The sequence below is a fragment of the Brucella tritici genome, assembly GCF_902825325.1.
Classification (GTDB): Bacteria; Pseudomonadota; Alphaproteobacteria; order Rhizobiales; family Rhizobiaceae; genus Brucella.
Map to the genome: position 1 here is coordinate 283,319 of NZ_CADEAR010000005.1, position 43,053 is coordinate 326,371.

Here is a 43,053-nt window from a genome sequence, read left to right on the forward strand (position 1 = left end):
GGCCGCTTGACAGGTTTCGTCCATCCGACGACCTCATTCAGACCGCAGCGGATACTATTGCTGAAGCCCGAGCCCCGGTTGTGCTGGCTGGCGGCGGTATTCATGCCGGTGGTGCAGCGGCAGCATTGGCTCGTCTTCAGGAGATAGCCTCCCTTCCTGTATTCACGACGAATATGGGCAAAGGGGTGGTTGACGAATTCCATCCTCTATCTGCTGGCGTTCTAGGGTCTCTGACTGGCCCTCGTTCGCTAGGCTTCTACAGTCGTCACCTCATGAATGAAGCAGATCTGGTTATTCTTGCCGGAACACGCACCAATCAGAACGGAACTGACAATTGGCAGCAGATTCCTTCTTCGGCTAAAATCATTCACATTGACATCGATCCCGGAGAGATCGGGCGCAATTACGAGGCATTGCGTTTGCACGGCGATGCACGCGAAACGCTCACGGCCTTGTGCAAAACATTGTCTAAACGAGACTTCCTTCGGCGCAGTATGCCTCGCCTCAATTATGAAGAAAGAATTGCCGGTTTCTGGGCGGAATATGATGAAGCTCGCCGACCAGTTCTTGATGACCGATCAGGGGCCATGCGGCCTGAGCGCGTTATGCAGGAATTGCAGCCCTGGCTCGACCACGACGTGACAGTTGTGGCGGATGCGAGCTATTCGTCCATGTGGGTTGTCGGTCAGTTGCGCTGTCGCAAGGTGGGCACGAGATTCATTACGCCGCGCGGGCTCGCTGGCCTTGGATGGGGTCTACCACTTGCGATGGGGGCAAAGGCCGCTCGTCCTGACAAGCCAGTGGTTGCCATTGTGGGAGACGGTGGATTTGCGCATAGCTGGGCGGAACTGGAAACGATGATGCGTATGCAGTTACCCGTCACCGTCGTCCTCTTGAATAATGGCGTGCTAGGCTTCCAGAAAGATGCGGAAACCGTAAAATTCGGCCGCTATACAACGGCGTGCCATTTTGCACCGGTCGATCACGCGGCGGTCGCTTCAGCGTGCGGATGTCGATCTGCCACCGTCGATAATGCTACTGACTTATCGGAGCAGCTACGTCTGAGTATTGAAAGCTGTAAACCCTCGCTCATCGAAGTTATTACCGATCACGACGCTCATCCTCCGCTTTCTCTTTTTGCGGCAATGGATCAGGCAGCATGACGGTTGGAGCGCGGGAGCGTATAGCAGTCGTAACCGGGGGCAGCTCAGGCATTGGGCTGTCAACGGTTAGACGATTGGTTAGCGAAGGCTACAAAGTAGCGTTTTTCGGGCAGACACCTCAGCGAGTCTCGGCGGCTGGCGAAATGCTCATTTCGCAATTCGGGGATGATGCCATCTTTTATCGAAGTGTAGACATAAATAAGCCGACAGCAATTGTTGGCTTTTTCGATGAGGTGCGAAGCTATTGGGGTTCGCCAGACACTCTGATCTGTAATGCTGGCGTATCGCCTAAAGCCAAGGATGGCAAAGCTGCAGCGTTTGTCGATACGTCGATCGAGGAATGGAACGTAGTCCTTTCAACCAATTTGATCGGACCTGTCCTTTGTTGCCAACACGTTCTACCGGATCTGATTAAATGGCGCTTCGGGAGAATTGTTTTGGTTGGCTCTATTGCTGGCAGGACGTTACCCAGGCTCGCTGGCAGCGCTTATACCGCATCAAAAACTGCGCTATCGGGTTGTCTTCGTTCTCTCGTGTCTACGCTTGGCGGGACCGGAGTTACGGCCAATATTGTTGCGCCGGGACATATCGTAACCGAAATGACTGGCCCGATTGATTCCGATTCAAATCGTGATGCCCTTTCACGTATTCCGGTCGGTCGGTTGGGAAGCCCTGACGACGTAGCAACAGTGATCGCATTCCTGGCGTCGGAAAACGCTGGCTTCATCAATGGCGCCACGATCGATGTAAACGGGGGAGAATACGTTTCCCCTTAATAGTGCTTCAGCAGGACGATGAATGTTATGTCGAAGATTCTTATAAAGACATCTGACGCGCAATTGTTTTTGATGCTTCGTCATCTGCTCTCGGTTGAAGGATTCGATGCGGAACTCGTATCAGAGATCAGAGACCTGACCAGTGCCGAGATAGGCGGCGAACTGAATGCGAGCGTCTTGATACTGGACAGCGGCGAGGCTGACCTTTTCGAGTTTTCTCACCTCAAGGGGCAGCTTCCCGGTCTCGCACTGATTTTACTGGCAAAGAGCGGTATCGATAGTAGGCTCGGGATCAATGAACGATTGGATCTTGTTCTGAAACGCCCGTTCGATCCATTTATTTTGCTACAGTTTCTCCAAAGGTACCGAGGCGATTTCACGACTACTAGCGCCACACGAGTTGTTTTGACCTACTGCGACCTATTGCTGAACCGTTCGCAATTCAGGGTGTATCGAAACGGTCATCACATCGATCTCACACCGTTAGAATTCAATCTACTTGAAGCGCTCATGCAAAAGCCTGAAATTGTCTGGAGCAGGCAGGACCTTATCGATGCTGTATGGGGTCGAGGAGCTATCGTCGAGCCACGTACGGTCGACATTCATATCGGACATATCCGGCGTGCATTGGTGCGGCATGGTCCAAATCTGATCAGAACGGTGCAGGGCCGGGGCTACGCGCTCGATCGGCCTGCAGACCCGTTTCAGTAAGTTTCAATGTAAGCGCCGTCTCCGTCCCATTGGGTCCGCTGCTTTTTGAGCATGGTTGCTCATGCGAGAAGGCTTCCAGGTTTATCTGGAAGTTGAATGATGGATAATGGATTTGTTGGTCGCTATGAGGTCGTTGAGCCGCGCCGCGGTAACCGGCGATGGCCGGATGACGTGAAGGCTCGCATTGTCGCGGAAAGCCTTGAGCCTGGTGCGCGCGTTGTGGATGTCGCGCGTCGTCACGGTGTTGTAGCAAACCAACTTTCCGACTGGCGACGTCAGGTGCGCGACGGCATTCTGGCCCTGCCGTTTGCGGCGGCAACGACGCCGTCGTCGCACGATGGTGCCGAGCCCGCATTCGTGCCTCTGGCAATCGCTGCGGAGCCGCCTGAGCCTGGCAATCCTTTGTCGCTGCCAAAGCTGGCCTGCGACAGGCCGCAGGCGGGATCAGCGGTGTTGACGTTGGAAATTGGCTCAGACGTCGTGATGCGGATTCCTGGCGATGTGCCGGTGGAACGGGTCGCTGCTGTGCGAGGAGCGTCATGATCGTCGCTGGCCAACGCTTGCCGATCCTGATCGCGACGCGGCCGGTTGACTTCCGCTGTGGGCATCAGGGGCTGGCTCTGATGGTGCAGACCGAGTTGAAGCTCGACCCGCATTCCGGGGTGACGGTGATCTTCCGGTCGAAGCGCGGGGATCGCCTGAAGATCCTGGTGTGGGATGGTACAGGGCTGGTGCTCATCTGCAAAATTCTTGAGCATGGAAACTTTGCCTGGCCCAAGGTTCAGGATGGGACGATGCGTCTTTCCAGGGGTCAATATGAGGCTTTGTTCGAAGGTCTTGACTGGCGACGGGTCATGGCGCAACGGGTGAGCGCGCTGTCGGCGGCAGGGTGAATATCCGGCGGTCTTTGCATTGTTTTATTTGGCTTTTTTGTGCTGCTTTGCTATAAGGCCGCATGTCGCCGCCGCTTGATCTCAGCCTGTTTCCAGACCTTCCGCCAGAGGTTGTCAAAGCCTTTGCGGCGATGCAGTTCGAGCTTAAGGTGGAGCGTGCCGCACGTCAGCATGAGCAGGCTGTGGTTGCCGAAAAGGACGCCTTCATCGCCGAGCTGAAAGAACTGATCGAGAAGCTTGAGGGGCAGGTTCACGACTATCGGCGCACGAAGTTCGGGCCGAAATCGGAAAAGCTCGATCCGGCGCAGTTGGAACTGGCGCTGGAAGACCTTGAAACGGCGATCGCCGAAACACAGGCACGGATCGCCGCCGTCGAGAAGAAGATCGAAGCCAGCGCATCCGATCCGGAAAAAGTCGCTCCTCGCAAGGAGCGCAAGGCCCGTGCACTGCCCGAACACCTGCCGCGGGTCGAGCGGGTGATCGAGCCCGAGAGCATCGTTTGTCCCTGCGGTTGCGGCAACATGGTGCGGATCGGCGAGGATCGGACGGAACGGCTCGACCGGGTCCCGGCGCGCTACGAGGTGATCGTCACGCTCCGCCCGAAATACGCATGCCCCAAGGGTCGAACGGGCGTCATCCAAGCCAGAGCGCCGGCGCATCTTTTGGAAGGGAGCTGGCCGACGGAAGCCCTTCTGGCTGAGATTGCCGTCTCCAAGCATTCCGAACATATGCCGCTCAACCGGCAGGCCGAAGTCATGGCGCGACATGGGGTGCCGATAAACCGCACGGTCCTTTCCGATTGGATGGGGCGCACGGGCAGCGAAATCGCACCGGTGGTCGACCACATGGCAAAACGGCTGCTGTGGGAAAGTACGCGGCTCTATGTCGACGAGACCAGCGCCCCGGTTCTGGATCCGGGACGAGGCAAGACGAAGACCGGTTATCTATGGGCCGTGCTGCGCGACGATCGTGGATGGAATGGCTCTGCGCCGCCGGGCGTGGTGTTCCATTATCGGCCTGGACGTAAAGGCGAATATGCCGCTGAAATCCTCAGCGGGTTCAACGGCACGATCCAGGTCGATGCCTACGGTGGTTACTTTCACCTCGCCACGTCGGACCGGGTGGGTGGCGACCCGTTGAAGCTGGCTTTCTGTTGGGCGCACGGGCGCAGAAAGCTGATCAAGGCCACGCCAAAGAGTGGATCTCCCATCGTCGATGAGGCGCTGTTGCGGATTGCCGCGCTCTACAAGATCGAAGACAGTATCCGGGGCTCAGATCCCGAACATCGTCGTGTAGTCCGACAGGACCTGTCCCTCCCGTTGGTGGACGCGTTCTTTACCTGGATCGCAGCCCAGGCTTCGCGTGTCTCACGCAAGTCTGACCTCGGAAAAGCCCTGGCCTATATGCTGACGCGGCAGGACGGCTTCCGGCTGTTCCTGGACGACGGCCACGTCGATATCGACTCCAACCTCGTGGAAAACGCGATCCGCCGACCGGCTATGAACCGCCGCAATGCGCTCTTTGCGGGGCATGATGAAGGGGGCCGTAATGGGCCCGGTTTGCCAGCCTGATCGGCACGTGCAAAATGAACGGCGTTGAGCCCTACGCATACCTGTGCGACCTCTTCACCCGCCTCGCAAACGGCCACCTCGCCAAAGATATCGATGCCCTGATGCCATGGGCCTATGCCGTCCGCATCAAAGCCTCACAATGAGCTCGTCAGATACTATCCGGTGAGCTCACATCCGGCCCGCTGGTAGCTTTGCCCCGTAGCCGAAATTGTAAAATCAATGGGGCGTAGACGGCGCTTACGTTTCAATTCATGAGGCGCTGAAAAATCCGCGTCCAGAACTGAAAATTTCGCTGATCGTCTTCGAACCAGGCGTCGAGTGCAAAAAGCGCGGCAGCTGTGGGGGCTGTGTCTGCATAGATTCGCCTCGTGGCATCCACAATCAGACTGTCTTCAGCGCCATAACGGATAGCATCCTGCTGCAAAAGTTCCCGGGCGGCTCTCACATTCGAAATTTGCAACACAAGCATTCCTCCTGCGCCCGGCGGAGGGTTCAATGAATAGAGCCGGACGTTGTGGAGACCGCATGACGGCTTTTTTAACAGCAATCGCTGTATCGTCGTCCCTGGCATGTGTTGTTTGAGAATGCACCCTCTTGTAACAGAATCAAATAGTTGTGGCAACAATCGGAAATAAGGTTTAGATGAAATTCGAGATATTTCGAGGAGCGCAACAACAAAGGAAAATAAGCGCTGTAGGATCGGTGGAGAAAACTCCTATCTCGTCGGCAGAGCCACATAGGAATAAAATCGCACAAACTTTGCAAAGGCTTTCTTGATCGACGTCGTTCAATTTTGCAATTTAAGCCCACATTCAAAATAGTTCGCCCTTACTTTTGACCAACAGGTGCGCCCGTGCTGATGAAAGACCGTATTGATCACTTGCCTCACGTAAAGCAGCGTGAGTTGCAGCGCGTGCTGGAAGTTATCTTCGAGGAATTCGAGGATGCGCTCAAGGAGGGGGCGGCCGAGTTCAAGAAGCGCGGTCGTATCGTCAAGACCATTTTGTTCGGATCGTATGCGCGCGGCACACAAGTGGATGAACCGTATACCGGCAAAGGCTACCGTTCCGATTTTGACCTGCTGATTATCGTCAACAATCGTAAGCTGGCGGACTTTGAGTTCTGGCGAAAAACCGAAGACCGGCTTATGCGCCTGCGTGATGTGCAGACTCCGGTAAACTTCATCGTCCATTCTTTGCGTGAGGTAAACACGCGAATTAAGGAAGGGCGATATTTCTTCACTGACATCCGCAAAGAAGGCATTGTACTTTACGAACTCGATCCCGAGCCGCTCGCCCAACCCGGTATTCTTAATCCGGAAGACGCCTATCGTATCGCTAAGGAATATTTCGGCGACCGGCTGCCGCATGCTAGTAAATTTGCAAAGGGAGCCGCGTTTTATTGTCAGGAGGGAGATTTCAAAGAGGCTGCCTTCCTGCTCCATCAAGCGATAGAACAGGCGTATTCCACGTTCCTGTTGGTAACAACAAACTACTCTCCGTCATCACACAACCTGAAATTCTTGCGTCGGATCTCTGAAGGGCAACGCAATGAACTGGCCAAGGCATGGCCGCAAGATCAACAGCGCTACAAGGCGTGGTTCAATATCGTCAATGAAGCTTACGTGAAGGCGCGGTATTCTCCGCATTTTGATATCACCGAGGAAGCACTACGATGGCTCCTGAAGCAAACGAACCTGCTTATCGCTCAGATTGAGAAAATCTGTTCCGATTATCTGGAAGAAATGAACGATGCGCGATAGATGGCGCAGAAAAATTCAGTCGGAAGCATGTCCTTTTTATGATTGTTTCGGTTTGCTGAGTCTGCAAAGCTTATGAATGTCGATCCAGTTGAAATAATTTTTATAGTATAGGCGCCAGTATCCATTAATTTATTGACCGAATTTGCGCAAAAACCTCAGGCGCAAAATCGAACTGTCGCGCTGTGCCTCTGCCCATGGAATTCTTGCCCATTGTTTCGGTCAGAATGCCACGTTGTACAAGAGTGTCCATCGTTTCAATGACGCCACCGCGGGTCATTCCTGTAAAAACCATAACATTTGCAAGGGTTAAAGGCTCATGAGCCTGATGCATCATATAGAGGATGTTTACCATTCCAATCTGTTTGATGCGGGATTGAGGTGATTCATCCGCGAGCGGTTTTTCGAGAATTTCACGAACCGCGAAAACCGCCAGTGCCTGACTTTGCCATCGATCACTTAAAAAGCTTGCCATTTTTTTAACTATGCATTATTTAATCAGTATGAGTGCTGATGACATTACTTCATCATAACGTCGAAAGACGGTCGATAACGGAGTTATGAGCATGAGAAGCCTTCTCTTAAAACTTGCGATAGGGGTTATGGGTTGCGGTTCACTATACCTCATTCAAGCCCCCGACGCTCGGGCCGAAAGCTGGGGATGCCAAGTTATCCTGTGTTTATCCAATCCCGGCGGCCCAATGCAATATTCCGAATGTCGACCGCCTATCCAGAAACTCTGGAGTTGGCTGGCAAGAGGCCATGCATTTCCCACATGCAATGGTATTGGTTTTAAAAGTTCGCGGCCGCGCTATGAGCCGTATTATTGTCAATCCAGATATCGTCTATTTGCCGGACAAAGTGCAGGCGGACGTGCGGCAACATGTATCTCAACATCTCTTCAGGCTGTGGATGGCGCCTTTTGCCGGAACGAAAGAAGCATCGCTTCCACTGAAAAGACGGTCATCTCGCCGCGAATGCAGCGAAACAATAGCCGCAATCAATGCTTGGCATATGTAACCACCCGGCCATTCGTTCGCGAAAAACCGAGTTATATCGATGTGACTATCGATCACTTGGGTAAGCACAGAGTGTGGTACTAAGCCATGCCTGTTTCGTTTCTCGTTCTCGCTCAAACTTGCGCAGCTTTTGTTTCGCCCGAAACGCTCGCCGGTGTCGTCAGCCTGGAAAGTGGTTTTGCCCCTTTTAATATTCGCATCAACAGCGGTTTGCCGCTCAAGCAGCAACCAGCGACAAAAGCCGAAGCGATCGAGGTTGCAACTTCACTTGTCGCCGAGCAGCAGGACATTCAGCTTGGTCTGGGCGGTATCAGCCTTGAGGACTTGAGAAAATCAAATCTATCGATCGCTGACGCATTCGATCCCTGTTTGAATCTCAAAACAACTGCTCATCTTCTCGATGGCTATTATCGCCATGCAGTCGAAGAAAATTTCGACCCGGTAAGGGCTGAAAAACGCATGCTGAGATCCTGGTATGGGCGTGGTGACGCCTCGATCGGTGAAATGGTCCGATACGACGAACAGGTCTTCCAGAAAATCAAACAACTGCGGCCAACCATGGCCAAGCTCGTCATCGAAAATGCCGTGGAGAAAAGGGGCGCTGTACATGATCCATCTGTTGCCCCTGTGACGAGCAGAAGCAGGCCGAGCGCGGCCAATAATGCCCCGGGGGAAGCAGCTTTCGTCCCACCTGTGTCCTCGTGGGATGTCTTCAGGAACTCACGCAATTTATCGGTTCTCGTGTTTCAGAACAATCAAAAGGAGCAAAGCGAATGAATTTCTATTGCCGACTCCGTCCAATTTTCGCCTCTTGCATTATGGCCGCGGCCATTGTGCCGATAGTGAGCCAGCCTGCATTTGCACAAGCAGCTGGTATCGAAACCATTCTCCAAAACATCGTTGATCTTCTCACCGGCAACATATTCAGACTGCTTGCGACCATTGCGGTGATCGTGATCGCCATCGCATGGATGTTTGGTTACATGGATTTGCGTCGGGCAGGGTACTGGATCATCGGGATCGGCGTCATTGCTGGTTCATCTGAGCTTGTTGGTACCATCGTCGGAAGCTGAGCGATGATAAGTGTTGAGCCAATCTTCGAGGAAGACACGTTGTTTCTTGCCTGCACCCGACCCGCTATGGTTGCTGGCGTGACGATGGAGGCCATGGGCATCAACGTCATGACAACGACGATATTCTATCTCGTTGCTGGCTCGATTTCCTATGCTCTTGTCGGCATCGTTTTCCATTTCGTTTTTCGAGCTCTCATCAAACACGACCATAACATGTTTCGCATTGTGCTCGCATGGGTGGATACGCGTGGTCGATCTCGCAATAGCGGATATTGGGGTGGGGCAACGCTATCTCCGCTTTGCCTGATACGTCGATATGATGAAAGGGATCTCAACCTTGCCTGACATCATGAAGCTAAAGGTCCGGGAACTTCGACCGGAAATCTACATTCCTTACGTCCGTCATGTCGATGAGACGACGATTGCTCTTAACGCCGGAACGCTGATGGTGATGATCGCACTGGAAGGAGTGTCATTCGAAACGGCAGATGTGCTCGATTTGAATGGATTACACCGTGACCTCAACACCCTTTATCGCAACATCGCCGATGAGCGGCTTGCCTTATGGACGCATGTTATCAGGCGGCGGAACGACAGTTATCCGGACGGAGAATTTTCGGCAGCGTTTTCGAACGCCCTTAACGAAAAATATCGCCTCAAGATGGCTGGCGAAAGCCTCTTTTGTAACGACCTTTATCTCACGCTGCTCTGGTCTCCGGCCCGTTACGGTGCAGATAAAACGACACGATTTTTTTCAAAGCTAAGACGAGCGCAAAATGTCGAACTTGATGAGGAGGCATTTAAAGATCTCCAGGACAAGGTAATTGATGTAACTGCAGGCCTGGAGCGGTTTCACCCGCGCGTGCTTTCGCTTTATGAGCGAGGCGGGCTTGTGTATTCACAACTGAGCGAAGTTTTGCACCAACTGGTTGGTGGTAGGCGCGAGCCCGTTCCGTTGACGGAAGGACCAGTTTCTTCCGCTATTTACTCTGACCGCGTTATCATTGGGCGAGAAACTGTCGAGATCCGGCACGAGGCTGAAAGCCGCTATGCCGGTATACTAAGTTTCAAAGAATATCCAGCTCGCACCAGAACAGGCATGCTCGATGGGGTGCTCTCGAGTCCATTTGAATTTATCCTGACGCAATCCTTTGCATTCACCTCAAAATCAGACGCTCGATCGATCCTGGGCCGTAAGCAAAATCAGATGCTTAGCAGTGGTGACAAAGCAGCATCCCAGATTGGTGATCTCGAGCAAGCGATGGACGACCTTGAATCAAACCGATTTGTTCTGGGCGGGCATCATCTTTCGCTTGCCGTCTTTGCTTCCTCCGTCAAAGATCTCGCCGACAACCTCGCCAAGGCGCGGGCAAGTCTTACGAGTGGTGGGGCCGTCGTTGCACGCGAAGATCTTGGATTAGAGGCCGCCTGGTGGGCACAGCTTCCTGGGAATTTCCGCTACCGTGCACGGTCCGGGGCGATTACATCGCGTAATTTTGCAGCGCTTTCACCCTATCATTCGTATCCGACCGGTCAGAAGGACAATAACGAATGGGGGCCAGCTGTCGCGCTATTGAAGACGGCTTCCGGGTCGCCGTTTTATTTCAATTTTCATTACGGCGATCTCGGCAACACCTTCATGTGCGGACCATCGGGGACCGGTAAGACGGTCATCATCAACTTCATGCTTTCTCAACTCGAAAAACACGATCCTCATGTTGTGTTCTTCGACAAGGATCGTGGAGCCGACCTTTATGTGCGGGCCGCCGGCGGAACATATCTTCCGCTCAAAAATGGTAGTCCGACCGGATGTGCTCCTTTAAAGGCGCTCAAGCTCACACCTGAAAATAAAGTGTTCCTTGCTGTGTGGGTTGGCAAACTTGTTCGCTCCAATGTTCGAGATTTGACCGTAACCGAACTGCGTGACATCGCTGTTGCGATCGATGGCCTATCAGATCTGCCTAGAGAGCGCCGAACGATTGGTGCACTACGCACATTCTTGAACAATACCGATCCTGAAGGGATCGCTGCTAGGCTTTGCCGTTGGGAACGCGAAGGGCCGCTTGGCTGGGTCTTCGACAATGACGACGACGATATTGGCCTCAACGAATTTGCCCCGATGAGGGCAGGAAGGGGCGGGAAGTTCGTCGGTTACGACATGACGGAGTTTCTCGACCATGAAGAAATCCGTACGCCCCTTATGGCTTATCTGTTTCATCGTGTCGAACAGCTGATTGATGGAAGGCGCATACTCATCGTTATCGATGAGTTCTGGAAAGCGCTGCAGGACGATGGCTTTCGCGATCTGGCGCAAAACAAGCTCAAAACCATCCGCAAGCAAAATGGTCTGATGCTGTTTGCAACACAAAGCCCGCGCGATGCGATTATCTCTCCAATTGCACATACGATAATCGAGCAATGTCCGACGCAGATTTTCCTCCCGAATTCGCGCGGTAATCACGCTGACTATGTCGATGGGTTCAAGCTTACCGAACGTGAATACGAACTGATTGCGCGCGAACTATCAGTCGAAAGCCGGCAATTCTTGTTGAAACAGGGGCACAACAGCGTCGTTGCAGAGCTCGACCTGAACGGCCTTGATGATGAACTGGCTGTTCTTTCCGGTCGTACCGGAAATGTCGAGCTTGTCGATACGATCCGCGCTGAAATCGGAAACGATCCTGCGGACTGGCTTCCAGTTTTTCAGAAAAGAAGGAGTGCAAGTTGATGGCTTCCTACAGACGCTTTTGCGCAATGATGGCTACAGTGCTGACCTTGTCGACAGGAGCTGCGATGGGGCAGGGCATTCCTGTCATTGATCAAACAGCGATAGCCAAACATCTGGAAAGCATCGCGCAGTTGAAATCGCAGCTCGATGTTCTTCATCAGCAAATTGAGAAGGCCGAAGAGCTTTATACCTCTTTCAACAAGCTGACAGACATGGCGGATGTCGCACAGGTTCTCAATGATCCAGCGATCCGAAAAGCCCTTCCGCCGGAATTTGCTGCCGTAGAAGGATTATTCGAAGGCAATGGCAGCGGAGCGTTGAACGATGCTGCAACAAAATTCCTCGACAAAAATACGACCTACAAAACCTCTGCTGACGATTTTTACGCAAATGAACTGTCCCGTGTGCAGAACAAAAATGCCGGCCAGATGGGGATCGGTCAGAAAATTTACGACGCCGCAACAAAACGCATCGAAGGAATTGATGAACTCCGTCAGAAAGTTTCCACGGCAAGTGAAGCCAAGGAAATTGCCGATTTGCAAGCAAGGCTCCTAGCCGAGCAAGCCTTTGTGCAAACCGATGTGCTGCGTATGGAAGGCTTGCGCATGGTTCAGCAGGCGCAAACGCAGGTTGATGATCAGCGCAAGGCAGAAGATTGGCGCCGTCGCATGGATGCAATGAAGGGGGCGCTGAAATGAAAAATTTCCTGATCCTGACAGCGTTCGTCCTCCTGTCCGCATGCACAGAGAAAGCAGAAGCGACCTACACGGTCGAAGACTTGCTGGCCGATCACAGAATGCTGTCGCGCATTCTCGACAAGTGTCGCAACAATCCAGGTAAGTTGCGCAATACGGTCAATTGCATGAATGCCGAAGCGGCCAATAGCAAGTTGCGTTTCCAGAATATACGCAAGGCGCTTGGAGGCTAGCACCGTGTATCACGTTTTCGAGTTTATTGATGGACAATTCAAGCGGCCGTTGGAGATGTTCATATCCGATGGGACGTCGAATATTGCCGAATGGCTTTCAGGCCCGCTTACCGTTGCCGTGACCCTTTACGTTATCCTGTTTGGTTATCTTATCTTGCGCGGTTCGGTGCATGAACCCATCCTGGATTTTGCTTTTCGCGCAATCAAGCTTGCGATCATCGTGACGCTGGTCAAGAACGCCAGCGAATACCAGACCTATGTCACCAATATTTTTTTCGAACAGCTGCCGCGCGAGATTTCGCAAGCACTTAATTCCGGTGCCGCGCCGAGCGCATCGACCTTCGATAGTCTGCTGGATAAAGGACAGAACTCAGCAACCGACATCTGGTCACGATCCTCCTGGCCCATCGATATTGTAACTGGTGTTGGCGGATTATTGGTGATTGGCGTCAGCTTTCTTGTCGCGGGAATAGGCTATGTCGTTTCACTTTATGCGCGATTGGCACTAGCCATCGTGCTGGCGATCGGCCCAATCTTCATCGCATTTGCCATGTTCCAGTCGACGCGACGCTTCACAGAGGCATGGATCGGACAAGTGGCAAATTTTGTCATTCTTCAGGTTCTTGTCGTCGCTGTTGGAGCGCTGCTGATTGCATGTCTCGACACAACTTTTACAGCAATCGAGGGCTATTCCGATGTCTTGATGCGCCCCATCGCGCTTTGTGCCGTCGGCATTGCCGCTCTTTATGTCTTTTATCAGCTTCCAGGCATCGCTTCGGCCCTAGCGTCCGGCGGAGCGTCTCTGGCTTACGGCTATACAGCTTCACGCGATGCGCATGAAGGATTGCTTGCCAAGGCAACATCGCGGAGCGTGGGGTTCATGGCTCGCGGCACCCGCATGATGAGAAGAGCATTCTGAGCGAAGGAGATCTGCGTATGACCTCGTCTGCGGCGATAAAAAACAGGTATTTATCAGTGATCAAGCCGACCTTGGTTCTCGGGTTCGCGGTCGCACTTGCCAGTTGTTCGTCGCTGACAAATTCCTTGCCAAAATGTGATGGAAATGCGCGAAGACCACTGAATCGCGCAATGTGGCAATGGGAAAAATCGAGTGCACTGCCGAAGTCCAAAGCGGAATCCATCACGCGCTTTGTTGATGAACGCAAACCATCCAGGGCTTTTGATCATTTCGATATTGAAGCTTCTTTTGGCGATTGCGAGGATTGATGGTTACGACAGACAATCTCAAAAGCTATTTCGAGAAAGCGCGTCGCTTTGATCAAGACCGCATGATTCAGGTCGAGCGATCAAATCGCTTGGCGTGGTCGATCGCAATTGCGTCCGCTATTGTTGCCGGCATATCAATCATCGCCGTTGCGAGCCTTGCGCCGCTGAAAACTGTCGAACCTTTCGTGGTTCGTGTCGACAATTCTACCGGGATCGTTGATGTCGTTTCAGCGCTATCGGCGACCGCTGGCACTTACGACGAAGCCGTGACCAAATATTTTGCGGCAAAATATGTTCGTGGACGCGAAGGCTATGTCTGGAGCGAAGCCCAGGAGAATTTTCGAACAATTGCGCTTCTCTCTACGCAAGCCGAACAGGCGCGGTTCGCAGCTACTTATCGTGGCAGCAATCCGCAATCACCACAAAATGTCTATGGCCGTTCTGCCACGGTGCGGATTAACATCGTCTCCATCGCGCTCATTAATCAGAACGTTGCATCGGTACGCTACATGCGTAGCGTAACCCGCGGTGAAGAAGTCCGGACAACACATTTTGTTGCGACCCTCACCTATTCCTACGCCAACGCTCCGATGTCATCGACAGACCGACTGGTGAACCCGCTTGGTTTCGCTGTTAGCGAATATCGGGCAGATCCGGAGGCAATCGATTGATGCGTTTTCCAATCATTGTCACATTTTTTCTGGCATCATCTGTGCCCAATGTCCTCGCGCTGGAGATACCGACAACAGCATCGCAGGACAGTCGGGTCCGTTTTGTCAGTTATCAGCCTTACAATATCACAAGGATCATCGGGTCCTTGCGCTCCTCGGTTCAAGTCGAGTTTGCTCGGGATGAGGAAATTGCACATGTGGCCCTTGGCAACAGCGTTGCCTGGGAAGTCGCACCAGCCGGTAATATCTTGTTTTTAAAACCACGAGAAAACCAACCGGTTACCAATATCTCTGTTGTAACGACACGTCGGGACGGGTCTACGCGCAGTTACCAGATGGAACTTAAGGTGCGGGAGGGTTCGGTAGAAGTCGGAGAGAATACTTACTTTTATGTGAAATTCAGATATCCGCAGGAGGAAGCCGAACAGCGTCGCCAGCAAGCTGCGGCCCAGGCGCGCAAAGCCAAAGCCAAAGATGCTGACGATGTGCTGTCGCTTCACGAGGCATATGGTCCGCGCAATTGGCGGTACTCTGCACAAGGGGCAGAGGCACTGGAGCCACAAAGCGTCTACGACAACGGTAAAATCACAACATTCTCCTTTGCGGGCAATCAGGAAATGCCTGCGATCTATATGGAAAACTCCGACGGGTCGGAGAGCCTCGTGCCCAAAACTGTCGATGGCAATCTGGTCATGGTCCATGCGTTAAGCCGTAAATTCATTCTGCGACGAGGCAAAGATGTGCTGTGCGTATTCAACGAAGCCTATGACCGGATTGGCATCAACCCTGCCACAAACACGACGTCTCCTTCAGTTGAGCGCATCGTGAGACCGGATCTGGTGGGGCAGAGGAAGAAGTGATTAAGATGGCCGAGATTGAGGAACATCAGATCCCAGGCGAACGCGCCGAAACGGCTACAGCTACACGCATCGACAATAATCCAGTTCTCAAGCGCGGTGCGGTTGCACTCGCCATTGTGTTGTTTATTGGCTTTGCTCTGTGGTCGACATCTGGAAACAAAACAAAGGACAACAATATCCAGACCGAGCGCGTCGTGATCCGCCAAACGACACCCTTTGAGGCGGCAAGAGAAAAGACAGAGCCGGTTGAAGAAAAGCCGGTGGTAAAACTGCCAACACCGGTCCTTGAAGACCCCATGCCCCAAGTGGACGAATTGCTTGATGCCGCCCGTCGTGCGCCCGTTATGGCTTATAGCGGGGGACAGAAAAATTCGGCCTCACGAGGCGAAGGCGGGAACGGCAGTAATGCGGTACCAGATGGGAATTTTGTGCCAATCGATGGCAATTTTATTGGCCAGAACCAGCAAAATGCTGACGAACAACGGTTCGAAAATCTGCTGCGACCGACCCGACTTGAGGGATCGCGCGCCGGTATGCTCGGAAATCGCGATTTCATCATCGCCATGGGTAGTTCGATCCCTTGTGTGCTCGAAACTGCACTTGCCTCTGATCAGCCGGGGTTTGCAAGCTGCGTGATCAACCGCGATGTTTTATCCGATAATGGCCGCGTGGTGCTGATGGAAAAGGGAACCCAGCTTGTCGGGGAATATCGTGGCGGTCTCCAACGGGGTCAAAAACGACTGTTTGTGCTTTGGAACAGGGCGAAAACGCCTCAAGGTGTGATCGTCATGCTTGCCTCGCCAGCAACCGATGCGTTTGGCCGCGCTGGCGTTGGTGGTCAGGTCGATACGCATTGGTGGGAGCGCTTTGGCAGTGCGCTTCTCCTTTCCGTCGTCGGCGATGCGACAAGTTACGCGAGCAGTCGTCTGCAAGACGGCAATTTTCATGCACAGAATACCGCAGATGCCGGCAAACAGGCTGCTGCCATTGCAGTGGAGCAATCAATTAATATTGCCCCGACACTCAACAAGCATCAGGGGGAATTGGTCTCCATCTTTGTCGCTCGCGATCTCGATTTTGCAGGCGTTTACCAGCTTCGTGTAACCGAACCTAGAAATCGCATTCTCGATCGGGCAACTTTGGGTGATTTCCACCCGCCATCGACGCTTGTGACAAAATAGGTGGACAAATGGCTGAAGCCCAGGACAGTACCGTCGTTCGTGAACTTCTAAAGCCTCTCGCGGTCTTTCTGGATGATTGCTCGTTATATGAGATCATTGTCAATCATCCGGGTCAGGTGCTGACGGAAGGGCCGGGTGGTTGGCAGATACACGATCTTCCTGGGCTATCCTTTGAAAAACTCATGCGCCTTTCCCGGGCGGTGGCGAGCTTTTCCCATCAAACCATCAATGAAATGCGACCGATACTTTCGGCAACTCTTCCAGCTGGCGAGCGAATTCAAATTGTCATTCCACCTGCCACCACGAAGGGAACGGTCAGCATCACGATCCGCAAACCATCATCGCTCGATTTTACGCTTGATGATCTGGACGCCAATGGCTTTTTCTCTCATCCGCAAACAAGCTTTCGTGCCCTTTCAAAAGAGCAAGAACGTTTACAAGAACTCTACAAAAAAGGGCAATTCAAGGAGTTTCTTCGTCAAGCTGTTATCGCGCGGAAAAATATCATTATTTCTGGTGCGACAGGGTCCGCAAAAACCACTCTTTCAAAGGCTCTTATCAAGCATATTCCACAACACGAGCGTGTTATTTCGATTGAAGACAGCCCGGAACTTGTAATTTCCCAACCAAATCAGGTGCGTCTGTTTTATTCAAAGGGCTCGCAGGGGTTATCGAATGCAGGTCCGAAGGAATTACTCGAATCGTGTCTGCGAATGCGTCCCGATCGTATATTGCTGCAGGAACTCAGGGATGGAAGCGCGTTTTATTATATTCGCAATATCAACTCGGGCCATCCAGGATCCATCACAACAGTTCATGCAGATTCTGCCAGACTTGCTTTCGAGCAACTGACTTTACTAGTCAAGGAATCGGAAGGGGGAAGTGCACTCGAACGCGCTGACATCCGACGTATGCTGGAGATTTCGGTTGACGTTGTTGTGCAATGTAAACGCACCGATGGAACGTTCCGCGCTGCTGAAATTTACTTCTCTGGCTGTGCGAACGATTGAGCACAATTGGAGGCGTAATAATGATTAATTCTGCTTTCTCGTCGCCCCAATTTGAACCTTTACCGTGCTGATATCGCGTTTAATCGATTCTATTGTCGCGGTTGGGTTTTTTTGGTTGGCAGCAACCTTTCCGATCGCATAAGCAACGAGGAGCTGGTTCCGGGAGTGCTTGTAATTGTTGCAAGCCTTTCATGAACCTATCCTGCAGTAAGGAGGCCATGATGGCGAAGTGGGTGTACACGTTCGGCGACGGCAAGGCAGAAGGCGCGGCGAGTGACCGCAATCTTCTCGGCGGCAAGGGAGCGAACCTGGCTGAAATGAGCAGCCTTGGCCTTCCGGTACCTCCAGGCTTTACCATCACGACCGAAGTCTGCACCTATTATTACGATCATGACCGCACCTATCCATCCGAATTGAACGAACAGGTTCGGGCGGCTCTGGACCATATCGCGAAAGTGACGGGGCGCAATTTCGGCGATGCCGAAAAGCCGCTTCTGGTGTCCGTGCGTTCGGGGGCGCGTGCGTCCATGCCGGGCATGATGGATACGGTGCTGAACCTTGGTCTCAATGACCAGACTGTACAGGCCATTGGTCGTGAAGCTGGGGATGAGCGCTTTGCCTATGACAGCTATCGCCGCTTCATCCAGATGTATTCGGATGTCGTTCTGGGCGTCGATCATGGCTTCTTCGAAGAAATTCTTGAAGACAAGAAGGCCGATCTCGGGGTCGATGTCGATACGGCGCTGACGGCGGAAGACTGGAAGGATGTCATCGGGTCTTACAAGGCAAAGGTCGAGGAAGAACTCGGTCAGCCTTTCCCGCAGGACCCGCGCGAACAGCTCTGGGGCGCCATCGGCGCCGTCTTCTCAAGCTGGATGAATGCGCGCGCCATCACCTATCGTCGCCTGCACAATATCCCCGCGGCCTGGGGCACGGCGGTCAATGTCCAGGCCATGGTGTTCGGCAATATGGGCGAAACCTCTGCGACCGGCGTTGCCTTCACACGCAATCCATCGACGGGCGAGAAGAAGCTTTACGGTGAATTCCTCGTCAATGCGCAGGGTGAAGACGTCGTCGCCGGCATTCGCACGCCGCAGAACATCACCGAGGAAGCGCGTATCGCAGCCGGTTCCGACAAGCCGTCTCTCGAAAAGGTGATGCCGGAAGCCTTCGCCGAGTTCCTCAAGGTCGCGGACCGGCTGGAACAGCACTATCGCGACATGCAGGACCTCGAATTCACCATCGAGCGCGGCAAATTGTGGATGCTCCAGACCCGCTCGGGCAAGCGCACTGCAAAGGCCGCATTGAAGATGGCTGTGGAAATGGCAGGCGAAAGCCTGATCACGCAAGAAGAAGCGGTTCTGCGCGTCGATCCGGCAGCGCTCGACCAGCTTCTGCATCCGACCATCGACCCGCGTGCGGAGCGTCAGGTCATCGGTCAGGGACTGCCCGCATCGCCGGGTGCTGCGACGGGTGAAATCGTCTTCTCTTCCGAAGATGCCGAACAGGCAAAGTCGGAAGGCCGCAAAGTCATTCTCGTTCGTATAGAAACCAGCCCGGAAGATATTCACGGCATGCATGCGGCGGAAGGCATTCTGACGACACGCGGCGGCATGACGAGCCATGCGGCGGTCGTCGCGCGCGGCATGGGCAAGCCATGTGTTTCCGGCGCGGGATCGCTTCGCGTTGACTATCGCAATGGTGTCATGCTTGCGGCAGGCCAGACCTTCAGGAAGGGTGATGTCGTTACCGTCGATGGCGGCACGGGACAGGTCCTGAAAGGCGCGGTCGCCATGCTGCAGCCGGAGCTTTCCGGCGACTTCGGCAAGCTGATGGAATGGGCCGACCGAACCCGCCGGATGAAGGTTCGTGCCAATGCGGAAACGCCGGCTGATGCACGCACCGCGCGCTCGTTCGGTGCTGAAGGCATCGGCCTTTGCCGTACCGAACACATGTTCTTCGACGGTAGCCGCATCGTCGCCATGCGCGAGATGATCCTTTCCGACAATGAGGAAGGCCGACGCACGGCTCTGGCGAAGCTTCTGCCGATGCAGCGTTCGGATTTCATCGAACTGTTCGAGATCATGAAGGGGCTCCCGGTCACGATCCGCCTGCTCGACCCGCCATTGCACGAGTTCCTGCCGCATACGGACGAGGAGGTCGCAGAGGTGGCCCGGTCGATGGGCGTCGATCCGGCAAAGCTGCGCGAACGCGCCGACGCCTTGCATGAGTTCAACCCGATGCTGGGTCATCGTGGCTGCCGTCTGGCGGTGTCCTACCCGGAAATCGCGGAAATGCAGGCGCGGGCCATTTTTGAAGCTGCCGTCGAGGCAGGCCGGAAAACCGGCGAACATGTGGTACCGGAAGTGATGGTGCCGCTGGTCGGTCTGAAAGCCGAACTCGATTTCGTCAAAACACGCATCGATGCCGTAGCCAAGGAAGTTATGGGCGAAGCGGGTGTCAAGATCGACTATATGGTCGGCACGATGATCGAACTGCCGCGTGCAGCCTTGCGCGCCGCCGAAATCGCCGAAACGGCTGAGTTCTTCTCGTTTGGCACCAACGATTTGACGCAAACGACATTCGGCATTTCACGCGATGATGCATCGTCGTTCCTGACCTCTTATCAGCAGCGGGGTGTGATCGAACAGGACCCGTTCGTGTCGCTCGATCTCGAAGGCGTCGGTGAACTGGTGGAAATCGCCGTCGAGCGTGGACGAAAGACTCGCGAAACACTGAAGCTCGGCATCTGCGGCGAGCATGGTGGTGATCCGGCTTCGATCGCATTCTGCGAAAAGACAGGTCTCGACTATGTGTCCTGTTCGCCGTTCCGAGTCCCGATTGCCCGTCTCGCGGCTGCGCAATCGGCCATACGCAAGTTTTGACCGCGCGCCTTAATTTGGCTTGACCAGCGGTATAATCCGTCGCTGGTCAAGCCATTTTCAGAAGATTTGTCATGTTTCGTTGCATCGCTGCGGCAGGAGCCGCCTTTCTCGTAATGACCGGTATTGCGGGCGCCTACGATATTTCACCGCAGGAGCGCGCGGAGAAAAAGGCCCTACATGAAACGATCAGGATCGTTGAGCCGCAGTTACATATCGCAAGCGGCGGTGCTGCATCCACGCAGGTGGCGCTGACGCTCGATGCTTGCATGGGCAAGACCGATCACCGGATACTCGACACGTTGGTGCAGAATCGTATCCCGGCGACGATCTTCGTGACAGGGCGATGGATAAAACAGAACCCGGACGCCATGGCGGTTCTGAAGGCCAATGCCGATCTGTTCGATATTGAGAATCATGGCGCCATGCATGTTCCGGCCATCACCAACGAGCCGAAAATGTATGGAATCAAGACGGCAGGCTCGCTTGAGGCCGTGCATCGGGAAATCGACGGTGGCGCAACCGCGATCACCGATTCCGGAGTATCCAGACCGATCTGGTATCGCGATGCCACGGCCCGTTATTCGACCGATGCCATCAAACCGACAACGAGCATGGGCTACAAGATCGGCGGCTATTCACTGAATGGCGATCAGGGAGCATCGCTGTTGGCTCCAACGGTCGAGCGGCGCATCGCCGCTGCACGCGATGGCGATGTCATCATCTCGCATATCAACCAGCCAACGCGATCGGCGGGCGAAGGCGTGGCCAAAGGCGTTCTGGCCCTGAAGGCGAAGGGAATGAAATTCGTGCGTCTCAAGGATGTCGAGACCACGATGACCCTCAACCCGGTCGCACAACACAATCTTCACGCAGGCGTTCCAAAGCCGGCAGCACCGAAGTAATCCAGTTTGACAGTTCAGGCGCCGTTGACTTTCTCGTTCGGAGAAAGGCTCCTCATGACGGCAGCATAGTTGCGGCCAAGACTTTCGAAAACGGCATTCTCACCCGTTGGCGGCTCGACGGACAGGGTCGTGCCGTCATTGCGCAATGTGACGAATATGACCTGATCTTGCGGCTGTCCGGCGATGGCAATTGCACCGATGCGCTGGGCTTCACTGGTGTCGAGGGCAGGCATGTTGAAAAGTACCTCGCCGCCGACCCGTTCGGCTGCCTTGGCAAGCGCAGAGTCGAAACCTTCGATCAGCACGTCAATGGCCCCAAGCGCGAACTCCAGTTCAACAGCCTCAAGCGTCATCGTGTCGTCTGCGGTTGTGCCGTCCGATGACTGGTTGCCATTTTGAAGGGCGCGATCCATTCCGTCCTCTCCGACGATTGCAATATAAGCCCCCATATGTGCGATCATGCCTTCTGTTAGTGATTGCTGCAATGCCTTTTTATTTGATTTACCTAGCTTTTTTTCACTTATTCTTAAAGCTGGTGATCTTTGCAGGCTAAGAGGGTGCTGCCCCTAATGCGATTTGCATCATCTATCAAGCACGCTAAACGTGTATCAGCTATTGCTTTCGTGGATCGCTAAACATTGATCCCGATAGGTTTTAATCGGCGACACCCTTTCCTCGTTGATCTTCGCCCCTTTGTTCATCACGCGGTAATTGGCTTTTGGGGCTACATGAGACCGATCAGGCGCCCATCCACAGGACAGGCTGGTGATTGATTTCTATGTTGGGGTTTTGCCGAGTGAAAATCTCTCTGCTATTCATATTGGGTGAAAACGGAGAGAAACAGCATTATCAAGGCTCCAGTAAAAACTGGAAATGCTCCCGGAGACTGCATGAGAAAACTTCGCTACCAGCGGCGTCAATCGCGCTCTGCAGTGTGGGCGCTTCGGCTTGGTGTTTTTGCGCTCGTGCTGCTTGCGATGGCGTTTCTTCTGCATCGCTTCTGGACACTGGAGACACCGGATCTGGTGCTGCTTGCCGGATTGAGCACTGGTCTTGCCGCTCTGGCCCTTCTTTGCTCGGCTAAAGGTTTTCGCAATCTCTGGATCAATGGCGACAAGGGCGGCGCACGTTCTTTCTGGGGCGGCATATTCGCTTTTGCCGTCTTGCTTCCGGTCGGGCTGGTGGGTGCGTTATGGTATCTCTCTCCGCCGCTTTACGACCTCTCCACGGATTTTGAGACACCACCGCAATTTCCGTCCAGCATGCCGCCGCGCCTGCAATGGATGAACCCCTTGACGGTGGCGGTGAGCGGCGATGCGCTGACGCAGCTGACAGCCTATCCCGATGTGGTCGGACGCCGCTATGAAGCCGCACCGGACCGCGTCGCGCAAGGGGTTGACACGGTTCTCAGGACTTTCGGGTGGCAGGAGATCGCGCGCAATACGTCTTCGCCGGAACAGAACGCCACGCGATTTGCGGTGACGGCACATAGTTTTATTCTGGGGCTCAAAAGCGATATCGTTATCCGCCTGCTGGATGAAGGCGAAACCACCTATGTCGACGTGCGTTCGCTGTCCCGCTATGGCAAGCGCGATATGGGGCAGAATGCCGGTTTCATAACCGATTTTCTGGGGGCGCTGGAAGGCGAGGTCAACAAGGCTCCGGCTGATGTGGAATAATCAGCCGGGAAGATAGATACTGTCGAGCGATGGATGCCCATCGGCCCTGACCTCACCACGCCCGACCAGATCCTCCAGATGCGCCAGCACCGACAGGGCTGCGGCACCATACAGTCGCGGATCGGTATCGCGATAGATCACTTTCACCATATCGCCGATTGTTCGGTCACCCTGCAGAACGCGTTCCAGAATGGCGCGTTCGCGCATCTTGCGATGCGCACGCAGGCCGCGAACGAAGGCACCAGGCCTGGTCACCGCACCGCCATGGCCCGGCAGATAGACCTTGTCTTCACGCGCCAGCAACTTTTCCAGTGAGACCATATAGTCATTCATCGAGCCGTCGGGCGGAGCGACGATGGATGTCGCCCATGCCATGACATGATCGGCGGAAAAAAGGATGCCTGTGTTCTTCAGGCCGAACGCCATGTGATTGGCGGCATGTCCGGGGGTATGAATTCCTTCCAGCGCCCAGCCGTCGCCCTGGATCGTGCTTCCGTCGGCCAACGCGATATCCGGAATGAAGTCCGTATCGGCGCTCGCCTCAAGCATGTTCACTTCGCCCGCATAATAGGGGCGGGCAGGGCGATGCGGTCCCTCGGCGACGGTGCGGGCGCCGAGATTTTCCTTCAGGCGCTGTGCCAGAGGCGAATGGTCGCGATGGGTGTGGCTGACGAAAATATGGCTGACCGGGCGACCGGCAATAGCGGCGATCAGGGCGTCGTAATGCGCGTCATCTTCCGGACCGGGGTCGATGATCGCCAATGTATCCGTGCCGATAATATAGCTGTTGGTTCCATGAAAGGTGAAAGCGCTCGGATTGTTGGCGGTGAGGCGCAAAATGCCTTTACTCAGTTCAACCGGCTTACCATACTGGGGCGTGAAACTGCTGTCGAAATCAAGCGCCATTGAAGCGGCTTCCATTCTTCTTTGGTTTGATTGAAGAAACGGCATAGGCCTTATATAGTCGGGTTGCAAACGTGAACAGTCACGCGCGCTGACAATCGCGTCAGGGGTCAGGTTCTGGAGATTTTGGTATTCCGGTATCTGCCGCCGTTTCAAAAGTGGAGTTGGATATGCCTCACAGAGCAAAGTCTCGCATTGCCACCGCCTCTCTCGCAGCACAATATCTGCCGACCAGTCAACTGGCCCGCGCTTTCTGGTTTGTCGGGCTTGCGCTGATCGGAACGGCTGCTCTTACCATTTCTGCAAAGATCAAGGTTGATCTGGTCTACGTCAATGTGACGATGCAGACCTTCGCTCTCTTTGCGATTGCAGCGCTCTACGGTTCGCGGCTCGCCGTTGCGACAGTCGCTCTTTATCTGCTGGAAGGCATGCTTGGGCTGCCGGTCTTCACCGGAACGCCGGAGAAGGGCATCGGCCTTGCCTATATGGTCGGCCCGACAGGCGGCTACCTTCTTTCCTACCTTGCTGCGGCCTGGATCGTCGGACGCGCTGCTGACAAGGGACTGGCGCGCAATCCTTTCGCTCTCGGTGGTGCAATGCTGCTGGCAGAAGCCGTCATTCTCGTGATGGGCGCTGGCTGGATGGCCTATCTCTTCGGTCTGGAAAAAGCCATTGCCTTCGGTTTCGGCGCTTTTATCGTCGGCGATCTGGTGAAGCTCGCGCTCGCGGCATGTGGCGTGCCGGCGGTGATGTCGCTTCTGAAACGCTGAATTTTTGACGGTTTTTCACGTTGAAAGCCGGGCCGTCTGCCCGGCTTTTTCTTGTTTCGGTTGAAACTGCTTCGCAATTGACAGAAGCCAAATCATAAAGCTTTGTCGCTATAAGAAATCAGTTTTTACGGGGAGGATGATTTGCACGTCGAAATTCTGCTGGTCGAACCGCTGACAAAAGAGGCTTTTGCGCCATTTGGCGATGTCATCGAGACAGAAGGAGCCGAACTCCGCCTGATCAATAACGGCACGACCGAGCGATACCACGATCTCGCGCGTGTCGAAGCCGCCGGCACCGAGGCAAGGGTTCTGATCAATATTTTCCGGGGACAATCGTTCGAAGCGCCAATCGACATCGTCATGATGGAGCGCCACCCTTTCGGCTCGCAGGCATTCATTCCGTTGAACGGCAGGCCGTTTCTCGTGGTGGTCGCCGAGGATGACGGTGGCAAGCCTGCCTGTCCGCGGGTTTTTCTTGCGCGCGGTGACCAGGGCGTCAATTATCTGCGCAATATGTGGCACCACCCACTATTGGCGCTGGAACAGAAATCCGATTTTCTGGTTGTGGACAGAGCAGGCAAGGAAGACAATCTGGAGGAATTCTTCTTCTCCGATACCGTTTACTGCATTGAAACAACGAAACCCGTCTGAGTTTCATTCGAGGGATATTTATGGGAAAACTCTCCACACATGTGCTCGACACTGCCCATGGCAGCCCCGCCGCGGCGATGCGCATCGAGCTTTATCGCATTGGCGCAAACGGTACGTCCGAACTCGTCAAGCGCACCGTGACCAATCTTGACGGACGCACAGACGCGCCCCTGCTCTCCGGCGACGAATTGCGGACCGGCACTTATGAATTGCAGTTTCACGTTGCCGAATATTTCGACGGGCGCGGCGCGGAACAGGCCAATCCGCCATTCCTCGATCTTATTCCGATCCGTTTCGCCATCGCCGATGCCGATGGTCATTACCATGTGCCGTTGCTTGTCAGCCCGTGGTCCTATTCGACCTATCGGGGCAGTTGAACCCGACTTATCCTCTTCATAGCCAGGCAAATTATTCTCCTCGCATTATCCATTGCGAGGAGTTGTTCATGGACCAAACCCCAAATCTGAAACTGCCCTATATCCTGCCCAGCCAGGCACAGAAGCATATCACCCACAATGAGGCATTGCGGCTGCTCGATGCTGTTTTGCATCTGAGTATCAAATCACGGACCCGAACCGAAGCGCCGGAAACTCCCGCCAGCGGAGAACGCTATCTCGTGGCTGAACCAGCTGCCGGACCATGGGCGGGAAAAGAAGGTATGATTGCATCTTTCATTGATGGCGGATGGCTGTTTGTTGCGCCCGCCATCGGCTGGCAGGCTTATGTCGAAGATGAAGCACAACTCACTGTTTATGATGGCGCTCTCTGGAAGGGTGTTTCATCGGTGCCAGAAAGCCTGTCCTTGACCATGCTGGGTGTGCAAGCGACGGCCGATGCGGTCAACCGTCTTGCAATCTCGTCGGAAGCCAGCCTGTTCAACAATGCCGGTGCAGGGCATCAGGTGAAGGTGAACAAGCAGGCGGTTACCGATACGGCAAGCCTTTTATACCAGACGAACTGGACAGGTTTTGCTGAAATGGGACTGAACGGCAGCAACGATTTCAGCGTGAAGGTGAGCAACGATAGCGGACAATGGCGCGAGGCGATCAGGATCGACCACGCGACCGGCAATGTCGCTGTAGGCTCGATCTGGCCGCAAACCAGGCTTGATGTCGATGGCCCTATCCGCCCCGCATCCTATACGGTGGCGTCATTACCCCCTGCGGCAAGCCATGGGTCAGGCGCAATGGCTTTCGTCGCCGATGCGCCATTCGGTACGGAATCTATTCGGACGGAACGAACTGGCGCAGCCTCCGCAGCGGTATTGTCATTGGCTGACAGAAGGTGCGGCGGACTGGTCCGCACGACTGCCCGGACACTGCTTATGGGCCGTAATTTTGCCAAAAGATGTTTGTTAAGCGCTTGCAACGGCAATTGATATGGTCGTTGCGGATGACTCATGTTAACGGTGGCGAGAAATTAGAATGCTTCGCAGCTACGCAGTGCAGCAAGCCGCGGAGGGATTGACTAAATTTTAGTCCCTAATAGTAGTATAAATAGCCTTATGGCGCTGGAATCGTTCCGGTATTTCTCTCCTGGTGAGAGCGGGAAAACGCGCGTATGAGTTTGAAATATCCATGGCAGAGATTGGCGCTTTTGCCCCGCGCCAGCAAACAGATCATTCTGATGCTGAGCGACTGTATTCTGCTGTTGCTGAGCGCCTATCTGGCCTTTGTCATACGTCTCGGTTTCGTTTTTGTGCCGAACCAGGGACAAACGTTTCTGATTTTCATCGCGCCGGTGCTGGCAATCCCGGTTTTTGTCCGGTTTGGACTTTACCGTGCCATTATCCGTTATCTCGCCGAACGCGCGATCTGGCCGATTTTTCAGGCCACCGCCATTGCGGCACTTTTCTGGGTCGCGCTCGTCTTCCTGATGGAACTCTATGGCAGCACCGGTCTGCCCCGCTCGGTTCCTTTGCTCTACTGGCTTTTGAGCACCGTGTTCATCTCTGCCAGCCGTTTCGGTGCGAAATGGCTTTTGCGCAGTTCCGAGTCGGACAAACGCTATACGAGTTCAGCCTTGATTATTGGCGTGGGCGAGCCCGCCCGCCAGCTGGCAACGGCGCTTCGCAGCCATAGTGACACATTGGTTGTCGGCTTCGTCGATCCTGATGGCCAGCTTAATGGCATGGATATCAGCGGATTGCGTGTTTATGGGGTGGAGGATGTTGCCGCCCTGATCGATAATTACGGGATCAAGCAGGTCGTCGTATCCGAGCCGGCGCTTGACCAGAAAAAGCGTCAGGAGTTCGCCCGACTACTGGGACGCCTTCCGGTCAACACGCGTATTCTGCCGCCGATCGCAGATCTGACGGCCGGTAAATATCTGGTCAGTTCACTACGCAATATCGAGATCGACGATCTTCTCGGGCGTTCGCCTGTCCCGCCGGATGCGGCCCTGTTGCGAGAAGTGGTCGAAGGCCGCCATATCATGGTGACGGGCGCAGGCGGCTCCATCGGCAGTCAGCTCTGCCGTACCATTTCGCAATGGAATCCGGCCTGTATCGTTCTGTTCGAGTCGAGCGAGTTTGCGCTTTACAATATCGACAGGCAGTTGAGACAGATCACCAATTGCGAGATCGTGCCAGTTCTGGGTTCAGTGCGAGATCGGGCCTGCGTGGAAAAAGCCATTCGCGACTATAATGTCGACACGCTCTATCATTGCGCAGCCTACAAACATGTGCCTCTCGTTGAGAAAAACCCGCTGATTGGCATTTTTAACAATGTATTCGGCACACTTGAAGTGGCCCAGGCCGCTCTCGACACCGATGTCGAGCGCATGGTGCTTATCTCCTCCGACAAGGCCGTGCGACCGACGAATGTGATGGGAGCAACCAAACGCTGGGCGGAACTGGTGGTTTACTATTGCGGGACACTGGCCGAAAAATCCGGGAAGAAAAAGGCATTCTATTCCGTCCGCTTCGGCAATGTGCTGGGATCAAACGGATCCGTTGTTCCGCTTTTTCGCGAACAGATCGCCAATGGCGGTCCGATTACGCTGACCCATGACGATATGACCCGCTATTTCATGTCCATCAAGGAAGCCGCCGAGCTTATCGTGCAATCGGGCGGCATCGCCGAATCCGGCGACACCGTCCTGCTTGAAATGGGCGAGCCGGTGAAGATTCGCGACCTGGCGGAAAATATGATCCTGCTCGCCGGTCTGACTGTGCGCAATGCGGAAAATCCTGCGGGCGATATCGCCATTGAAGTGACCGGGATCCGCGAAGGCGAGAAGATGTATGAGGAGCTCTTCTACGATCCGTCACTGGCACAGCCGACGCGCCATCCGAAAATCATGCGCGCGCCAAAGGGCAACAAGGCCGCCGTTAACGTGCCTGAAAGCCTTCAGCGCCTTCAGGCGGCCATGGAGAGCGGTGATGTGGACGCTGTTCGCAAGATACTATTCAGCGTCATAGCTTCCTGAAGCGTCCGCGAAAATGCAGAAGCAGCACAAGCGTGGCCACGACTGCAACAAGCAGGAAGGCTACGCGCGTGATCATATGGTCAAGCGCCAGCAGCGCGACGGCACAGGCAATCAGGATAAGGTTGAGCAGGGCCACATGGCCGACGACCTTCCACACGCTCCGGCCGGAGCGCTTGGCCGTCTGATAAGCGTGTTTGGAATGCGCTTTGAGGATGTTCTCGCCCTGGCTCAAGCGCATCACGATGGTCGTGCCTGCATCAAGAATATAATAAAGCGGCAGGATCAGCGCGACGGCGATATGCGTTTCCCGTGCGAGCAGGATGAGCGCCGTGCCTGTGATCAGGCCGAGCGGCAAGCTCCCTGAATCGCCCAGAAAAATTGTTGCCGGGGGACGATTGAAGAGCGCAAAACCCAGAATCCCGCCTGCCGCGATGGTGCCGATGCCGCCACTTTCGAGCCCGGCAAGACCGAGAGCGGCCAGAAGTCCGATGCCGGCCAGGGGCAGCCCAACCCCGGCCGCCGTCATGAGATCGAGACCATCCATGAAATTGGTGACATTGATCGCCACCACCAGTGCAAAGACAATCAGTGCTGTTTCAAGCCAGGAGGGCAGCAGTTCCGGAAGCAATCGGAAATCAGGGCCCAGCCCATAGACAACCATCCCGGCGGCAAGGAACTGCGACCCCAGTCTGATGATTTCGGAAAGCTCGTAACGGTCATCCATTCCACCGACGATCCAGAGCAACAGCGAAGCTCCGGAAAGGCAAAGCGCCAGATGCACGTTCACTTCCAGGTCCGGCGCAAAGATCAGCAGCGTTGCGATGATGGCGGGGATAAGCGCGAGGCCGCCGATCTGCCGCGCTACGGTTGTGTGGTTGGAGCGCGAACTCATTCGAGCCGCGAGAAACTGCGCGGGTAACAGCCGGTTCAGCAGATAGAGACCAATGCCGCATAAGGCGGCACTGACGAGAAAGGAAATCAACAGAAACAGCATAGCGAATACCGAAAACACACTCGTCTATAGGGAGTAGCAGCTTTGGTGCAGGACGCAAATCGGCGCTTTCATTTTGTTGAGCGGACGGTGGCGATATGTGGTTGAAAAGCTTCGTCACGAGACCTGTCAGCTCGGGCGGGATTTCGTTATTAGGCGATTGCGCTCGGGTTTCGAAGCGGCTATAAGGCCGCGCAACCGATTGCTTCGGTTTGATTTGTTGGGGCGTAGCCAAGCGGTAAGGCAGCGGTTTTTGGTACCGCCATTCCCTGGTTCGAATCCAGGCGCCCCAGCCATGAATCATGCGTAAAATCAATATCTTATTGATTTTACTTAATGTTTTCCCGGCTGGGAATCCTCAAACTTTTTTCCATTTCGCCGACTGTGCACAAAACTGTGACACAGAGCTATGACACATGCCGATTCGCCTTGGTCGGTTTGTCTCATCAGCTCCAAACGGCGAGCTTATTATGGCAGTCAGACATCAGGTTCAGAATCTTCAGCGGCGCGGAAATATTTTTTATTGGCGTCCCCGTCTTCCGATGCATCTGGGGCGCGCTATTGGTTCGCGTCATCTTGCTTTCAGTCTCAAACAATCTGATCATCGGCAAGCAGGCCGCATGGCCCGCAAGCTCAATCTTCTGCTTTATGAAATTGCTGAAAACCCGCGAAGTGCATTGATGTCGAAAGAAGCCCTTGAAGGATTATTCCAGTCCGAAATCGCGCGGATGAATGATCATATGGAGAACCTGCACTTTGCAGGCCAGCGCACGCCGACGGGGTTCCATCAGATCGATAATCTGACTGCCGATCTGGAAGTCGGGTGGGCTTATAGGCTTCTGGAAAAATTCGGCACCCGCCGTATCCTGTTCGAAGAGGAAGGTTGCCAGGGGTGGCGCTTTCTTGAGCAGGCGAAGGTGCCAGAGAGCCTCCAGCAAGGCATCGCGGCATCTTATCGTGGTGAACGCGAAGACGCAGAAAGTTCGCGGTTCGTCGACGAAATGCGTGCTCTCATGCAAGAGCACCGCCTGCCTTATTCAATTCTTAATCTCGAAAAGGCCAAGGCGGAGTATTTCAAAGCGCGTGCGGATGTACTGCTTAGTACTGAAGATCGCTATCTCATCGATTATCCTGACGAGCAGGCTGAACCAGTCCCTGTCCGGCCAGCACCAATTGTTTCGGTTGTAAACGTGGAACCTGTGCCGAACACCATTCCACAGCCACAGCCACAGCCACAGCCACAGCCACAGCCACAGCCACAGCCACAGCCAGTTGTGGAAAATCCTGTTCCTGTATCAGCATTTGACATGCTGGGGCTTACTGGGCAGGATTTGCCAGTGAAGCAATTCATGAAGCAGTGCGACCTTCTGATAGCCAACAATCGTGAGAACTGGAACGAAGACACGGCAAAGGACGTCAAGACAGTTGTTCGCATTTTCTGCGGTATTCTGGACGAGCACAATGTTCTCACGAGCAGTGGCATTAACCAGACCCACTTGGCGGCGTTGCGCCAGCATTTCAATAATATCCTTGCCAGATGGGGAAGTAGTTCGCGTTACGTGGCAATGACGACCGTGCAATTACGTGAGGCGACAGAACGGGAAGTAATCCGCGCACAAAAGCTTAATTTGCCAGCACCCAAGGTCGGCTTGTCGAGTGGAACAATCAGGCGTCACCTTGGTAATCTCGAACAGTTCCTGAACCATCTTATCGCGTCAGGTTTCATGTTGCGGGCATTTACGTTCAAAGGGATCAAGCCGAAGAAACGCAGCCTTGCATCCGTTCGGGCGCTGACTGCTAAACCCGGCCCTGAGCAGGTTGAACCGATCTTCCAGCTTCCGGTGTTCACTGGTTGTGCCGGGCCGATGCCGCAGGAAATGCAGGAGTTCGGGCAGGCCGTATATCATTCGTCCCTTTACTACGTGCCAATGCTTCTTGCATATCTGGGCGCAAGGCGCGCCGAATTTACGGGCCTCATGGTCGATGATGTGGTTTACGCACGGGATGAAGGTATCTGGTCCATCAAGATCCGGAAAAATGAGCTCCGAGGATTGAAGAACCTCCAGTCAGTCCGCGATCTCCCTTTACCAGATGAGCTTATCCGACTGGGTTTTATTGACTACGCAAAGCGTTTGAAGGAACTCGGACACAGATGTTTATTTCCAGAATTGGTCGCTCCAAGATACAAAAACGATACCGGTGATCGTTTCTATAAGAGCTTTGTCCCTTTGCTCAAAGCGGAAACGGGGCTTGGTGATCAGCTTTGGAGTCGCGCAATCCATGCCCTGCGCCATGGTTTCAGCAACACGCTGAAACAGAAGGGGATAGAAATGTCGATCATGGAAGACATTACCGGGCATCTGGGCCGAACGGAGGGAGAGACACGTTATACGGATATTGCCAGCTTGACGGTGATGAAAAAAGCGATTGACGTTTATCCGATCATTACGGGCCATCTGCAACCACAGCCCTTATGTTTGCTGCCGTACGTCGAGGCGAAAGAACCAGCGCCGTGGTTTAAAAAAGAAAAAGAGAAGCCGTCCCGGCATCGTAATCCGTAATCAAGAAAACAGCGTGCCATCGTTAGGTGTCGCGCTGTACCTATTATGAACGTGGGAGGTATCAATCGAGCGGAACGGAAAGTATAGCAAACCCGTGTTTCGGACATAGGTTCGGGAAATACATTGCATAATGCAAACGACGTTTGCATGGGGGGGGCCAGTAGGCAATATGGATTGCAATAACTTCCCGGTACTTCATTTGAAGTTGCGGGTAGGGTACCGCAACGTGTTGGCATGTCGTTTCGATTTGCCAGCAACGCATTTCAAATTGCAATGATTTGCAGTAATCCGATTCAAAACTTGGGAAGAGCGTTGCAGAGTTCCAGGCGAACGTTGCTGAATTCGAGATTTCCGTTTCAGGGGCAAACGCCGTTTGCGGGCAGGCAGGGTTGACGAAAAGCGCTTTGCGCCGACAGGTTTCGGGCTCATAATTTAATTGTTAGCGGGCAACTGGGGGTGAAATGGCAGCGAGCAAGCAGCAGGCAGAACGCTTGCGCAAACAGCGAGAGCGGCAGAAAGAATATCGGGATCGTTTGAGAGCAGAGCGCAAACCGACGCGCGACGACGTTGCTCGGGTGTTCCTGCATTTCATGATTGCCAAAGCGATGAAGTCTGGCAACAAAGACGGGATGGAGAAACTGATTGATATGCTGCTTGATGGACTGGCAGATCAGGGCTTCGATAAAGATGCTTCATTGGATGTCATCGATGATCTGATTGACAGATACACCAAAAGGGGGTGGGATTTCCGACGCAAAGTGCATCTGATGCCTCATGGAGATGCCGACGACCCCGAACAATGAAGATGGCTTCCAAAACTGTGGCTACCTGATTTCAACTGGTTCGTTTCACAAACGGCGTTTGTCTCTTTTGTCTGTTCTCCCCCCATTACTTCATAAAACGCCGTTTGCAGATGAATCGGAAATCTCGAGTTTGAAATGGCGGGGCGGTCGGCGCGCGCAATGTGCAGGCACGTCATTTCGATTTGTCGGCAACCCGTTTCAAATCGAAATAATTTGCAGTAATCCGATTCAAAACTCGAGAAGAGCGTTACCCGAGGTAAATTTCCCGATTCAGCGGCAAACGCCGTTTGAAAGTAAGGCCGAAACATATTCGGCATCTTTGTTCCTGGTGAGATATCGGGCAGGGGCGCTTCGTTCGATGAGCACTCTGGCCTACTGCTAAAATGGGGCCCAAGACCCGACCTGTGGATAACTTTTATCTTGCTTTCAGCCGCCCGGATCAGTCGCAGACCAAAGCAGAAGCCTTACGGCTACTGAGTTTTGAAGCGATTGAAGCTAATCCAAAAAAGCCGGTGATATCCGGGACTTAGATAAAAATACTCAATTGGGATATTTTTTCGTTTCAGATCCTTGCAGCGCGTTTGAGATCCTGCAATAGTCTCATTGTCTGATTGATCAGACGCCTCCATCCCGGTGCGGGAACACCAGAATGGAGACTAACTTAGCCTGCCAACACAGGAGCCAAGCTATGCTGGTTATTATCGACATTTATCCTGGATTAAAAGATCTGTGGCCTGATAATCTTATCGGCCTTGCGGCTCCGTAGCGGAAATAATTTCCGCTTCTGACGCGTTCGGCGCTTTTTAAAAGCCCGAACTCCCAATTCCTCACTTTGGCACTCTGGTCGTGTGCGTTCGCGCGCAACGTCACACGCTTTGCTGTCTTCAGAAAAACTGGTGCCGCTTGCAAGGGCAAGGCGCGACCGACCGTTCATACTCATTTGGCTCCGGCGATTACACCGCTTCGGACAAGGAGGACTCATGTCTGCAGAAACTGTCGTTGGTTACATCGATTTAATCGAACACAAAATACCGGTTCGCAATGTCGGACGAGAATTGCATGCGTCGCAAAATCTGGCATGGCTGTTTAACAGTATTGTCCATGCTGAAGATCGGGCCAGCCAGAAACTTGCCGTTCGTGATGCATTGCTGCGATGGGCGATCTGGAATGAGGGTGAGAAATTTTTCGCGCTCATTGAAGAAACATCAGCACGGGTAAAGGTTTCAGGTGATACAGCACCGACACGTGCGATGCCGATAACACGCGATATTCTTAATCGCATCGTCAGTTCGGTTGACCGGAAATCTGCACCGGGTGAAGCCATCCTTGCGACTGCAACTTCGACATTGCCCAGCATTCCTTATGCTTTTGATCTGGTGCATTACGATGCTGAAAAGAAAGCGTTGCGGTTAATCAGTATGGTCTATGGCATCGGTATGCATAAAGACGCGTTAAATCAATGGCGCAATGAAATCGCAACCCTGCCGTCGGCATGGGCCCGTCTGGCACAGCAATATTATTATGACATCGACATTGAGCATTGCGAATTCGCGCTGATTGATCCGTTGCTCGATGACAGTGATGAAGAAACCGGGGTCTGGTCGATATTTGATCTTGATCAATTGCTCGGCAAAGCTGGGATTGCAGACAAGGTCGTGGAGTTGCAGGAGGATCTCTGGGGAGACCTTCTCATCCGGATTGGTGACACTTTTGCAGATACACAAGGCGAACAGGTGCGGTTGATGGAGCAGGAAATCATAGAGATTGCCCTCAAGGCTCTCGACAGCAGGTCAGCACCGCAAGTTCAAGTCCTGATGCCCGGTGGCATGTTGCGCTGAGCCGCTGGGGCAACCCTGGCGCTAGATCGTACAAAGCTGAAGGAAACAGCCATCACGGACTTCTCCGTTATTCGCTAGCGTCACAGGACAATTGCTGCGACGCGGACGAACAGGGGCGTCAGCCTTTTCAATTATCGGCCAATGGCAAATCGGCGAGAGCGAAGGCTACAGCGAAAATAATCGGGTATCGACAACAGAGGATCTGTTGCACGGCGAATAGTCAGCTGGGATCTACTTCCCTCTGAACCATCCAGCTTTTTCTTTTGACAAGGATCAGAGGCGCTGAACTTCCGGAAACCCCCGGACGCGTTGTTGCGCGCCCGAACGATCCCTCATTTTCTTCATTCATCAGGAACACGTCATGGCGGTCATAATCAAAAATGGAAAATACAATCGCGAACAGCTCGAACTTGAAATCAGGATGTTGAAATCTCTGGTCGATGATCTGCAGCGGATATTTGAGGGTGATTATCCGGATGAGCGGATACTGACAAATTCGCCAGCGATCACCAGCTGGAAGCTGAGCGCGCGACGGGCAACGTGTCTGGAAGGCGTATTGTTTGAGCATCCCCGGCTCGGTTTCATCGTGCCGAATGGCATCACGTCTGAGCTTTGGTTACTCGATCTCGACAGAAATTATGCCCGCACCTTCAGTCGCTTTTATCGGCTTGGCCAAAAAGACATCGGCCACTGAGAAAGAATGAAACTGATCAGACAGCACATACCAACCGACATGGCAGCTGGTTTGGAAGTCTCCGCACGTCTGTCAGAGACGTGGAGGCCAGTCTTGGAAAACCTGACACGAAAACGGCTTCGATAATACGGATAGGAATAAGGGGAGAATGGCATGAAACTCTGGATCTGGTCTGACGTGCATAATGAATTGCAGGATGTTTCTTATCCAGCACGGGAAGAAGTACCGGACTGTGATGTGATCATGATTGCCGGCGATCTCAATGCGGCGCCAGATCTTCAAGTAACACTGGAATTCCTGATCAGGCGCTACGAGAAGCCGATCCTGTACGTGCCCGGAAATCACGAGTTCTATCAGAACAAGTGGCTTATAGGTGATCGGGACCGTTCGCTTGAGGGCGACAGGCGGACAATCAAGGCGATTGAGAGCCTCTCAATGGACTGGCCGCAGCGGTTTTATTGTCTCGATACAGATACGGTGATTATCGACAATACGCGCTTCATTGGCGCAAGCCTATGGGTGGATTTTCTGATGAATCTCCCCGAGAAGTCTGATCTGCCACAGCGAATGTTGATGGCGCGTCATATGCTCAACGATTTTCATGCAATCTACATGCAGGACGGCAAACGGTTCACGCCTGAAAACATGCTGGATCTGCATCGCGCAGATGCGGCCTACATTCGTCAGAAACTGGCAGAACCGTTTGACGGCCCCACCGTAGTGCTGACCCATCACATGCCGCATCCTGATTGCACGCCACCAGCCTATGCGGGTCAAGACGCAAATTACCTGTTTGCCTCTGGCGCTGAGGCCTTCAATGACATCCTGCATTCCGAACAGGCCCCGGATATATGGATCTGCGGCCATACACATTATGCCTTTGACATTCAGATCGGCCAAAGTCGGATCGTCTGCAATCCTTACGGTTACCGATGGGAGCAGGGCAGAAACGGTTTTCGGTGGAATTGGGTATTGGGTGATGTTGCCAATCGTTAACAACAGTGTCTACGTTAGGCTTTTATGTTCCCAGGGGGGAGAGCTATTTCAAAAAACTAGTGATTTTAGTATGTTATGATTAATCCGGATGTCTAATATACGATGGAGATCACGATGGCCTGGTGGGTTGATCGGATTCTTTCGTTCCGGTCAATCCACTACACTGACACCATCGCTAACAGTTTGACCGCCGCAATTCGTGTTATCGAGCGTTTTAACGGATACGAAACGATTGATTGTTGAGCCCTAATGCCAGCGTCCAAACGTCTTGGTTGCCTTCGAAAGACGAACCTGCGTGGAGTGATAAACGCGCTTGATGGAATGTGACGTTGCCCCCAAGTTTTATCCAGTTTTGAGTTCGCTCCAGCGGTTTTGGGTTGCTGTATTCGGGGCGGTAGCGGCGGGTTGCGGTGCGGAGCCGTTCCGGCTGCGCAGCACCGCATCACGTCGCGGGTTGATTGTCTGAGCGAACTCGGCAGGCGTCATCCAGCCGAGTCCAGAGTGTGGTCGATGATCGTTGTAATCGCTGCGCCAGTTTAAAAGCGCTGATCGTGCATGGGTCAGTGACGAGAAGAGCGTTTCATTCAGGAGCTCGTCTCGTAGCCGTCCATTGAAGCTTTCGATGAAGGCGTTCTGGATCGGTTTGCCAGGCGCTATATAGTGCCATTCCACTTTGGTCCGATCCGCCCAATGCAGGATTGCGTTACTGGTGAACTCACTGCCGTTGTCACTGACGATCATCTTCGGTTTGCCACGTCTTTCGATGATCCGGTCCAACTCACGAGCAACCCGCAAGCCGGAAAGGGACGTATCGGCGACAAGAGTCAGGCATTCTCTTGTGCAATCATCGACGACCGTAAGCACCCGGAACCTGCGGCCATCGGTGAGCTGATCTGACACGAAGTCCAGCGACCAGCGAACATTGGCAGCCGCCGGGATCAACATCGGCGCTCGGGTGCCTATCGCCCGCTTACGCCCGCCACGCTTGCGTACCGTCAGCTTCTCCTCCCGATAGAGCCGGAAGAGCCGCTTGTGGTTCACAAGGTGACCCTCACGCCTGAGCAGCACATGAAGACGTCTATATCCAAAGCGGCGACGTTCATGCGCCAGCTCCTTCATCCGCTCGCGAAGGTCATGGTCATCGCTGCGCCTGGTTTCGTAACGGATCGTCATACGGCAAAAGCCCATGGCTTTACACGCCCGCCGTTCGCTCATCTGGTGGTGATCCATCAGATGAGCGACAGCTTTCCGCCTTGCTGCGGGCGTCACCACTTCTTTCCCAAAAGGTCTTTCAAAGCGGCGTTGTCGAGCATCGAATCTGCCAGGAGCCGTTTCAGCTTCGTGTTTTCGTCTTCCAGCGTCTTCAACCGCTTGGCCTCGGACACGTCCATGCCGCCGAACTTGGCTTTCCATTTATAGATACTGGCATCGCTGACGCCGTGCTTGCGACAAAGCTCCGCGACAGGCGTGCCCGCCTCGTGCTCCTTCAGAATGCCGATGATCTGTTCGTCTGTAAAACGGTTGCGCTTCATTCTCTGGTCCTCTCAATGGGCCAGAGCTTACTTCAAAATGGATTATTTCAACGGGGCAAGGTCAGCTGGCCCGTCCTTTTCCCCAGCGTTTGTTAGGATGCTGTCGTGCGAAAAAAGAACGGACCTATGAGCATAATGATCCTCGGAATTGATCTGGGCAAGACCTCTTGTAGCGTCGTGGGTGTCGACGCAACGGGCCGGGGCTCACTCGTAGAACCATGCCTCGTCAGACACTGATTGATTACGTCACGAAGCCCAGACATAACATAAGTGCCTTAATTTCAATATATTTATCTAATTAATAGAGCATTGACTTTGCGAAACGCATTCGTCATTACGCTCATAAGCGTAGCTAGGAAAGCGGCACGAAAACGCTTTCGGCAGAGCAGCATCCGGTTTCCGCAAAGGTGATAAATGACAAGTCGGGTTCTTAAAGAGAACAGTGGCGTCAAGGAAAATACCGTGACTTCTGGGCCACTGGCTAGAGTTCATGCTGCAATTAGCGATATTTCAGATTCATTGATCGCATATCGTATTGCGCTGATTTTCGGATGGCAAGATGTCGCCCAACGTTATCGGCGCTCTCGGCTCGGAGCTTTCTGGCTCACCATCAATATGGCGGTCTACATTGGCGCCTTGGGAATGATTTTTGGCACACTTTTTCGTTCCGACATGCCCGAGTATCTCCCCCATATCTGCTCAGGCATCATAGCTTGGGGCCTAATTTCTTCATCACTATCGGAAAGCTGTACCACATTCAGTGGCGCGTCAGGTATTATACTACAAGTACGACTACCTCTTTTTACGCATATTTTGCGCAGTCTATGGAAGAATATAATTATATTTTGCCATAATGTCCTAATTTTTCCTGTGCTTTTACTTATTCTTGGCCAAAATTTTAATTTACATACGCTTCTAATTTTACCTGGACTTCTGATTTTAATTATTAATCTTTCTTGGATTATGCTTGTTTTGGCTACTGTTTGCTGTCGTTTTCGTGATATGACGCAGATAGTCACAAATGTACTTCAGATTTCCTTCTACTTAACGCCTATCATCTGGGATGTTAAAATTTTACCCGACACATCTTCAAAATTGATTTTTGAGTTAAACCCTTTTTATCACCTCTTGCAGCTTATTCGTGCACCTTTGTTTGGAGAGGCACCAGCAATTTATACTTGGCTACTTACAATAAGCATAGCAATTATGGGCTGGTTTTTTGCCCTTGTATTCTTCGGCAAATATCGTTGGCGCATCCCCTATTGGTTGTAAAATGAGCTTGATAAAACTTGAAAATGTCAGCGTTGAGTTTCCTATATATAACGCGTCGAACCGTTCCTTGAAAAATAGGGTCTTGAATATCGCGACCGGAGGAAGTGTTGAACGTCGGCGGGACGGTCTAGTCATCGTTCGAGGCTTAGAAAATGTATCTCTGACTTTACGCGACCACGACAGGATTGGGCTCATTGGACATAACGGATCCGGCAAAACGACCTTGCTTCGCGTGCTTTCAGGAATTTATGTTCCGACCCAAGGGCGCGCAACAATTCAAGGCCAATGTGTTTCGCTCATCAATATCAGCCTTGGGATTGACCCTGAAGCTACAGGTCGTGAAAATATTCGACTGCGCTCTGCCATGATGGGCATTCACCCCAAAGACCTCGCATACAACGTTGAAAAAATTGAAGAGTTCTCCGGTCTAGGTGAATTTTTGGATGTTCCCTTTCGCACCTACTCGTCTGGCATGCAGATGAGATTAGCCTTCGCCACATCCACTGCCATACGCCCGGAAATCCTTATAATGGATGAATGGCTCTCAACAGGTGACGAAGATTTTAAAGAACGGGCCAACCAGCGTATGAAAGAGTTAGTTGAGACAACAAATATATTGGTATTAGCTAGCCATTCTAGAGCTCTTCTCGAAAAGAATTGTAATAGAATAATCTGGCTCGAACATGGGAAAGTTAAAATGGATGCCTCTCCCCAAAAGGTTCTTCCCATTTATTTTGGGTAAGAACATTGCCTCTTAAGGGGTTTGGAGCCACCAACTGGAGAAAAATATTTGTGACAGGCATATAGAGATCAACCTGCCAGATGGTGACAAGCTTATAGTTTGGATCATATGGTTAAATATGATTTGCATTGGTCGGAATTATCTACAATAGGGAAACTCCATATCTACAGGAGTGCGTACGTGGCTAAACTAAGCGGCACTTGTTCAACACAAAGCAACCAAAAAGATAGTGTTGCAGTCATTATCCCTTACTACAACGGGTCGAAGTACATTAAGCGATCTGCGGCAAGCGTTCTGAATCAAACGGTCCTGCCTGCGGAATTTATTGTCGTTAATGATGGGTCAACACCCGAGGAAACTGAAAAATTAATCGAAATTTCTAGGGAAATGGGTTTTCAAGTTCTCCATAAGGAGAACGGTGGGCAAGGCTCTGCTAGAAATTTCGGTGTTCAACATTCTATATCACATTTTATATCTTTCTTAGATCAGGACGACTTTTATTTGAGAACTCATATTGAGACGCTTCTCAGTGGCGTAGATGGAGGTGACCCTCATTTTGGTTGGGTCTACGCAGATCTAATGGAAGCAGATGAAGATGGAAACATTATTCGGTCTGACACTGTAGTGCACCACAGTGTTCATCCTAAACGCTATATCAACGACCTAATCGGAATGGATATGTTTGTCCTTCCTTCTGCATCTCTGATTAGCAGGGATGCCTATGAGGCTGTCGGTGGTTTTGATACTCAATTCACGGGCTACGAAGATGATGATTTGTTTCTACGAATTTATAGAAAAGGGTATAGTAATGTCTTTCTAAACACATCTGTTACGGTGTGGTGTATAAATACAGATAGTACATCGTATAGTATAAAGATGAGTAGAAGCAGGATTAAATATATAAAAAAGTTATGCGACACATTTCCAGATAACATAGTTAGAGATAGACTTTATACAAGTAATATTATCTTCCCAAGATTTAAAAATATTGTATTTGCAGAAGCATTTCGATCTACGTTTAAAAATAAATCTCATCAATCAACAATGTTAACGTCTCATTCTGATGAACTGATTGATATCATGAATGAATTTACGGAATTGATGTGCAGTAAAATCAATATTCCTAGGTTTGAAATAATTAAAATGAAAATTTTATCAAATGTAATATCTAGAAGATCGGGTATAATAAATGCTATACTGTATATGATGTACGCTGTACTAATATTTATAAGGAATATTTTTTCAAATCAAGCTAATCGGAAATAAATTTCTTAGCTTGACGCTGTGGGGTGTGCGGCGAAGCATGGTGCCTGTGCCATATGTTTGTGGTGTTGTGTTATAATTATCGGCAGTTACGCTGTATGCATAGTATGCATCCGCTGAAGACCGCCTTGTGATGCCTCATTGTTGTCCTGATTATAGGTCGTATGAGCAGCGATACGACTTATAATGAATTGAACGTACTTGAGATTGTAGGCACAGGTCGACGCCGCCGTTTCAGCGCGACCGCGAAACGGCAGATTGTTGAAGAGAGCTATAGCTGCGGGGACAGCGTTACGACTGTGGCTCGTCGCCACGGTTTATTTCCAGCGCAATTATTTTCATGGCGCAAACTGGCGCGTGAAGGTGCTTTTGGGGTTTGGCATGGAGAAAATTCAGCGACGGGTTTTATCCCGGTGCGAATAGAGGCGACCGCGCCTCAATGCCAGCCGGCTCCACAGGGTGCTTGCCGTGGGCAGTTTGAGGTTATCTGCGCGAATGGTCGCCGGGTTATTGTCGATAATGGTAAGCGTGTTCTGCGTCCCACCTTTCTCTCTTAGTCCTGATTGTCTCATTTGAGTGTCGTTATAATCAGGACGGAGTTTCTCCATGGATTCTACATTGGAGGTTCTACCGGTTGGTGGCGGAAGCCGCGGGAACCGGAAGTGGCCGGATGATGTGAAGGCGCGGATTGTGGCTGAAACGCTGCTGCCTGGTGCTAGCGTGAATGGCGTTGCGCAACGGCACGGCGTTTCCGCGAACCATGTGTCGTCGTGGCGAACGCTGGCGAGAAAGGGACGACTGGTATTGCCTGCGCCGAACGATCCGGTGGAGTTTGCAACGCTGATGGTTGGCGAAGCTGAGAAGCCGGGAGAGGTGAAGGTTGATACTCCGATGCGACCAGAAATCATCGCAGGCGCGGTGACCGTTCGTCTGGAAGTGGGCGCTTCGGCGGATCGGATCGCGTCGGTCGTACACGCTTTGGCTACTTGCCCATGATGTTTCCTTCCAACCGGGTGCGGATCATGGTTGCGACGAAGCCCATAGACTTCCGCAAGGGGCATGACGGGTTGGCTGCACAGGTCGCATCGGTTTTGCGCAAGGATCCGTTTACAGGTACCGTATTTGTGTTCCGTTCACGCCGGGCGGATCGATTGAAGCTGCTATACTGGGACGGTACCGGACTGGTGATGGCTTACAAGCGGCTGGAGGATACGAGCTTCACCTGGCCTGCCGTCAGCGACGGAGTGATGGCGCTGAACCATGCACAGTTTGAGGCGCTTTTTTCCGGGCTCGACTGGCGCAAGGTCAAGGCGCTGGAAGCCCGGACGCCAGCTGCGGCAGAATGAATCAAGTATCTGGATTCGCGTGTTTTTGCTGGCGTCTGGTGATAGCTTCAGCACATGCAGGCTACTCCCGCCCTTGATCTTTCCGCCATTCCTACCGCGCAACGTGCGGCGGTTCTGGCATTGATGGAAGAGGTCGCGGCGCTGAAGGACATCACCCGGCGGCAAGAGCATCTGATCGCCGAACTGAACCACGCCTTGCATGGAAAACGGTCGGAAAAGCTGTCAG

Annotated in this window: 43 protein-coding genes, 1 tRNA gene and 2 pseudogenes (1 of these 46 running past the window's edge); 40 read left to right on the forward strand and 6 right to left on the reverse strand. The window is 52.9% G+C overall.

Translation table 11 applies throughout. From position 1 onward, the window contains the following. From HWX93_RS09715 to tnpC, 6 genes and pseudogenes are all read left to right on the forward strand, one after another. Positions 1–1,163, forward strand: partial view of an acetolactate synthase catalytic subunit gene (locus tag HWX93_RS09715; protein WP_176037248.1) — the 3' portion only. 553 nt of this gene lie to the left of the window's left edge; the window shows 1,163 of its 1,716 coding nt (coding positions 554–1,716); its start codon lies beyond the left edge, outside the window; it ends in the stop codon at positions 1,161–1,163. Beyond that, complete coding sequence (locus HWX93_RS09720; protein WP_176037249.1) at positions 1,160–1,939, forward strand: SDR family NAD(P)-dependent oxidoreductase; 780 nt, start codon at positions 1,160–1,162, stop codon at positions 1,937–1,939. The genes HWX93_RS09715 and HWX93_RS09720 overlap by 4 nt, the downstream gene beginning before the upstream one ends. A 27-nt stretch (positions 1,940–1,966) precedes the next feature. After that, entirely contained in the window at positions 1,967–2,650 is a 684-nt protein-coding gene (locus HWX93_RS09725) for a winged helix-turn-helix transcriptional regulator (protein ID WP_235969093.1), read from the forward strand. A 96-nt stretch (positions 2,651–2,746) separates the two neighbouring features. Continuing rightward, positions 2,747–3,193 (forward strand): IS66-like element accessory protein TnpA, encoded by a 447-nt coding sequence (tnpA, locus tag HWX93_RS09730; protein ID WP_176037251.1) that lies wholly within the window; start codon positions 2,747–2,749, stop codon positions 3,191–3,193. After that, positions 3,190–3,543 carry an IS66 family insertion sequence element accessory protein TnpB gene (gene tnpB / locus HWX93_RS09735; RefSeq protein ID WP_176037252.1) on the forward strand — a complete coding sequence of 118 codons (354 nt, stop codon included), beginning with the start codon at positions 3,190–3,192 and terminating at the stop codon, positions 3,541–3,543. Before tnpA (HWX93_RS09730) ends, tnpB (HWX93_RS09735) begins: the two co-directional genes overlap by 4 nt. A gap of 62 nt (positions 3,544–3,605) precedes the next feature. Next, positions 3,606–5,257 (forward strand): annotated as a pseudogene (gene tnpC / locus HWX93_RS09740) (IS66 family transposase). A gap of 101 nt (positions 5,258–5,358) precedes the next feature. On the opposite strand, the gene HWX93_RS09745 reads toward tnpC, so the two are convergent. Further along, complete coding sequence (locus HWX93_RS09745; RefSeq protein ID WP_006472023.1) at positions 5,359–5,583, reverse strand: hypothetical protein; 225 nt, start codon at positions 5,581–5,583, stop codon at positions 5,359–5,361. 390 nt (positions 5,584–5,973) lie between these two features. Between HWX93_RS09745 and HWX93_RS09750 the strand changes: the two genes are divergently transcribed. Further along, positions 5,974–6,876 carry a nucleotidyltransferase and HEPN domain-containing protein gene (locus tag HWX93_RS09750; protein ID WP_176037253.1) on the forward strand — a complete coding sequence of 301 codons (903 nt, stop codon included), beginning with the start codon at positions 5,974–5,976 and terminating at the stop codon, positions 6,874–6,876. A 124-nt stretch (positions 6,877–7,000) separates the two neighbouring features. Here HWX93_RS09750 and HWX93_RS09755 read toward each other — a convergent pair whose 3' ends face one another. After that, positions 7,001–7,348 carry a transcriptional regulator gene (locus tag HWX93_RS09755; RefSeq protein ID WP_176037254.1) on the reverse strand — a complete coding sequence of 116 codons (348 nt, stop codon included), beginning with the start codon at positions 7,346–7,348 and terminating at the stop codon, positions 7,001–7,003. Between the two features lie 91 nt (positions 7,349–7,439). On the opposite strand from HWX93_RS09755, the gene HWX93_RS22975 reads away from it, so the two are divergent. The 15 genes from HWX93_RS22975 to HWX93_RS09830 all read left to right on the forward strand — a co-directional run bounded on the left by HWX93_RS22975 (position 7,440) and on the right by HWX93_RS09830 (position 21,357). Beyond that, positions 7,440–7,976, forward strand: a complete 537-nt coding sequence (locus HWX93_RS22975) for a hypothetical protein (protein WP_235969094.1) — start codon at positions 7,440–7,442, stop codon at positions 7,974–7,976. Positions 7,977–7,979: 3 nt separating this feature from the next. Next, complete coding sequence (locus tag HWX93_RS09765; RefSeq protein ID WP_176037256.1) at positions 7,980–8,669, forward strand: type IV secretion system protein VirB1; 690 nt, start codon at positions 7,980–7,982, stop codon at positions 8,667–8,669. After that, positions 8,666–8,965, forward strand: coding sequence for a TrbC/VirB2 family protein (locus tag HWX93_RS09770; protein ID WP_176037257.1), 300 nt, complete (start codon positions 8,666–8,668; stop codon positions 8,963–8,965). The genes HWX93_RS09765 and HWX93_RS09770 overlap by 4 nt, the downstream gene beginning before the upstream one ends. A gap of 3 nt (positions 8,966–8,968) precedes the next feature. Then, positions 8,969–9,310 carry a type IV secretion system protein VirB3 gene (locus HWX93_RS09775; protein WP_176037258.1) on the forward strand — a complete coding sequence of 114 codons (342 nt, stop codon included), beginning with the start codon at positions 8,969–8,971 and terminating at the stop codon, positions 9,308–9,310. After that, positions 9,285–11,693, forward strand: coding sequence for a VirB4 family type IV secretion/conjugal transfer ATPase (locus HWX93_RS09780; protein ID WP_176037293.1), 2,409 nt, complete (start codon positions 9,285–9,287; stop codon positions 11,691–11,693). Before HWX93_RS09775 ends, HWX93_RS09780 begins: the two co-directional genes overlap by 26 nt. Then, the gene (gene virB5 / locus HWX93_RS09785; RefSeq protein WP_176037294.1) at positions 11,693–12,391 is read left to right on the forward strand and encodes a P-type DNA transfer protein VirB5; all 699 of its coding nucleotides are present in this window, start codon (positions 11,693–11,695) and stop codon (positions 12,389–12,391) included. The genes HWX93_RS09780 and virB5 overlap by 1 nt, the downstream gene beginning before the upstream one ends. Beyond that, positions 12,388–12,621, forward strand: coding sequence for an EexN family lipoprotein (locus HWX93_RS09790; RefSeq protein ID WP_176037259.1), 234 nt, complete (start codon positions 12,388–12,390; stop codon positions 12,619–12,621). The genes virB5 and HWX93_RS09790 overlap by 4 nt, the downstream gene beginning before the upstream one ends. A 4-nt stretch (positions 12,622–12,625) precedes the next feature. After that, positions 12,626–13,540, forward strand: a complete 915-nt coding sequence (locus HWX93_RS09795) for a type IV secretion system protein (RefSeq protein WP_176037260.1) — start codon at positions 12,626–12,628, stop codon at positions 13,538–13,540. A gap of 17 nt (positions 13,541–13,557) precedes the next feature. Beyond that, positions 13,558–13,848, forward strand: a complete 291-nt coding sequence (locus HWX93_RS09800; protein ID WP_235969095.1) for a hypothetical protein — start codon at positions 13,558–13,560, stop codon at positions 13,846–13,848. Continuing rightward, positions 13,848–14,519, forward strand: a complete 672-nt coding sequence (locus tag HWX93_RS09805; RefSeq protein WP_176037261.1) for a virB8 family protein — start codon at positions 13,848–13,850, stop codon at positions 14,517–14,519. Before HWX93_RS09800 ends, HWX93_RS09805 begins: the two co-directional genes overlap by 1 nt. After that, entirely contained in the window at positions 14,519–15,379 is an 861-nt protein-coding gene (gene virB9, locus HWX93_RS09810; protein WP_176037262.1) for a P-type conjugative transfer protein VirB9, read from the forward strand. Before HWX93_RS09805 ends, virB9 begins: the two co-directional genes overlap by 1 nt. A 5-nt stretch (positions 15,380–15,384) precedes the next feature. After that, a complete protein-coding gene (virB10, locus tag HWX93_RS09815) occupies positions 15,385–16,560 on the forward strand; it encodes a type IV secretion system protein VirB10 (RefSeq protein ID WP_176037263.1) in 1,176 nt (391 codons plus the stop codon). Between the two features lie 8 nt (positions 16,561–16,568). Continuing rightward, positions 16,569–17,570 (forward strand): P-type DNA transfer ATPase VirB11, encoded by a 1,002-nt coding sequence (gene virB11, locus HWX93_RS09820; RefSeq protein WP_176037264.1) that lies wholly within the window; start codon positions 16,569–16,571, stop codon positions 17,568–17,570. Positions 17,571–17,791: 221 nt separating this feature from the next. After that, complete coding sequence (ppdK, locus tag HWX93_RS09825) at positions 17,792–20,455, forward strand: pyruvate, phosphate dikinase (protein WP_176037265.1); 2,664 nt, start codon at positions 17,792–17,794, stop codon at positions 20,453–20,455. 71 nt (positions 20,456–20,526) lie between these two features. Next, positions 20,527–21,357 (forward strand): polysaccharide deacetylase family protein, encoded by an 831-nt coding sequence (locus tag HWX93_RS09830; RefSeq protein ID WP_176037266.1) that lies wholly within the window; start codon positions 20,527–20,529, stop codon positions 21,355–21,357. Positions 21,358–21,371: 14 nt separating this feature from the next. Here the strand turns inward: HWX93_RS09830 and HWX93_RS09835 are convergent, their stop codons facing one another. Then, positions 21,372–21,770 carry a hypothetical protein gene (locus tag HWX93_RS09835; protein WP_176037267.1) on the reverse strand — a complete coding sequence of 133 codons (399 nt, stop codon included), beginning with the start codon at positions 21,768–21,770 and terminating at the stop codon, positions 21,372–21,374. Between the two features lie 477 nt (positions 21,771–22,247). Here HWX93_RS09835 and HWX93_RS09840 point away from each other — a divergent pair, with 477 nt between their 5' ends. Then, a complete protein-coding gene (locus HWX93_RS09840; protein WP_176037268.1) occupies positions 22,248–23,036 on the forward strand; it encodes a DUF1499 domain-containing protein in 789 nt (262 codons plus the stop codon). On the opposite strand, the gene HWX93_RS09845 is transcribed toward HWX93_RS09840, so the two are convergent. After that, positions 23,037–23,942 carry an MBL fold metallo-hydrolase gene (locus tag HWX93_RS09845; protein ID WP_176037269.1) on the reverse strand — a complete coding sequence of 302 codons (906 nt, stop codon included), beginning with the start codon at positions 23,940–23,942 and terminating at the stop codon, positions 23,037–23,039. It abuts the gene before it with no gap. A gap of 167 nt (positions 23,943–24,109) precedes the next feature. Here HWX93_RS09845 and HWX93_RS09850 point away from each other — a divergent pair, with 167 nt between their 5' ends. The 5 genes and pseudogenes from HWX93_RS09850 (at position 24,110) to HWX93_RS09870 (ending at position 28,789) form a co-directional block, all read left to right on the forward strand. Next, entirely contained in the window at positions 24,110–24,709 is a 600-nt protein-coding gene (locus HWX93_RS09850; RefSeq protein WP_176037270.1) for a biotin transporter BioY, read from the forward strand. A gap of 141 nt (positions 24,710–24,850) precedes the next feature. Continuing rightward, entirely contained in the window at positions 24,851–25,360 is a 510-nt protein-coding gene (locus HWX93_RS09855) for an ureidoglycolate lyase (RefSeq protein WP_176037271.1), read from the forward strand. 20 nt (positions 25,361–25,380) lie between these two features. After that, positions 25,381–25,737 carry a hydroxyisourate hydrolase gene (uraH, locus tag HWX93_RS09860; protein ID WP_176037272.1) on the forward strand — a complete coding sequence of 119 codons (357 nt, stop codon included), beginning with the start codon at positions 25,381–25,383 and terminating at the stop codon, positions 25,735–25,737. Between the two features lie 68 nt (positions 25,738–25,805). Beyond that, positions 25,806–26,638, forward strand: a pseudogene (locus HWX93_RS09865) (DUF2793 domain-containing protein). Between the two features lie 282 nt (positions 26,639–26,920). After that, entirely contained in the window at positions 26,921–28,789 is a 1,869-nt protein-coding gene (locus tag HWX93_RS09870) for a polysaccharide biosynthesis protein (RefSeq protein WP_176037273.1), read from the forward strand. On the opposite strand, the gene HWX93_RS09875 is transcribed toward HWX93_RS09870, so the two are convergent. After that, on the reverse strand, positions 28,776–29,783 hold the full coding sequence (locus tag HWX93_RS09875) for an MraY family glycosyltransferase (protein WP_176037274.1): 1,008 nt from the start codon (positions 29,781–29,783) through the stop codon (positions 28,776–28,778). The two genes, HWX93_RS09870 and HWX93_RS09875, sit on opposite strands and share 14 nt — an antisense overlap. 218 nt (positions 29,784–30,001) lie before the next feature. Between HWX93_RS09875 and HWX93_RS09880 the strand changes: the two genes are divergently transcribed. From HWX93_RS09880 to HWX93_RS09905, 6 genes are all read left to right on the forward strand, one after another. Next, positions 30,002–30,076 (forward strand) — tRNA-Gln (locus HWX93_RS09880). 120 nt (positions 30,077–30,196) lie between these two features. Beyond that, positions 30,197–32,341: a DUF6538 domain-containing protein gene (locus HWX93_RS09885; RefSeq protein ID WP_176037275.1), complete on the forward strand. Its 2,145-nt coding sequence runs from the start codon at positions 30,197–30,199 to the stop codon at positions 32,339–32,341. 461 nt (positions 32,342–32,802) lie between these two features. Continuing rightward, positions 32,803–33,144, forward strand: a complete 342-nt coding sequence (locus tag HWX93_RS09890) for a hypothetical protein (protein WP_176037276.1) — start codon at positions 32,803–32,805, stop codon at positions 33,142–33,144. A gap of 848 nt (positions 33,145–33,992) precedes the next feature. Continuing rightward, the gene (locus HWX93_RS09895; RefSeq protein WP_176037277.1) at positions 33,993–34,982 is read left to right on the forward strand and encodes a hypothetical protein; all 990 of its coding nucleotides are present in this window, start codon (positions 33,993–33,995) and stop codon (positions 34,980–34,982) included. Between the two features lie 361 nt (positions 34,983–35,343). Further along, positions 35,344–35,676 carry a hypothetical protein gene (locus tag HWX93_RS09900; RefSeq protein ID WP_176037278.1) on the forward strand — a complete coding sequence of 111 codons (333 nt, stop codon included), beginning with the start codon at positions 35,344–35,346 and terminating at the stop codon, positions 35,674–35,676. Between the two features lie 153 nt (positions 35,677–35,829). After that, positions 35,830–36,672, forward strand: coding sequence for a metallophosphoesterase (locus HWX93_RS09905; RefSeq protein WP_176037279.1), 843 nt, complete (start codon positions 35,830–35,832; stop codon positions 36,670–36,672). A gap of 342 nt (positions 36,673–37,014) precedes the next feature. On the opposite strand, the gene HWX93_RS09910 is transcribed toward HWX93_RS09905, so the two are convergent. Further along, positions 37,015–38,204 (reverse strand): IS3 family transposase gene (locus HWX93_RS09910; protein WP_176037280.1). Its coding sequence is split into 2 segments (ribosomal slippage): positions 37,015–37,955 and positions 37,955–38,204, totalling 1,191 coding nucleotides; the frame shifts between segments, so codons are not numbered across the junction. A gap of 414 nt (positions 38,205–38,618) precedes the next feature. Here HWX93_RS09910 and HWX93_RS09915 point away from each other — a divergent pair. The 6 genes from HWX93_RS09915 to tnpB (HWX93_RS09940) all read left to right on the forward strand — a co-directional run bounded on the left by HWX93_RS09915 (position 38,619) and on the right by tnpB (HWX93_RS09940) (position 42,827). Then, positions 38,619–39,476, forward strand: a complete 858-nt coding sequence (locus tag HWX93_RS09915) for an ABC transporter permease (protein WP_176037281.1) — start codon at positions 38,619–38,621, stop codon at positions 39,474–39,476. 1 nt (position 39,477) lies between these two features. Beyond that, positions 39,478–40,218: an ABC transporter ATP-binding protein gene (locus HWX93_RS09920; RefSeq protein WP_176037282.1), complete on the forward strand. Its 741-nt coding sequence runs from the start codon at positions 39,478–39,480 to the stop codon at positions 40,216–40,218. Between the two features lie 180 nt (positions 40,219–40,398). Beyond that, positions 40,399–41,484 (forward strand): glycosyltransferase family 2 protein, encoded by a 1,086-nt coding sequence (locus HWX93_RS09925; RefSeq protein ID WP_210267207.1) that lies wholly within the window; start codon positions 40,399–40,401, stop codon positions 41,482–41,484. Positions 41,485–41,645: 161 nt separating this feature from the next. Then, positions 41,646–42,038 carry an IS66-like element accessory protein TnpA gene (tnpA, locus tag HWX93_RS09930; protein WP_176037284.1) on the forward strand — a complete coding sequence of 131 codons (393 nt, stop codon included), beginning with the start codon at positions 41,646–41,648 and terminating at the stop codon, positions 42,036–42,038. Between the two features lie 49 nt (positions 42,039–42,087). Continuing rightward, entirely contained in the window at positions 42,088–42,477 is a 390-nt protein-coding gene (gene tnpA / locus HWX93_RS23165) for an IS66-like element accessory protein TnpA (RefSeq protein ID WP_210267209.1), read from the forward strand. Between the two features lie 26 nt (positions 42,478–42,503). Then, positions 42,504–42,827, forward strand: a complete 324-nt coding sequence (gene tnpB, locus HWX93_RS09940; RefSeq protein ID WP_419190824.1) for an IS66 family insertion sequence element accessory protein TnpB — start codon at positions 42,504–42,506, stop codon at positions 42,825–42,827. Positions 42,828–43,053: the final 226 nt, after the last annotated feature.

Coding starts and splice junctions, on each gene's coding strand:
- HWX93_RS09720 (WP_176037249.1), top strand. CDS start 1,160: ATGACGGTTGGAGCGCGGGAGCGTATAGCAGTCGTAACCGGGGGCAGC.
- HWX93_RS09725 (WP_235969093.1), top strand. CDS start 1,967: ATGTCGAAGATTCTTATAAAGACATCTGACGCGCAATTGTTTTTGATG.
- tnpA (WP_176037251.1), top strand. CDS start 2,747: ATGATGGATAATGGATTTGTTGGTCGCTATGAGGTCGTTGAGCCGCGC.
- tnpB (WP_176037252.1), top strand. CDS start 3,190: ATGATCGTCGCTGGCCAACGCTTGCCGATCCTGATCGCGACGCGGCCG.
- HWX93_RS09745 (WP_006472023.1), bottom strand. CDS start 5,583: ATGCTTGTGTTGCAAATTTCGAATGTGAGAGCCGCCCGGGAACTTTTG.
- HWX93_RS09750 (WP_176037253.1), top strand. CDS start 5,974: ATGAAAGACCGTATTGATCACTTGCCTCACGTAAAGCAGCGTGAGTTG.
- HWX93_RS09755 (WP_176037254.1), bottom strand. CDS start 7,348: ATGGCAAGCTTTTTAAGTGATCGATGGCAAAGTCAGGCACTGGCGGTT.
- HWX93_RS22975 (WP_235969094.1), top strand. CDS start 7,440: ATGAGAAGCCTTCTCTTAAAACTTGCGATAGGGGTTATGGGTTGCGGT.
- HWX93_RS09765 (WP_176037256.1), top strand. CDS start 7,980: ATGCCTGTTTCGTTTCTCGTTCTCGCTCAAACTTGCGCAGCTTTTGTT.
- HWX93_RS09770 (WP_176037257.1), top strand. CDS start 8,666: ATGAATTTCTATTGCCGACTCCGTCCAATTTTCGCCTCTTGCATTATG.
- HWX93_RS09775 (WP_176037258.1), top strand. CDS start 8,969: ATGATAAGTGTTGAGCCAATCTTCGAGGAAGACACGTTGTTTCTTGCC.
- HWX93_RS09780 (WP_176037293.1), top strand. CDS start 9,285: ATGAAAGGGATCTCAACCTTGCCTGACATCATGAAGCTAAAGGTCCGG.
- virB5 (WP_176037294.1), top strand. CDS start 11,693: ATGGCTTCCTACAGACGCTTTTGCGCAATGATGGCTACAGTGCTGACC.
- HWX93_RS09790 (WP_176037259.1), top strand. CDS start 12,388: ATGAAAAATTTCCTGATCCTGACAGCGTTCGTCCTCCTGTCCGCATGC.
- HWX93_RS09800 (WP_235969095.1), top strand. CDS start 13,558: ATGACCTCGTCTGCGGCGATAAAAAACAGGTATTTATCAGTGATCAAG.
- HWX93_RS09805 (WP_176037261.1), top strand. CDS start 13,848: ATGGTTACGACAGACAATCTCAAAAGCTATTTCGAGAAAGCGCGTCGC.
- virB9 (WP_176037262.1), top strand. CDS start 14,519: ATGCGTTTTCCAATCATTGTCACATTTTTTCTGGCATCATCTGTGCCC.
- virB10 (WP_176037263.1), top strand. CDS start 15,385: ATGGCCGAGATTGAGGAACATCAGATCCCAGGCGAACGCGCCGAAACG.
- virB11 (WP_176037264.1), top strand. CDS start 16,569: ATGGCTGAAGCCCAGGACAGTACCGTCGTTCGTGAACTTCTAAAGCCT.
- ppdK (WP_176037265.1), top strand. CDS start 17,792: ATGGCGAAGTGGGTGTACACGTTCGGCGACGGCAAGGCAGAAGGCGCG.
- HWX93_RS09830 (WP_176037266.1), top strand. CDS start 20,527: ATGTTTCGTTGCATCGCTGCGGCAGGAGCCGCCTTTCTCGTAATGACC.
- HWX93_RS09835 (WP_176037267.1), bottom strand. CDS start 21,770: ATGGATCGCGCCCTTCAAAATGGCAACCAGTCATCGGACGGCACAACC.
- HWX93_RS09840 (WP_176037268.1), top strand. CDS start 22,248: ATGAGAAAACTTCGCTACCAGCGGCGTCAATCGCGCTCTGCAGTGTGG.
- HWX93_RS09845 (WP_176037269.1), bottom strand. CDS start 23,942: ATGGCGCTTGATTTCGACAGCAGTTTCACGCCCCAGTATGGTAAGCCG.
- HWX93_RS09850 (WP_176037270.1), top strand. CDS start 24,110: ATGCCTCACAGAGCAAAGTCTCGCATTGCCACCGCCTCTCTCGCAGCA.
- uraH (WP_176037272.1), top strand. CDS start 25,381: ATGGGAAAACTCTCCACACATGTGCTCGACACTGCCCATGGCAGCCCC.
- HWX93_RS09870 (WP_176037273.1), top strand. CDS start 26,921: ATGAGTTTGAAATATCCATGGCAGAGATTGGCGCTTTTGCCCCGCGCC.
- HWX93_RS09875 (WP_176037274.1), bottom strand. CDS start 29,783: ATGCTGTTTCTGTTGATTTCCTTTCTCGTCAGTGCCGCCTTATGCGGC.
- HWX93_RS09885 (WP_176037275.1), top strand. CDS start 30,197: ATGCCGATTCGCCTTGGTCGGTTTGTCTCATCAGCTCCAAACGGCGAG.
- HWX93_RS09890 (WP_176037276.1), top strand. CDS start 32,803: ATGGCAGCGAGCAAGCAGCAGGCAGAACGCTTGCGCAAACAGCGAGAG.
- HWX93_RS09900 (WP_176037278.1), top strand. CDS start 35,344: ATGGCGGTCATAATCAAAAATGGAAAATACAATCGCGAACAGCTCGAA.
- HWX93_RS09905 (WP_176037279.1), top strand. CDS start 35,830: ATGAAACTCTGGATCTGGTCTGACGTGCATAATGAATTGCAGGATGTT.
- HWX93_RS09915 (WP_176037281.1), top strand. CDS start 38,619: ATGACAAGTCGGGTTCTTAAAGAGAACAGTGGCGTCAAGGAAAATACC.
- HWX93_RS09920 (WP_176037282.1), top strand. CDS start 39,478: ATGAGCTTGATAAAACTTGAAAATGTCAGCGTTGAGTTTCCTATATAT.
- tnpA (WP_176037284.1), top strand. CDS start 41,646: ATGAGCAGCGATACGACTTATAATGAATTGAACGTACTTGAGATTGTA.
- tnpA (WP_210267209.1), top strand. CDS start 42,088: ATGGATTCTACATTGGAGGTTCTACCGGTTGGTGGCGGAAGCCGCGGG.
- tnpB (WP_419190824.1), top strand. CDS start 42,504: ATGGTTGCGACGAAGCCCATAGACTTCCGCAAGGGGCATGACGGGTTG.